The following is a 40,786-nucleotide window of genomic DNA, read 5'->3' as shown; positions in this document are numbered from 1 at the left end:
AGCCCAGCTCCTGCGGCACGTCTTCCCACGGAATCCCAGTCTGCAAGACAAATAGGATGCCGTTTAGCGCTGCTCGGTCGTCCAGCCTAGGGCGGCCGCCCTTTGGGGAGGGTTCCACCTTCGGCAGCAGCGGCTCAGAGAAAGTCTCATTTCGCAACCGCCGCTTGCCAGTTGCCGTGCCGGAACGGCAATTAGTCCCACTCCATATCCCTGAGCAGCCCTACTTCGTACGCCTTAGACTCGCGCGCAGCATGAGATGCGGCTTGCTCAAGGAGCGGCGCGTGATCCTTCGGGACGACCAGCATTGTCAAACCCAAACCGGCTAGAGCACGGAGGACATAGTCGAGGTGAACACCCTTTCCGTTCTCTAGCTTCGACAGCATTCCCACAGACACCCCACACGCTCGGGCGGCCTGATCAATTGGTAGGCCTTGGGCGGCGCGAGTCGCGCGCACCCTATCCCCAAGATGGGAGCACATCTTGATCGTGGCGCGCGATGGCAATGTTGGATCTGGCAAAGGTCGTGGCATGTGCAATACAAAGTTATGAGAGTCCCGAGAGTAGCGAACACATCGTTATTTCACGAAGGTGAAAGTATATCGGAGACCGGTTTGCTTCGTACTATGTTCAAGTACCACTGCTCAAGTACCACTGCATCAGCGGGTAGTGACATTACCGCTGGCACCTACGACGCGAACCTGATCGAGCGCGCCAGAAAGCCGCTCCGTTATTCGAGCGCAATCCCGCCGAAGAATGGGTACGGCAGGTGCGTTGTTCAGAAGAGACGCTAGAACCCTTCTTCCTGCCTGAGGACGCCACGCCCGCCTGCTGGGCACGAGGGGGGACCAAACGCTGCGGCACAGCCGAGCTATCACGGCGCTCTTCCTTGACACCAGCGACACGCCGAAGTGCCGCGAACGACCACGCGCGAAGATCTGCAGACCGAGTCAACCGAGGAGGCTATTCTCACCCACTTCTACCGCCTGTACGGCCGCCTAGAATCAAGAGCATCGTTGCCACGGAGAATGCTGCACCGGCATAGAATGTGAACTCCGCACCCAGTCTGTCCCAGAGCCAACCGGCGAGCGCACTTGCAACCAGCAGGGCCAGACCACCGGCTAGATTGAAAACCCCGAACGCAGTACCTCGTAGGTCCGCCGGCGCTGTGTCGGCAACCATAGTCGCCAGTAGCCCTTGCGTGATGCCCATATGCAGGCCCCAAAGGGCGACTCCACAGAGCGTAACCGCCCAATGCGAGCTAGTCGCCAACACAATATCGGCAGCAATCAGTATCACGAGCCCCCAGACCAGGAGCTTCCTATGACTGTACCTATCCGAAAGTTTGCCAAACGGGTAAGCGAAAATGGAATACACCAGATTCATTGCCACCAGAACCAGTGGTGCCAAGAATAGTGGCAGGCCGACCTGCTGGGCGCGTAGTATCAGGAAGGCTTCGCTGAATCGTGCCAACGTAAAAACCGCACCGATGACAACCACAAACCAATAGGGGCGCTTCAAGCGTGCGAGGTTCGCGCGCTTGATGGGGTTCGCCCTCCTTGCGCCTTGGTGCTCCTCGGGCTCACGTACCCCGAACATCAGCAGCGCAACCGACAGGACGCCAGGGATGACCGCCACCCAGAAGATGGATCTGAAGTCGTTTGCCCACAGGAACATCAGTCCGATGGCAATGAGGGGTCCTAGGAACGCTCCTACGGTATCGAGCGCCTGCCGTAGGCCAAAAGCAGCGCCGCGCAGGTGAGTGGGCGCGATGTCAGCCACAAGCGCATCGCGGGGTGCGCCGCGAATGCCCTTGCCGACTCGGTCAATCAGCCTCGCACCGAGTACCATCCCGACACCCGGAGCAATCGCGAACAGAGGCTTGGACAGCGCGCCAAGCGCGTAGCCGACGACCGCCAATGCCTTGCGCTTCCCCAGGTAGTCGCTCAGCGCGCCAGAGAACACTTTCACAATGAGAGCCGTTGCCTCCGCTGCACCCTCAATGAGACCAACAGCCAGAGCGCTGGCACCAAGCGTTGTCACCATGAAGACTGGAAGCAGGCTGTGAATCATTTCAGACGAGACATCCATCAGCAAACTCACGAATCCCAGCATCCAGATTCCTGTCGGAATTCGGCTTAACGTGCGTGCAGGTGCATTCATCGACAACTCCTTATCCTGGAGGCAACACCAGGATTCAAGCGCTTGCTATAGCGCGGATTCAGGCAAAAATCCATGGCAAGCTGTGAGCGCCACTGAACCACACACCACGTCTAGTTGCCAACCGAATAAGACTCCCGAGCGAATCCCCGACTTTCCCCGCCATCGAGCGGCGTGGCACTCTCCAGCAGTATGCAACGCAGCGCGTTCCCGGCACCTACTCCCTGCGGACAAATTTGGATACAAGATCCTGAAGAGACCCCGTCAACGAGCATTTCACTGCTTTCGTTTTTGTTGACAACTGCCTCTGACTTTTCACACCAGACCGTCCTACGCTGGGGTCCATTCCGGTAGGCAGCGCTTACAGAGGATATGTAACCATGAGAAAGACTTCGTCGCTAGCCACCCTGGCGACGGTCGCCGCCGTTGCATTCGCCGGCGCGCAGGCTCATGCGAATGATGGCGTCGGCATCGGTGTCCCGATGCCCTTGGTAGCCGCACCCGTGTATGCCCACGCTCCTGCCTACCCTTCACCGCCGGTGGTCGTAGCGTCACAACCTGTAGTCGTTGCTCCGGGATACTACGACGACTGGCGTTTGGGCCCACCCATCGTTCCCTGCAGCTGACGAGCCGAATCAAGGACCGCGAGGCAGCCGGCGCAGACCAGCGCCCTTTAGTGGCCCAATCGATCATCCAGCATCAGGCCATGTTCGAGCATTTTCGGCGTCATCTGTTCGACGTCGACACCACCGTGGCCACGTTCGGCCCAGGCCATATCGATACCTTCTAGCAGGCGCCCGACGCGCGCGGCTACAGTACCACCACGCGCATGCGCTATCTGAAACTGCTGGACCGGTTGTGTCGACACTTGGTGGCCATCGGCGTGCGCAAGAGCAATCCAGCCGGCCAATTGGTCCGCGACGGTGATCGGCCGAAGGACGAGCCGGACCCTATCTATCTGCCCGAGGACACCGACGCCCGCCCGCAGGCATGGGTGCAGCCGCGCGCCGGGGATAATCTGGCGGCCTTGCGCAACCGCGCCATCGTGGCAATCTTCCTCGGCACCGGCGTCACGGCATTGGAAGGCTGCACGGCCCACCGGGATTACCTGCCGCCTGATGCTGTCCCGCCCTACCTGCGCGTGCCAGCCCACGGCGCGCACGACACCCGCAAGGTCCCTCTCGCGTCCTTCGCGGTGCCGATCCTGGCGGAATGGCTCGTTCGCCGACAGACACGGTCGACCTCCAGCGACCTCGTCTTCTCACTCAGGGCCAGCGGCGAGCCGATCACTGATATGAGCTTTGGCAAGATTGTGCGAGCGGCGCTCGTGGCCATCGATTTCGAAGGCGACAGCATGAGCCCGCGGGTGCTGCGCAACACGTACTGCCGGCGTCGACTACTTGCTGGCCACGACAGCGATGAAGTCAGCAGGCTGCTTGAGCGGGCCAGCACGCGAATCTGCGACCGGATCAGTGCTACCATCGGCGCGCAGTTGTAATTGTTGGTTTCACTCAGTCGCACACACCGCATGGAATTTGCTATTCTCTCGAACGCCTCCACGGCGAAAAATCAACGAGTAACCAGACCACTGAAGAATCCATGGCAACCAAAGCGAAAACTGTCGTAAAGACCCCGGCCAAGCCTGCCGCCAAGAAGGCAGCGCCGGCCAAGAAGGCAGTAGCACCGGCAAAGAAGGCAGTAGCACCGGCAAAGAAGGCCGCAGCGGCTGCACCGGTGGCGAAGCCGCTGAAGGAAACCTTCACCAAGGCGAGCTTGCTGGCCCACCTGGTCGCCCAGACCGAGCTGGACGCCAAGACCGTCAAGACCGTGCTGGCACACCTGGAAAACACGGTCCTGAGCGCGGTGCACAAGAAGGGGGCAGGCGAGTTCACGCTCCCTGGCCTGCTCAAGGTCACTGCCCTGCAAGTGGCGGCGACCAAGAAGCGTTTCGGCAAGAACCCGTTCACCGGCGAAGATCAGTGGTTCGCAGCAAAGCCCGCAACCGTCAAGGTGAAGGTCCGCCCGCTGAAGAAATTGAAGGACGCCGCCCTGTAAGGCGTACCAACCTGCTGAACGAATGGAGCCCGCGAGGCTCCATTTTTACTTATGCCCGGCTAGCAAAAGAATAGGCCCCTTACATGGTGGCCCGAAGGACGGGCGCACGGCGGATATCAACGCAGGCAGACGGCTGAGATCGGCTGCGGATTCAACCGGTCAACGCAACAGCTTGATGGAATCGTTCAGCCGGTGTATCGAAGTTTAGTGTTTTGCGCGGGCGTTCGTTGAGCCTTCTGGCTATGGCGTTGAGCTTGGCTTGCGAGTAGCCCGAGAGATCGGTGCCTTAGCCGCTACACGCGAAACTCGCCGTATAAGGCTATGTTAAGTTACGAGTCACTCGGCGATGCCAATGGACACCGATGACGCCAAGGCGTGGCTTTGGCCGGACTCAGCCCTCACGTTCTTGCAAGGCTTTCTCGGCGCCGGTCTTGCCAAATCTCAACGGATTCCGCGCAGTCTTTCCAGAGCGACTCGCTCACGGGCCAACTCTTCTTCTTGCCAACCGCAAAAGCATTGCCTGAGCCGTTGCTCGCTGGCATCGAACTGTACGGCCGCCTGATCGATTCGCTGGGCGCGTTCTGCCGGAATGACGCTTGCGGCAGCYAGAAGGCGGTAGCCCACCCCGAGCCCCAGTTCGAGCGAGCTTGGTTGCATGGACTGCGGCTGACGTGAAAGCGCGACCTGAGCGCGCTGCAGCGCAGCGATGGCCTCATGCACGCGAGCCGCGTCAGGATGGCCGGCATCCGTCAGGAGCGACTGCTCCAGGATATCGACCATTGCGCGCTGACGCTGCAGCTTCACGCGCTGGAGGCATGGGCTGTCGCCTTGGACCATGTTGATCTGCCAGTGTCCTTTCGCAGATTCCAGCCCTCTGTACGTGGCGTCGGAAAGACTGGGGCCCCAGCCCGGTGATTTAGCCATGAGAACGACTTGCTGATCAAAGCCCCATCGAAGTTCTCCAATGACCTTCAGTCCTTCATCGCCACGCACAAGGGACGCGAGGTCATAGAGTGCTTTGCCCAACGCATCAAGTTGTGCGAATTGTTCAACGGGTATTGCCCGGACATCCAGTGCGTCACGTAGGCCCCCGATCTGCTTCCTTAGCTCGTCTGCATCTCGATGCAGAAAGGCCCGTTGCGCCAACAATTGGCGATGCTGGCCCTCAAGGAGCCGTAAGCCTTCGTTGGACTCTACCTTGGGTGCCAGAGACAGCAGCGCGGTCGACTCCCTGATCGCTTCGTCCCACAAAGAGCGCCCGGCAGCTCCGCCTAGGCCGTCGGCTTCCTGATAGAGAGCACGCACGAGGATCTGCCTTGAGTTTAACTCGACAAGTTGGCCGTTCGATCCTCGACTCGAGTGGAGCATCTGCGTGAGCTGCTGGCGCGCTGTAGCATGAGACAGAAGATCGCGGCGCAAGGCCGCCAGTCGCAAGCTCGCGATCAAGGCAGCACGCTGCATGCCCTCTTTTTCAGGCCATTTTTTCAACTGGTCAATCGCCTGCAATAGGTGCACTTCATCGCCCTCCGCGTATCCGATGCGGAGATTGAGAAGCGCCTTTGCCTCCTGCGCAGTCGCAACGTTTGGCGGCGAAATTCCGCGCTGCAAGTCGTCAAGTCCTTTGCGAGACGCTTCGTCACGCGGAGGCGCACACACGGAGGAGGTCAAAGTTGCGCTTGGTCCTCCAATTGTGAAAGGGCGCGCTTGCCCGAAGGCCGAAAGGGATGTAACGAGACATGCGGCCAGCGCGCTGGCGAACGACCAGGTCCGGTGCGACGTAGTGCAGAAGCGGCCGAGCTTTTCCAGCCTTGTCCGGCAAGCCAACTGTGGATGTGCGGATGGTATGACCATGTTGTTTTTAAACTCCTGAGCAATTGCATTATCCAGAATTACTCCGATCCCTCCCGCCGCTCGGCTGGATAAAAAGAGGCGTCATCTTTCAATTCAGGATGCCCTCTTGCAGTGCGTGAGCTTGGGGCCGATTCACCTGTTCTCCGCGAGTAGTGCCCCGGGGAGTGAGGCGAAATGCAGTAGTGTGCGAGATATCAGTATTCCAGCTCTCTGTGACAGAAGGCCCAGCGTCTGTGTAGGCCTTACCGTAACCGACACCACCCGGCTGTTGCGGTAACGCGCTGGAAGACCGTTTCTGTCAGACTTGCTCATTTCCGCTCAACCAGGAACTAAGCTGACCTCCTGCTTGGTCCAGGCCAGAATTAATTCTGGCGTTTTCGCCGTGGCCAGGTCTTTCCTCCACAGAGGCACCGCACGGGTGTAAGGGGTGTTCACTTAGCTCCGGGCGCTTATTCGCCATCACGGGCCTGGTCGGATTAAGTTGCCGTCAACGCTGCGTACCTCGGAGACGCCATGTGGAGCATCAACGGTTAGACTGATCACGGCGAAGTGGTACTTGTCGACGGTCAAAACGCGGAAGCGGGTTCGCCTGGCACGCCGGCGACTTCTCCGGCCACACCTCCGACCTGAAGTCAGCCAAACAAGTGCGGAAGCGGCTGCCGCATTTTGAAGCAGGCAGCTCGGCCTATTCCTGACATACTCGCCTTCGCATCTCCGTCCGCGTTCGCTCTCGGTTAGCTGTTAATCCCCGGAAACTCACTTTTGACGGTCCACGAGATACTCGATAGAGATCATACCGATATCCGACTCGTTAGACCTCCGTGTATTCCAAGTCGGTCCGATCGATGACCTTGTCAATAACAAGGCCGTCCGGCGTCTCCCTCATGTTGCAGAACACCACCTCGTCGGTGTAATAGATCGCCAGGTAGTTAACACCTGATATTTCGAAATGCGAAAGCCATACTTCCTTGCCTTTGTGCTCTTCCGTCCAATTATTCTTGGCCATAAAGGGCAAATCCGGGCCGTGCTGCCTGGCGAGGCCGGCGGCGTATTCCCATCGGCTCTTCTTCAGCGGCGCATTCGCGATTAAGTCTGTCACGAAATCGCGCTTCTGCTTGCCCAATGCCGCCAGCCTGGCATCCAGCAAGGGGTTACGTCCGAAAATTTCCGCCATGCTGAACTTCCATTGCAGATCCGGAACGGGCTTGATGTACGACAGAGATTTCAGCCACCTCTTCTGCAGCGTGGTCACGTCGTTGGTTGCGTTCAGCATGTGGAATTCACGGTCCTTCTGCTCGATCCATTCGTCAACTTTGCCGTGGATTGGGTGGTTGAACCCGCCTCGCGCGCGCACGGCGGCCGTGCGTTCGGCACTCGCGTTGGTGTATTGCGCAACCTCCCGGAAGAGGCGCTGATGAGCGTAGGCGCCTACCGCCCCGAGCCCTTCTTCCACTTCGCGCTGTACGTCTTCCGACCATCCGCTATTGGCCACGAACTGCTCATGCCCGCCGTTGCTGACCTCAGCCTGGTAATTGCTGAGGCGATGGTTGTAAAGAAGCGCTGCGGGGATTTCGTGCCGGGTGTAGGCACCATAGTCGGCTAGGTATTCCATGATCTTCATCAGCGCCCCGATCAACGCATGAGGATCGTCACTGTCATAAATGCCTTGGCGGACTGGAATCATGTTCAGACGGGGCAAGTGTGGGGCCAGGGGGTCAAAGATATCCATTGCCGGTTCAGCAAGGTATTTGCCTCCGCACGACAGTGCGGACGATGGCGGTTAATGGCTGCTCAACGGTCTTGAGGCGCTGTTGACTTCGAAGTACTGCGCCATGGTGTTCACATGAGCCACGGACAACTCACCGGCATAGAAGCGGAGCTTTAGCCATGACAACAGGTGGGCGTAGCGAGCCTGCGCCAAGTTGCGCAGCGCGTCATAGAACTGCTGTTCGGCATCCAGGATATCCGCATTGACGCGCTCACCTCCGGCCACGCTCTTTTTCATCGCAACGGTCAGTTCGCGCGCTGAATCCACGGCATATTGATAGGCTCGCATTTTGGCCGCACTGCTGTTTTGCAGGTTGAACTGCTTGCGCAACTCGTTTAACACTTCACTAAACTTGGCATCATTTTCGTAGCGCAGGCGCTCCTTGCTGTCCACTGCCTGCCTCACCGTAGCGGACACGCCACCGCCAGCAAAGATCGGCACGGTGACTTGGATGCCGATGCTGTTGGTCACATAGCGCTGATCGAAAGTCGCTTCCGAACTGGATTTTTGGCGGCCCGCCGTCGCGTATAGACTGACCTTGGGCAGATGGCCGGCGCGAGCCTGCTCGACCTGCTGCTCGGCTGCATCCAGCGAGTAGCGCAGTGCCGCAAGTTCCGGATTACCTACCAGGGCCATCTTATGCCAGGCCTCGAAACCGCCGGGCTCCTGCGGCAGCGCGCCAAACGCCCTGGCCAGCGGCGCTAGGTTCTCGGCTCGCAACGACTGTCCTATCATGGCGCCAAGATCACGCAGCGCGGCGTCCAGATTGTCCCGCGCCTCGATCTCCTGCGCCTGTGCCAGGTCGTAGCGGGCCTGGGTCTCCAGCATGTCGGTGCGAGTGCCTTCGCCAGCGTCGAGGCGCCGCGCGTTCAACGTCATCTGCTCAGCAAACGCGCGCTTCTGCGCCTGCGTCAGGTCGATCTGGTCTTTAGCAAAAAGCGCCTCGGTATAGGCCTGCGCGACGCGCACAGCCACCTCCTGGCTGCGGCTGCGGAAGCGGGCGTCAGCATGGTGTGCTTGCGCAATGCCCCGGTAATAGCGCGAGATCGCCTCGTAGTCGAAGACCGGCTGCTCCAGCGTCAGTGACGACGAATAGCTACGGTAAGAACGGTCCGACGTAGACCTCCCCAAAAACCCCGGTTGGGTCACCTCAGATTGATTGCGCCCCGCCTGATACTGGAACGACAGCTTGGGCAACAAGGCCGCCCGGCCGATAGCGCGTTCTTCGAGGCCTGCATCCCGCTCTTTGAGAGCGGCGTGGTAGGTCGGATCGTATTCCAGCGCCATGCCATAGACTTCCATCAACCCGATCATACGGGTGTCGGCGCCGTCTTCCATTGCAAACCGAGGCGGCGACGCTTCTGCGTCCATGTCTGTCGCCGCACCAGCATCCGTGCTCGCATCCAGGCACAGCAAAGCAAACGCCAGTAAACCTCCCGGTCCGACCCATCGCCATCTCTTGCTCCCGCCCCCTGCGCACCGCGCCAACCTGCTCCTCATCAACGCTCCCGAATACTCTCGCTGCCATACTGGATCAGCGGATCGAGGAAATACTCGATCACGCGTCGCCTGCCTGTCTTGATCTCCGCGGTCACCGCCATGCCCGGTGCCAGACGAATGTCCGCCCCATTGACGGCAATGGTTGAGCGCGCCATGGCGATACGCATCGAATAGACTAGGCCGCGCTTCTCATCGCTGATTGCATCGTCCGACACCGAAGTCACGGTGCCTGGCACGACGCCGTACTTGGTGTAAGGAAAGGTCTCGATCTTGACCTCGGCTTCCTGTGTGGGCAGTACGAAGCCCACGTCCTTGTTCTCCAGGAACGCCTCGACCTCCAGCACGTTTTCTTCCGGCACCACCAGCATTAGAGACTGGGCTTCCGTCACCACGCCGCCCAGTGTGCGCACAGCCAGTTGCTGAACCGTGCCGGACACGGGGGCGGTCAGCCGCGTCAGGTGCTCGGACTGCCTTGCCTTGATCAGGTCCTGCTCCAGCAGGGAAATATGCTGGCGGCCTTCATTCAAACGGTCCAGGCTTGCGTGCCGCGCGTCCGCCCGCAGTGTCTCGCGTTGCTGCCTGGCCTCTGCGATAGAGGCCTCGATTTCTTTCAGGCGGCTGCGTTGCACGGCGAGATCCGCCTCCTGTTCGATACGCTCGCGCTCGCGTTCCAAATAGGTATTGCGCGCCACGTATTGCTCGCCCGCCAAGGCTTTCAGGGCCTCGGCGCGCTGGCGCACGATAGGTGAGGTCTTTTCCAGCTTACTCACAAGCGCCAACGTGGACTGGTGCTCGGCCTGGCGGCGCGCCAGCTCCGCATTGATGCCGGCCAGCTTGGCCTGCAATGCCGAGAACTCTGCCTCAGCCAGACGCTGCACATCGGCGAAGGCGCGCGGATCGACATCGGCCTGCGCCAGTGCGGGCGCACGCTTTCCATCAATGGCTGCCAACATGGCTTCGGCATGTCCGACCTGCAAGGTCCACGTTTGTAGTTCGTTCACGATGCGCTGCTGTTCTGCTCGGGTAACGGTGCCGTCAAGTTCGATCAGCAAATCCCCCGCCCGCACCGATTGCCCTTCGCGCACGTGGATGGCCTTGACCGTGGCCGTACCGATGGGCTGCACAACCTGGGTGCCTTCGCTGGGGATGATCTTGCCTTGCGCAGTCGCCACGATGTCCACCCGGCCGAAGATTGACCACAACAAAGCCAGCAGCGCAAAGACGATCAGCAACCACATGGCCACCCTTGGTGCGGGCGACACAGCCGTCTGCTGCAGGGACAAGGCGGCCGGCAGAAACTCTGCTTCGTCGGCATCGTAGCGCTTGCCCTCCCAGGACTTGCGCTCTCGCCAGGAGGCCGCAAACACTCCGACGTAACGTTTGCACAGGTCGCCCCATGCACCAAAAATATGCCCCCAAGCCACGCGCTACCCCTGCTGCATGCGATGCAGGGCGGCGTACTGCCCTTGCTCACGCTGGATGAGGTTGGCATGCGTGCCTTCCTCGACAATATCGCCGCGCTCCATGACGACGATGCGGTGTGCGTCCTTGACTGCCGACAGGCGATGCGCTATGACGAGTACTGTCCTGCCACGGCTGATCTCGCGCATGTTCTGTTGAATGATGCGCTCGGACTCGTAGTCCAGCGCGCTGGTCGCCTCATCGAAGATCAGGATGCGTGGGTTAGACAACAGCGCCCGCGCAATGGCGATACGCTGGCGCTGCCCGCCAGACAGCGTGGCGCCGTGCTCGCCCACCATGGTGTCATAGCCTTCTGGCAACTCAGCAATGAACTCATGCGCGCCGGCCAGCTGCGCGGCGCGGATCACCTGTTGCAAGGGCGTGCCGGGATCATTGAGCGCGATGTTGTCACGGATGCTGCGGTTGAACAGCACGTTCTCTTGCAGAACCACCCCGATCTGCCGGCGCAGCGAACTGGCGTCGATGGTCGATATATCCACCCCGTCGATCAGCACACGCCCCTGCTCGGGCTGGTAAAGCCGCTGCACCAGCTTGGTCAGCGTGCTCTTGCCCGAGCCCGAGCGGCCAACGATGCCGACGGTCTCGCCAGCTTGGATCGCCAGGTTTACGCCGCGCAACACTGGCTGCGCGCCTGGCCGATAGCGAAACTCGACCCGGTCGAACTCGATGCGCCCCTGCACCGGCGGCAGCGCTGGCCGGGGCGTATGGACTTCGGTGCGGGTGTTCAGGATATCGCCCAGCCGCTGCATGGAAATGCCCACCTGCTGAAAATCCGTCCATAGTTGCGCGAGCCGCATCACCGGCCCGGCCACGTTGCCCGCCAGCATATTGAAGGCGATCAGTTGCCCCACCGTCAACTGACCGTCGATGACCAGCCGTGCGCCAAGCCACATCGTCCCCACCGTCACCAGCTTGCTGATCCAGGTCACACCGCCATTGGCAATAGTGCTGATCGCCGTCGTGCGAAAGCCCGCCCTTACGTATGCGGCCAACTGGTTGTCCCACTTACGTATCCACTGGGGCTCTACCGCGCTGGCCTTCAACGTCTCGACACCGCTGATGGTCTCAACCAGGAAGGACTGGTTTTCAGCGCTGCGATTAAATTTTTCGTTCAACCGCGCTCGCAAGGTGGGTGTAAACCCGAGCGACAGCAGAAAATAGCACGGCAGCGAAGCCACCACGATCAGGGTCAGCCAGACGCTGTAGTGCGTCATGACAGCCAGAAACAGAACTGAGAAGAATAGGTCCAGCACGACGGTGATGGCATTGCCCGTCAGGAAGGATCGGATGTTCTCCAGCTCGCGTACCCGCGCCACCGAGTCTCCAACTTGCCGCGCGCGGAAGTAGGCTAGCGGCAGGTTCAGGAGGTGTCGAAACAACCGTGCGCCCAGCTCCACGTCGATACGGCTGGAAGTGTGCGCAAAGACATAGCTGCGCAGGGCATTGAGCACCACCTCGAAGGTCACAACCGCCAGCAAGCCGACCGCGATGACATCCAGCGTCGTAAAGCTGCGATGCACCAGCACCTTGTCCATCACGACCTGGAAGAACAAGGGCGTGACCAGCGCAAAGAGTTGGATCACGAACGAGACAATGAAGACTTCCAGTAGCAAGCGACGGTACTTGACCACTGCCGGGATGAACCAGCTGAAATCGAATTTGGCCAAAGCACCAGCCACAGACGCGCGCGAGGCGATCAAGATCAGTTCGCCGGACCACGTCTGTCGGAAGTCTTCCAGCAGCAGCTCCGTCGGGCCTGGCTTGCGCGGATCCTGGATCAGCACCTTGCCTGCGTCGTGGCGGGCCAGGATGAAGTAGTTGCCATCCTTGTCGCGCCCGATGGCAGGCAAGGGCGTAGTCGCCAAGCGCTTGGCGCGGATCGTCGCCTGGCGGGCGCGCAGATCGAGCTTCTTGGCGGCGAGTAGGATTTCGATCGCGCCAAAGAGCTTACCGTCCGCCCGAAATTCATGGGCAAGCTGATCGACGTCGGCGGCAACTTGGTGAAAGCGGGCCAGCATGACCAAGCATACGAGACCGGTGTCGAAAGGAGGTGGTTGGTCCGCCCCCTCTTCCCCCGATTCAATGCCAAGCCCCGGCGGCGAACGACTGGGCCCGCCGGGCATTTCCTCAACGCGTTTCATGGGATTGATGCGTTCCTGATCTCGTATTACTGCCAGTTGGCAGCGATAACCGGGGCCAACGTGGTGGCGTAGTTGGGCGGCAGGGTGAGTTGACCGCTGACGGGCGGAGCAAACGCTGCCATTGCGGTGACCAAGTTATCGACCTTGCTGTCCAGCAAGAGCTTGGCACCCGCCTGGAATGTCTCGACTCTGTGTTGGCTGCCGAGGTACCAGTCGTCCACCAGAAACTTGTCGCCTGTCCCGATCACGCTGACCTCCAGGTCGTCGGCGACCTTTCGGAACCACAATTGGTTGATCGTGATGGACCCCATGATCATCGCAACGTCGGCATTGCCCGCAGTCGCATCGTTTTCAACGATGCGGTCCATTCCGCCGCCTGGCATCAATAGATACCTGTCGTTGCCAGTTCCACCAATCAGGGTATCGTTGCCCGCATAGCCGTTCAGGGTATCGTTGCCGGCGCCACCGTTTAGGGTATTGGCAGCTCCATTCCCGAACAGAACGTTGACCGCATCGTTGCCCGTGCCATCAATAGCGGCGTTGCCTACCAGCGTCAATCTTTCGACATGCTCGGGCAAAACAAAGGACACGGAAGCCCGAACCAGGTCCGAACCCTCGTTGGCCAACTCCACGATCACGTCCTGCGCGCTGTCGACATCGTAGATGTCGTTGCCCAGTCCGCCGATCAGGGTATTGCGGCCGGAGCCGCCCGACAACGTGTCGTTGCCGGCGTGGCCGATCAGGGTGTCGTCACCCGCGCCCCCCGAGATCGCATCGTCGCCCGCCCCGCCCTCGATCGTGTCGTTGCCGGCCCCTCCAATCAAACCAAAGGACTCACCTTGCTCGCCTTGCCAGTTCGCCGCCATGACGGGGGCCAATGCTGATGCATAGTTCGGGGGCAGCACGACCTGCCCCAAAGCCGGAGGCGTCAGGTTCGCCATGGCTTGAACCAGGGCTTCTACCTGCGAGCCGAGCAACACTCCGCCCGTCGCGGTCTGGAACTTCTCCACCCGGTGCTGCGCACCGGCATACCAGTCGCTCACAAAGATACGATCATTCGTTCCAATGATCCTGATACTCAAGTCGTTTAGCTCACGCCCAAACCAGAGTTGGCTGGCCGTGATTCCTCCCGTGAAGAGTATGGTGTCCGTGTTGCCGGCTGTCGCGTCATTTTCAATGATGCGATCGATATCGCCGCCACGCCCAAACACATAGGTATCACTGCCCAAGCCACCGATGAGCGTGTCGTACCCCGCCTCACCAAACAAGGTGTCATTGTTGTCGCGGCCATCGAGCCAGTCGGCACCTGCTCCGCCGTACAAGGCATTGGCCTCGGCATTGCCGCTCAGCTTGTCATCGGACTTGCCGCCAATCACATTTTCGACATTGATCAAGGTGTCGTTGCCAGAGCCTCCCGTCGCTTGGCTGCTTGTCACGGCAAGGTCGATAGTGATTGCGCCTGTCGCACTCACGTAAGACACGGTGTCGATGCCCCCAGCGCCGTTGATTACGTTATCCCCCGCGGCAGCCTCGATCCGGTTATCCAGAGCGTTCCCTGTCATGTTGGCCACTCCGGTCGAATCGATCACCACGTTCTCGACATTCTGTGCGAGGGTGTATTGCACGGCCGAAGAGATGACAGTGTCCACCCCGCCATCCGCCGCTTCAACGATGACATCACCAACGTTATCCACTCGATAGATGTCATCGCCAAGTCCTCCGCGCATAACGTCGGCGCCAAGCCCGCCATCAAGACTGTTGTTGCCGGTATTGCCTATGAGTACGTCGTCATACCGGGTGCCAATCACGTTCTCGATAGCGATCAATGTGTCTCTGCCCGACCCACCAGTCTCTTGGGCCGCCGTCAATTCCAGATTGACCGCGACCGCCGATGTCATGTACTCGTAGCTGACGGTGTCGACACCACCGGCCCCGTCGATCACGTTGTTGTCTTGACTGGCATACAAGACATTGGCCAACGCGTTGCCGGTCAACCAGGTCGTGCCCATCTGCATGATGCGGCCATTCTCGACGTTATCGGTCAGCGTATAAGCGACAACGTAGGAGTGCACCAGATCGTTGCCGGCATTGGCCCCTTCGATCACTACGTCGCCAGAATTGTCGACGTAGTACACATCGTCCCCGGTGTCGCCGGCCATGATATCGGCCCCGCTTGCACCATCAATCACGTTGGCTTTCTCGTTACCCTGGATCGTATCGTTGTAGCCGCTGCCAACAATGTTGTCGATATCGAGCAAGTCATCTTTACCGGAGCCGCCTGTCACCTCCGGACCGGAGTGGTCGACATGCAGATTGACCTGTACCGCCGACTTAGCATACTGATAACTCACCGTATCGATGCCCGGGAGGCCATTGATTCCCGGCGTCGATCCGATGATAGTGTCGTTGCCGTCCCCCGCGTACAGGATGTTCGCTAACGCGTTCCCCCGAAGAGAAGTACCGCTCGGACCAATGATGCGCCCATTTTCGACGTTTTCCGGCAAATCGTAGTACGTCAATGAGACATAGACGGTGTCCGTCCCGCCGTTGACGTTCTCCGCGATCTTGTCATCCTTGTGATCCACGTAGTACAAGTCGTCCTTCGCACTACCCACCATGGTGTCGGCAACTGGACTGCCCTGCGGCGGCTGGGGTCCGGACCCACTAATGGGAATGGCCGCGTTGGCAAGCGCAGAGCTCAATTCGGCCGCGCCGGGAATCTCGAAGGCCGTTTGCACATCAAAAGCCGGGTGTGCGGTCCGGTAGGCGGTCATCGCTTGTACCAAGCCGTCGATCTCGTACAGCGAAATGCCATCGCCCGCCAGAATCCGTTCGAGCCGGAAGGTTTGCCCGGAATACCACCCCTTTACCTTCACCCGGTCATCACTTCCCAAGATTTCGATGATCAGGTCATCGCCCGTACGGCTAAACCAAAGTTGCCGAGAGTTGATATCGCTTCCCAGCAGCAGGGTCCCGCCTGTCTCCCTAATACCGGACAGCCCGTGGACTATCGTGTCCTGCCCGTCACCGCGCTTGAACAGATATGAGTCGTTGCCACCGCCGCCATAAAGCAAGTCGTTGCCGCGGCCGCCACTGAGCGTGTCTGCACCCATACCGGCATTGAGCAGATCGTCGCCGCCCAAACCGTACATCACGTTGTCGCCAGCATCGCCGTGCAATTCGTTGTCCTGGGCGTTGCCTGTCAGATGCAGACCAGACCCCATGGACACCAAGACTTCGACGTTCGCAGCCAACTGCAGCACACTCAATGTCGTGTGGATCGCGTCGTAGCCACCACCAGCCGCCTCAACGACGGCATCGGGTCCATTGATCACATAAACGTCGTCTCCACCAAGCCCCGTCAGGCGACTGCCTTGGCCGTTCCCCGACAAGCGGTTGTTACCATCGGTGCCCGTCAACGCCAGCGTCCCCGCGCCTGTCAGCTGACCGTTCTCCACGTTCGCAAACGTGCGCAGATCCAAATCCACAGCCGACTGAATCGTATCGCTGCCTTCTCCAGCGAGCTCTATGATCTCGAGATGTAGGTCTGCATCGTCCCAGATGTAGGTGTCATCGCCGATGCCGCCGTACAGGTGGTCGCGACCCGAGCCACCAGCCAGTGTGTCATTGCCATCGCCGCCATAGAGGAAGTCATCGCCGTCGCCGCCATAGAGCGCATCATTGCGGGTATTACCATACAACGTATCGTTGCCGCTACCACCGTACAGACGGTCGTCAGAGTTAAAGCCTCCGGAGATGACGTCGTCACCGCCCCGGCCATAGACAACCGCACCATTGAAGGGCGCCACGAGCTGGTCGGCCCCCATGGTGCCGACGACAGGCCGGTTGGTATCCAACCAGCCATTGAACAAGTCACTGCGCTGGAAGAATTGGTCGAAGTACGTTCCATTGGCACCCATGACGTCCGCTAGCACCATATAGCTGGTGAAAACCGACCCATCCGCCCTCGTCTTTTCAAAGGTCAGGAGGATATCGCTGGCGATTTCATTGTCGGCTGATACAGGCACCCAGGCGTCGAGCGAGTATTTCCCGTCCTTGGCGCGCGCCGGATCGAGGCGGCCTAGCTGCCAGCCATGACGATTGCTGGCGTCATCCCGGATAAGATTCAACGAATAACCGTCATAGTTCGGTGCCCCTCGCTCGACGAGACGATCACCACGGTCCATCTGGACGACCGCAAAGGTCAAGGTATCTCTGTCGAACACGTAAGTATCCGCGCCTTCGCGGCCTCGTACGTAGACATTGCCGCTCAACGCAAAGGTTTCCGAATTGGCCGTGCCGATGACGACATCCGCCGCGGCCATCGGCCCCTGGAGGTTGCGAAGATTGTCGGCCGGCATATCCGCTTCGACAGGACGCGTGACCGGAGGTGATTTCCCACCCGCGGTCATCAAGCTGCGTACAGATACCGAGGCTTCGTCGAAGACGATGAAATCGACCTGCAGTTCGCCATTCGCACCTTTTTCAACGCGGATGTCGGCAGCGGCAGAGCCCGTTCCTCCTCCCGAGATGCGCATTGCTCCGTCGTCCATAACTTGAACCGTCACATCCTTGCGCAGATACCCTTCCATCCTCAAACGATCCTGGCCCTTGGCTCCCGCAGTCGCCGAGCCGACGAGCGCAATGACCGTCATGCCTCCATCGCCTTTGCGATAGATGTAGGTATCATTGCCGTCGCCGCCGTTCAGATAGTCACGCAATACCAGGCCGTCGCCTGGCGTCGGATTCCCATTGGGATCCAGTATGAGTGAATTGTCGGCGTGATAGACGGGGGTGGACCAGCGCTCCGTGACAGTTGAGGTGTCGCGCTGCTGCTTGCCGCTGTCCAAGTACGTGCGCTCCAGGTATGCACCGCCACCCCATAGCGTGTCGTCGCCACCAAAACCGAACAAGACATCGGACAGCCCAATCACGTCACGGTAGGACGTGCTGTCTATCAAGGAGCTAGTAGGCGCGATACCGAAGTTCCCATAGCTACTGGCGGTAAGGTCGTTGCCGCCCTTGGTATAGAGATCCATCCACGAGGGGCTGCCAGGCGGGAGAGACTTGATGCTCCCCAGCCGGAAGCTGATGCGACCTTCGATAATCTCGCCGGCTTCGGATCCAGTCACCATCGACGATTGACGGCTGCGAGCCACCTTGAACGCCTGGTCCAAATAGTAGTTCTGCCCGCTCTGACCTCCCCCGAAGAAACGCCCATTCAGATCCGGATCGGTGCGTGTCATCCGTCCCTTGCTCTCGATCAGGGCAGCCAAGTCCATCACCAGGGGGGTGCCCTGTTCATCCAATATTGAATTGAACGAGATGTTCTTGACGTTGTTGTGCTCCACACCCTCAGCAAAATAGCCGACGATGTCCACCGTCATCTTGCCATCACGCGATTGCACCCTGAGCGTATCGAAGGCGTCGCCATTGAACCCGAATCGTAGAGGATCTGACGTATTTATCAGAAAGTGCTCCAACTCAGTCGCGTTGCTGCGCGGCCCATTGCCATCCATGCTATAGGTGTCGTATCGCAGCGGGTTGGCAATTCGGTTGAACACCAGTGTATCGGGTGTGTTAGCCGAGACGACGAGTGTGTCTTCGCCATCATCCCGGTAGGAACCGCGAATAATGGCGACGCCGTTGCTTGCCAGGTACTTGTCATTGCCTTCGCCGCCATCGAGCAAAGCTCCCGACGCGCCGCCGGCCAAGTCATCATTGCCTTCGCGCCCGACCACATACCAGTACGCTGCCTCCGTGGGGAGAATCGGGCCGCCATACAGGTGATCGTCAGAGACCGTCCCAGTATAGGCACTCAGCTTCGTCTTGTCGCCGATCAACCCTGTGTCGTAGACTGCCACCCAACCAAAATCCACGGGAACGTAGCCGTCGTCCGTCGGCTCGTAGTCGCGGAGTTTCTTGCGCACGCCGTCTGCAAAAACCAGCGTCGTGTCGTCGGAAAAGTCCTTGAGCGTCAGCGAGTTCGTGCCCCATTTGAGGGTCCCACGAATTTCATGAAAGAGATCAAATGTCACCGCATCCGCCTTCACATCTGTGAAGACGATCGTGTCCGCAGCCGACAAGGCCCATACGGTGTCGTGCCCTGAGTTAGAACTCAGGCGTATCGTGTCTGTGCCCGAACGGGCAATGATCACGTCGTCCCCCACGCCGCCCTCGTAGAGATTGACCCCGTCGCCGCCGATCAGCGTGTCATTGCCCGCTCCACCGTACAGTTCATCATTGAAGTCGCCCCCATTCAGCAGGTCATCTCCCTCATCGCCGTACAGGAAGTTGTTACCCGTACCGCCAGACAAGCTGTCATTGCCGGCACCACCAAAGAGCTTGTCACCGCCATTGCCCCCGCTCAGTACATCGTCACCCGCGTCGCCGCGCAGTTCGTCATCTCCATTGCCGCCCACCAGCTTGTCCTGACCGTCCCCCCCGGACAGCATGTCGTTGCCATCACCGCCGAGCAATTCGTCCAGGCCGTCACCGCCAACAAGACGATCGTCGCCACCCAGGCCCTCGATCCTGTCGTCGCCCGTGCCGCCGTCCATGCTGTCCTTGCCGGCACCCCCGCGCAGCGTATCGTTGCCACTCCCACCGAAGAGGATGTCATCGCCCTGACCGCCACCTTCCAACACATCACTGCCACCCCCGCCATACAGGGTATCGTTCCCCAGGCCACCCAGCAGCATATCGTCACCCGAAGCAGTGCCGGCGACATCATCTCCATAGATGATAGAGCCGTTATTTGCGGCCCTCAGGATGTCGTTGCCCGCCCCACCAATCAGCGTGTCGGCAACTGTGGCGGCGGTGGAAACCAGCACCTCAATGCGGTCATCGCCTACGCCTGTATCGATTCGGTCGCCGCCTGCCAGGGCATAGACAACATCGTTGCCTTCACCGGTATTGATGGTGAGTCCACTGTTCTTCCGCGCAAAGACGATGTCGTCGCCACCCAGTGTGTCGAAGGACTTGGCGCCAAGCTTCTCCTGCACGATGACGTCTGCGCCCTGCGTGACCGCCTTGCCGGTTAACAGCAATGCTGCCCGCTCACCGCCCTGGAAGACGAAATTGGTCGGAACCAAATCGATATCGTTGGACGCTAGCCGATCAGCACTGTAGGTGAACGGAACATGCAATTCGACGCGTTCGCCGTCGTTGTTCGTCAACCGGATTTTGGCTGAAAAGCTGTTGACGTCCGTGCTGGAGAATGTGGCTCCAACGGTAAAGTGGAAACTGCCGGCGTTCTGGAACTCCACCGTATCCAGGCTATCGAGATCGCGGATCCCCGAGGTCTTGAAGCCTGGCGCGAAGACGAAACGGTCAGCGCCCGCGCCGCCCGTGAGGATGCCGCCGAGCGACACCAGGATATCGTTACCTTCGCCGCCGCTCAATATTCCGGATCCCGTCAGATGGTCGTCGCCCTCGTCGCCATACAGTGCCCCACTGCCGACCAGAACGTCATCGCCTGCGCCGCCGTTCATCGTGGCTGTGTCGGGAGCATGGTATTGAACACCGTTCCACATGATTTCGCCACCCTGCAACAGGACTCCAGCGCCGCCGGTCTGTGCGCCGCGCAGGATGTCGTCACCGGCGCCCCCGTCCATGGTGTCCCCACCAGCCGTACCGATCAGCGTATCGTCGCCGTTGCCGCCGATCAGCTTGTCGTTGCCGGCGCCACCGTCCAGCACATCGTCGCCATCACCACCGAACAGTTCATCGTTGCCGGCCCCGGCATTGAGCGTATCGTTCCCGCTACCGCCCAAGAGCAGGTCGTCGCCGCCATTGCTCGTGAGTAAATCGTCCCCGGACCCGCCATCCAGTATCTCGCCGGTGTCGTCTCCGATGATCTCATCGTTCCCAGCCCCAGCGCTGAAGATACGTTTGCTGTTCTTCAGCACCTGCGCCCATTCGGCGGTCAGCCCCATGGGATTGACAGTCGAGGTCCCGACGAGCATCAAGTCATCACCGTCCGTGCCCTGCGGCCCCCAATTGACTCCCACGATCTCGAAGTAATAGGCCAGTTGCTCAAGGGTGTAAGTGTCATTTCCCACCTTGTACACATTGATCAGCTCGCCTGTGCTGGTACGCTCCTGGATCAAGGTCGGGTTGTAAGCTACACGCTCATTATGTTGATACGACACGACCCCGCCACTGACGACGCCGTTGAAATACACCCCTTGATCAGTGACCATCAGGCCATCCCTGGCGTAGGGCTTCTTACGGCCGACGCCAGGAATAGGCGAGACATAAATGACGGTCTTGTTCGTCACGGCGCCAGACACAGGATTGACCTTGACGACCCCATCGGTCGACATCCATCCCATTTGCTCGGCGGTCAGCTTCTGCGTCACCCCTTGCAGCAAAACACTGCGCGTGCCGGAGTGACCCGCATAGCTCAGTAGCAACCCGCCCGGCTGCAGGATCTGGGTCACCGCGTTGGCCGACAATCGGGCCGCGGACCGGAGCATCAACAAGTCACCCGAGGCCGCGTTGAAATCCGTGATCGTGGTCACACCTGCACCGTCGTCCTCGATCACGAAGCTATCCGCCTCGGTGCCGCCTGTCAGAGAATCGCCAATACCGCCCAGGAGTACATCCTTGCCTGCTCCCCCGGTAAGAGAATCACTGCCTTGACCGCCTTCCAACCGGTCCTTTCCTTCGCCGCCCACCAGCGTGTCGTTACCCCGCCCTCCTACCAGACTGTCGTTTCCGGCCGCACCAATCAGCGTATCGTTCCAGTCGGTGCCGACTACGCGGTCGATCCCGGCGTTCACCCCAAGACCATAGTCGTTGGCGCGACTGGCCGTCGCGCCTGACAAGTCAATGTAAACCGCACTGCTCAAGGCCGACGCATTCAGCTCCGACAGCCCGCCCTCTGGCGCGATGGTCAACTGTCCGGCGTACTCGTCGGTAAGCACATATCGCTTGACCTGATCTGCGCCACTGCCAACTACCTGCAGGCTGGCCTGAAGACCGTTCACCCCACCTGCGCCCGCCGCCTTGTCTTCGACCACGAGTTGCCATTGACCATGAACGTCTTCGCCCCGGAAATGCACGCTCATCAGGTCAACGTCCAGCGTCGTCGCATTCAAGGGGTTAGCGATCCCACCCGTCAGGCCGGGCCTGTCCAGCAAGATGCTACGCGTGCCGGACGGCGAAATGAGCGTGACCACCAGGTCGCTCCAGCGTGCGTGTCCTAGGCTCAGGTGCAGCAACACCTGCTCGGCGCTGACATGCTGGTCGACATGGAATGCCAGTATGCGCTGCCCGCCATCAGGCAGCGCATTGGCTTGTGCGGCCACCGAATCAGTATAGACGGGGGCCTGGTCATTCGAAACCCAGGTCTCCGCCATGCGCACGGCCGCAGCGGCATCCACCATGCCAAAGCCGAAGTCGTGACTGAAATGCATGCCCACGCCGTTCCAGGCCTTGTCCTGGTTGTTCGACCACGTGGTACTGGACGCCGCGCCGGCGCCCATATCCTTGCGCGCTGTCAGCGCGAGAATGCTCTGGACGTCGCGGTACGTCAGCTTGGCATTGGCTTCCAGCATCAGCGCGGCCACACCCGAGACGATCGGTGYGGCAAAGGACGTGCCCTGGGTCTCAGCGCTCTCGCCACCCACCTTCTCGCCATCGGGCGTTTCTACCGACACGCTGGCCGTCAGGATATTGGACGCCGGCGCGGCCACCAGAATATTGGCGCCGCGCTCACTGAACGCCTTGGCAGGCTGGTTGCTGCCGCCCACATTACCGATCTGATTCACACCCCCGACGTTGATCGTATATTCGTTCGAGGTCAGCGTGTTCAGCCCCGCATCAAAGCCTTTGGCGCGCTGATTTCCTGCACCGTAGACCATGACCGTTCCCAGGCCATTGCGTCCGTGATTCGCTGCGGATTTCTGCGCGACAAACTCGGCTTGTGTCTGCAACATGATCGCCGGATCGCCGGCGGTCAGACTGGCTAACCAGCCAAACTGGTCGGGGGTACCGTGTCCCCAACTGTTGTTGACAACGTCGTAGTCGCGCATCGTCATCAAGTCTTCGCGGAAGCGGGCGACCGTCGATGCGGGGTTGGAAGACGGGATAAAGGCCCTGGAGTCCAGCGTCACGCCATACGCCACGCCGACGCCGCCGATGCCATTACGCGCCGCACCGATGACACCAGCCACTTGTGTGCCGTGAGCGGAGTGCTGATTCGTGTCCTTGAAGTACGCGCTTTTGTTGGATACCAAGTCGGCATGATTGAGATCTGCCGCCTGGCGATCCACCGCGAAATCGCCGCTGGCTTCGAGCACCAGGACCTTCACGCCTTTGCCGCTATAGCCACGATCCCACGCCACGGGTGCGCCCACGGCACCCAGGTACCACTGCTTGACGTAGTCAGGATCGGCTGGGGTGTTGCTGGGTACCAGCAGGACGCGTGCCTTCATCTCGGCAGTGACGGTCGGGTCAGCGGCGTTGGCGATGATCGGTGCCGCGTTGCCCTGGGCATCCTTGACACGATAGCTGAACTCGATCGGACCTGCGTAGCCGGTCTTTCGCGTAAATGTGACGGTTTGACCGTCTTGACTTAAGGAGACAAAGCCGCCGACTGCATCACCGACCCAGTGGATGGCAATCTGTGCGGCGCCAAGGTGCTGGAAGTCCAAGTCGTTGGCCAGCAGGCTACTCACGGAAATCGTCACGGGGCCGGCGGCGGCCACCGCAATGCGATCATCCACGGGCAATGGCTCGTCCAGCCCTAAATCAAGGGTGGTGGAAGCCGTGCCGGTTTTGAAAGAGAACTTCTCGATGTTGGTCAGCACCACTGTGCCGTCGCGATCAGCCACGGTATCCGTGATCTGATATCCGCCGCTCGCCGTGCGTATGAAGCGATAGTCGGACAAGGCGCCCGAGAGTTCAATCAGGTCGATGCCAGCCCCGCCGTCAATGGTGTCCCGTCCGGCCGAGGCCGAGATCACGTCGTTGCCTGCGCCGGCATCGATGATGTCGTCGCCTCCACCGCCATCGAGAACATCACCGCCCGCTCCCCCATACAGGTGGTCATTGCCCCGCCCACCACGGATCAGGTCGTCGCCGGCTCCGCCGTCCACGATGTCATCGCCATCCTGTCCCGACAACGCGTCATCAGCGCTGCCRCCCAGAATATAGTCATCGCCCGCAGCGCCCTCAATAAAGTAGTTGTCCGCTCCGCCGCCGACTAGCACATCCGCACCATAGCCGCCATAGACAACTTCAACGTTGGCCTGCGCAAGGTTAAGGGCAACACCCTTGTCGTCTGCAATCAGTACGGTGTCGATGCCGGCGCCACCATCGATGTCGGCCTGCATATCGGCAGCGTCGATGACAAGCAGGTCGCTACCAGCGCCGCCCAGAAACTTGTCTGCCCCTTCCCCGCCGATGAGCCAGTCGTTACCCCCCGTTCCGACGAGCGTATCGTTACCTGCGTGGCCAAAAGCCTGCGTTGCTCCGCTTCCGTTCAGGTCCAAGCGCACGCCCAGCGCGCTTTTAGCGACCAGCGCCACCTGCTCACTCAGCACAGCCTTGGCAATACCCGGCGCATAGGCAGTGGTGGTTGGCGCGCCCGTGGGAGCCTGAGGCTTAATATCGATATCCCACAACGTGCGCGTCGACCCATTCGTATACGTGGCAATGACGCCTTTGACATTGCTCTGCCCTGCCACCGTTCCAGAGACCGGTGCAAGCGCGATCGATCGAACGCCCAAATCTGCCAGACTGGAGAGTTCCCCCGTGCTTGCGTAGGCGTCCTGGTTGCGATCGGCCCACAAACGCAACTCGGACCAGTGCTCATCCGCAGCGTCCAACTTGCCGTCACCATTGGAATCCAGCGTCGCCAGAGCTGGCCGGACTCCACCACTGCCTGCCGTCAGGGTGAACAACTCCGCGCCATTCGAGATGCGTCCATCACCATTCCGGTCCATGACCAGTAACGGGTCCGTGGGAGACACCCACGGCAACCGCTCCGCGACACCGTCAGCATCCAGATCGAAGTCCACCTGACCCACGCCCACACGCACGCCATCGCCGCTACCATCCAGGACGACGGGATCGGTGTTGGGCAACTTGTCTTCTGCAGCATTCGCGTTCGCGTTCAGTAACGCCGCGTAGTAAGCGCTGTCTTCTACCCACCAACCGCTGGCGTTTACACCGCCACTGGCGGTGGCCGCGTTTTCGCCCACAAGAATGGTTGTTGCGTTGTTCAACTGCACTTCGTGCCCATTGGCCAACTTGACAGTGCCGATCTGGCCCGCATCGGGGGTAAAACCGATCCAGTTGCCTTGTGCGTCGAAGTACAGGGTGGCGTTGTAGCTCTTACCTTGGTAGGTCACCACGCCATGGTTGCCGCTGGCCGGAATCGGCATCGCCCAGCCCGGCCCCTCTTCGCCCGCAAGGCCGCTGCTACCATAAATCTGCGCCCGCAAGGCTGCCATCTGGGCCGCCAGATCGTTAAGGCTGCCGTTGCCGGGGCGGGTTCCGCCCGTGACGACGTTGCTTGGGGAAACGAACTCGATGCCGCCGCGATTGACGTAGCGCTCGAGCATGGTTGCCGCATAGCCAGAACCGGATTGCAGCAAGCCGTGCCCGCCACCCGAGCTGCCCAGGTTCAGGTTCGACGGATTCATACGAGTGGGATCGGTGGCTACATCGAGGATGCTTCCATTGCGATTGGTAGACCCGTTGAACTGGCTGGCGATCCAAGCCTTCAGCTGTTCCTTGTTTTCCTTATAGGCCGCGTACGCCGGCGCCTTTTCGATGCTGTCCGCGATCGTGTTCAACTGCGAAATCGTGCTATTTCCGGGATACAGTTGCCCATACAGCCGGATCGCACCAATGATGTCCTCTCCCGAGAGCAGCAGTTCCCAAGCATGCTTGGCCCAACCTGCGGGCAGGGCAAGACTTACACCGATATCGAATGCGGCGTCGCCGGCGATCTGCCTCAACGTCGATTCATTCAGGTCAATCCCGAGCGATAGCCGCGCCTCGTCGAAAGATACGGGACGCCCGAGCTCCGCCGCCATGGCGTCCTTATGCTGGAATACCATTGCGACCAACCCACCGGCGGTAAGCGCGACAATTGCCGTGCTGTGCCCTTTCTTCACGATATCAAGCGACTGGTGAATATGAAGTTTGTCGAATACGGAGATTGGGGTGCTATGAATACCGTATTGGCTGTTCAAAGCTGTAGCGACATCGGCAGGTTTCGCATACGTGGAGATATCCAGCGCGCTGCCGGAGCCGGGAGTGGCATCGAGTACGCCAGCGCCTGGATGAACTCCCGGCACATACTGGCTGCCCACCATAAAGGCAGGGTGACTAGACACAGCCGGATCCCAGGTCAGGGTATTTGAGTCAAAAAGCTTATTGGTAAATTTTTGCCACAATTCGGTGGATTCCATTTCCACCCGTACCTTGTCCGAGGTGTGCAGCTTCAGAGCAGAATTGGGATTAGTTAACTCCGCCTTTAAGAAAGCGGCGAAGCCATGCACCTTTTTGGCTTGCACCGAAAGCCAAGCACGCTCAGACCCAAATCCGTTCCAATCAGCACTCAGGGCTGCCGTCTTGTACGCAATATCGAAATCGCCAAAAATTCTAATTTGCGCGGCATTATATGCCGTGTGAGACCCTGTGTGGGCGGCCGCCCCGACTATTTCACGGCTTGTTGTTTTGGTTGCTGTTACTCCGTCGATTTTCTGGACCAAAGCGACGCCGTTAGTCTTGAAATCTCGCTGATCCCATAGCCCATTTTCCTGCAAAGCTTTCAGAAAATCTGACCTTTCAAACGCTTGGATAGATATAACGTGATGACCTGCGTAGCCAACCAAATTACCGGATCCACCATCGCCATTTGGTATCAAGATTTTTGGCAGGTCAAGATTCTTGAATTCCCAATTTTCGTCGATCATGTGAATCCCTAATCCAAGATTGGTGCCAAGGTTGATTTCAAGAACATTCTACCGAGCGGATCAGTCTTTCTTTTCCACGCATTTCTTTATAAAATCCCAGCCATCCAGATGATTTGACTTGATGAAATCACGCAATTCGTCAGAGCAGAAGTACGCCACCCAGGCATTATCAGGATGTGCTTTCGTTGCACCAAAGTCGCTAGGTAATTGCCAAAGATGATGGCCCGCAATGACATCGCCATCCACAACGCAGATGTCAGCGGCGGAGCTCGAAATCCTCCCCCCGCTCAGTTCATACCCCGCACGACCAACTCCTTTTGTAAAGGTCGTCTCTTCAATGATTACCGCATTAAGCCTGGGCGGAGAGAGAATCCAGTAGTAAATTCCATAGCTCTTTTCCTGCTCATGCTGCCCTGCGGAAAAAATCTCTATTGGCATGAAACTATGGATGCCCGGCTCGAGTGACTCCAGTTTCTCCTTGAGTAGCTCGCAGACGATAAATGGACCGGTAATCCAGCCGAGAATCGCTGGAATCCCGCCACGCCTGCGTTGTGACACCCTAAGCACTTTGGGAACAGCCGCCTGCTCTTCCTCAGTCAGTGGAAGCCCCAAGGTAATCTTGGCCTTTAGCCTGATACCGACGGGCGGATCGAAGTCCTGACTTACAGCGCTTTCCCCACTATCGACTGCTAATATATATGCCATGGTCATTTCCTTTTGTTGCCTTCATCATTGACAAAAACATTCAGCCATTAATAAAATCCACCACCACATGATTTTTTGAGTGCTTTCTAAATCATAACAATCTTTCGCTGCATAAATCGTTAATGCAGTCTTTATTATTGCGCGTCATTAATATAAGTCAATTAAATAATATAATGTAATTTTTTGCAGATACATTATCTATACCTCATCTTGCCTGACTTGATAAAATCGTCATATTTCGATCTGGCCGTGTCCATGGTGTTATTCCACAGCCCCAAGCTCGCTAGCCAGCCGCCAGCCACAGCGAATGCACGCGTCATCCGTGGCACTCGCGATTCGCCCGATACTCAGTTCATAGCCTGCGTGATAAAATCCCCTGCCTCCTTGGAGAAAGTCGCGTCTTCGATAATCACCACATATAGGTGATGAAGGCAGACGACTTCATTAGCAAGTTCCATCGCAGTTGTCCAGTCGAGCTTGCTCTAAGCCAAAATTTCGAACTGCGGAAAACCGTGTCTACTGGGTTTGAGTGCCTCCGGTCTTTTCTTGAGTTCCTAGTAGACGATGAATCCCGCCCAGAATGGGGGGAATCCCACCGCGCTTACGTTGTGACACCCGCAAGTTTGTTCGCCATCTTTCAAATTCCGACCCCGATTGATCCGCGTTTAGGCATAAGAGGAACGAGTTTCGTGTCAACAGAGCTTGCCCCGCTGTTGACCGTTACTAGATAGGACCTTGCCTATAAGACGAGCCATGCTTGAGTCCCATCCGCAGGGCAGATATCGTCAAATCGAACGGCTTTATTGTGCCTAATACAGCACATTAAGTCATGGTATTCTTGTGTCACATTGTGTTTGGTAAGTCCCCACCGAGGAGGAGGCCGTCCGGATGGCCATCCCAAGAATCTGGTTAGAACTGTAGGTAGGCCAATGATGCTCTCTCCAGACAACTGCGATGAGTAGACACCAGCTGTCGCCCGGAATATTCCCTCAATACGTTTCATCAGTTGGCGTTCCTTCGCAGACCAGTTTCCATTTTCGTTGCGACAATTGGGGCGAGGGTGCTGACGCGCGTGAAGATATCGAGTGCAAAGCGAACGCTCTCCGCGTGCCGAATAGTACACACCAATTCATGACATTCTTGTGTCATATTGTATTTGGTATGTCCCCACCGAGGAGGGGGCCGACGGAATGGCCGGATGTTGCCGTCTGCCTGAACGTCTTCGATGAAACGGCCTACCCGGATGGCAGCGATTGGACCTTCGCGCGCTGCTATTTGCCTCGGGCCCTTGATGCAGACTACCGCTTGGTGTGCGATGCCCATCAGCTGTGGGATGGTTTCGAGCTGGCGCACAGCAAGGCCAGCCTCGCGGGCCGGCTGGACCATTAGAGGGCGGCAATGCAGCGATTAAGCCGGCCAGCAAATGCGGAGCGTGACAGGACAACGAAGAGCTTTACGGCCTACTGCATGCCGCATCACGTGCGGCTGCCGGCGACACGTGTCGCACCGCCCTCTTGACAATAGCTCGCGCGAAAAAAATGCCTCACCCTTCCGGGCATGAGGCGGTCGTTGACCTCGAGCGGGGGCACATGGATGTTGACCATATCGGGAATCTGGCCGCGTCGGTCGGTGCCAAGTGGGCGCGGCAGGCGCTTGGCGTGGCTCTGGTGCAGACAGACGATGAGCTGCCGACGCAGCTCGCCGCGCGGATAGGCGTAGATGGCGTTGTAGATGGTTTCGTGGGACACCGGGACTAGCTGGACTACGTGCGCTTTTGCTGGACTAGAAACCCGGAATTAGCTGGATTGCCGTGCGGCCCGATGGGGGCGCGGCTGCTCCAGGGTCCGGGTTCGGCGCCAGGACAGGGCACGACCGCTGTCGGCCGGCCTGAGACGGTCGCAGTTTCACTCAGACGCCCGTCGGTGGCCAATAGGTGCCATCTGGCAACGCATTGCGAACGCCTGCCTTCAGCGATAATGGCCATTCGAGCGCCGCAAACTTCATGGATTGTGTCTGGTGGGACCAGTCTGCGCCTATGGGCCGAGGCGCCGGCTAGAGTTTGAGCGCGATCCCACAGAACAATAGATTGACAATGATCACAGGACACGTCATCCAGGACTGCTGGCTGCGCTGTATCGACTGGCGCATGGTTCCCCGCGTGGCGAACGGAACCCATAGCCTTGGCGATGGACTCGTCACTTGGAAGAAACAGCGAGTTCTCCGGAGCGTCGATATCAAACCGTTTCGCATTGAGCAGCAGTCTGAGCACGGAACTTTCTTGTCCGACATTCTGCTGCAGTGCATGTGCCGTTCCATTACGGCATTCGCCATTATTGCATCCCCCAACGTTCGATCGGAAATTGCTACGGTTGCAAGCTCTGGAACGAAAATCCTTCGATTTTTCGCTCCGGAGTGCGTCTACCACCACGTCATCGGCAATCTGTATCAATGAAGCGTGTGTGAGTCTGAATACACGCGCTTCCCCAACTGTGTCGCGCCTCACTTTCACATCAATAAGAATCTTGTATACCTTGAATGAAACGTCTTCGTAGTGGGTAACTTGCGACCGTTCTTCGTCAATGCAATCAAGCCTGCGCACAGCGCCGCAAAACCAGAATCCGGGCCCAGCCCCATCGAAGTTGCTGTTGTCCACCTCCGCCCGCGCAAATGCGAACGCAGTCGGATCCAATTGAATGAGCAAATCTCTCGGCCTGTCTGAAACCAACCAGATACCAAAAGTGATGGTATAGGCGTCGCGGAGGGCGCTGGGTCGTGCTTTCTTGTCAAACTCGATCCTGGGTGATTCGTAGAATAAAGGGCCAAAGAAAGGCGATGCCTCATCGGCCGAAAACCTCTATTTCAGCGTCTCTTCATTTACCCAAACACGCCAATGTTTTATTTCAAGGTTGAGATCAGTGTCTAGCCTTTAGTATTTCCTCTCCTTCTCCTACTTGCCGTCGCCTCCAGAAATGTTCAGTTTCCCGCCCGGCATTTTATTTTTACCGTCTCACCCTGCAATTTATCACACAACGAGTATACATACCCACTGACCCCGATTGTCACATTTTCAAAATGCTCTATACTTCTGTTAATTATATTCACAATTCTTAGGTCGACACATTAGGTCAACAAGGAAGTCAGTCGATCAAACCGATTACTCTTTCTTTTTGATGCATTTCTTCGCGAAATTCCAGCCGCCCATGCGCTCTGACGCGACAAAGTCCCGTAACGCGTCAGAACAGAAGAACTCATTGCTAGAGTGCTCCGGATACTGTTTCGTTGCCCCAAAATCGCTAGGCAATTGCCAAAAATGGTGACCGGCCACTATATTTCCGTCTAACACGCAGACACCATCAGCAGCGCTAGAGATTTGACCGCCGCTTAGTTCGTAGCCAGTGCGGCCATATCCCTTGGCAAATGTCGTCTCCTCGACAATCACCGCATCAAGCCGCGGAGGCGACACAATCCAGTAATAAATCCCATAGCATTGGTCCCGGTGCGAGTTCTCCAGCCCCCATATCTCGAGCGGCAAAAAGCGGTGCCTACCCGGCTCGAGCGATTCCAGTTTGTCTTTGAGAGACTCACAAACAATGAAAGGGCCGGCAAGCCAACCGAGAATCGCGGGTATCCCACCACCCTTGCGTTGCGCCACTCTCAGCACTCGGGGAACGCCCGCTTGCTCTTCGTCTGTTAGCTCCAGTCCGCGGTCGATTTTGGTCTTTAACCGGATAGAAATTGGCGGATCGAATTCCCTCCCCACAGCGCTTGCTCCGCTGCTGACCATTACTAGGTATGACATACCGTCTCCTTTTCCTCATCCTTGCGTTGACAGCGTTGTTGCATAAATCGGACTTAAAAACACAGAGGCTCCTGTGATCCGAAATTCAGACGATGCGGACGGACTTCGGGCGTGCAAGAGCCGCCATGCGGTTAAGCACGCCTACGCGGATCGCCACTTCTGTTGCTTGCGAGCCGATGCCACGCGCCCAGAGGCGATTAGCACAGCCGGATTTATGCAACAACGCCCCTCACGCTGGATGACCGCAATCTCCCTTCGTGTATGAAGACCAGTTCATTCAGACGATCAAATAGCCAGCTTGTGTCAGCTGTACTTCGAGAATCTGTGACTCTTTCCTTAAGCGGGTCTTGCGATCGGATCCCGATCCGAAGGTTGGATCCCCCATCCGGCTAGACGGATTCGCGCCATTCATCGAGCAGAAAGTCACAGAAAATTCATCTCAGATCGCGAAAAAATGGCGACCGTATCCAGTTCCCCACGCCACCCAGAACTATGCGATTCGATACGCTATGGCACGCCAGCCCGTAGACACGTACGTCCGGTACGTACGTTCATCGATGCTTGGAAATGCACTTCTTGTCGCCGGCCCATCCGTCCATCTTCTCAGCCCTGATGTGCCTCCATAGCTCGTCCGAGCAGAAGTAGCTGGGGATACAGCGGTCTGGGTGGCTTTGTGTTTGGCCGTAGTCCCGTGGCAGTTGCCAGAAGTGATGACCCTCAATGACATCCTGATCAAGCACGCACTGCGCATCGTCGTCCGTATCTATATCTGCGCTGCGTTCATAGCCTTCGCGGCCAAATCCTTTGGTAAAAGTGGTCTCCTCGATGATCACAGCGTCGAGTCGTACTGGGCACAAGATCAGGTAGTAGGTGCCGAACACCTTTTCATTGGGTCCCGCGTCCAGGCTGCGAATCTCGATCGGCACGAAGTCATGCCGTCCGGGTTCCAGTCCTTCCAGAATGCCGCGCAGGCGCTCGCACACGATAAAAGGGCCATTTCCCCAACCAATAATCGCCGGCACCCCGCCACGGCGCCGCTCCTCGACCCTCAGGATGCGGGGAATCACGGCCCGCTCTTCTGGCGTGATCAATGTCCCGATCGAAAGGCGTGCCTCCAGACGCCCATCGATCTCCGGATCAAATTGCTTGGTGACCGCACTGCCGTCGTTAACGTTAACGGTGATCAGGTAAGGCATGTTCATTCTTCCATTGGAGATGGTGTCAGAAATTAGTTCCCGTGAGGCTGGCACCATTGGAACATCGGGAATCCCGTAAGATCGGAAAGGCCGATAGTGTCAACCACGGCGCTTCCTGACGAGTTCGATTCGATGGAGTATCGCTGAAACGGCATGCTGGGCCTCGGACACGTACGTCCGCCATGTTCCTCTGCGTTTGGCAATGCACTTCTTGTCGCCGGCCCATCCGTCCATCTTCTCGGCCCTGACGCGTCGCCATAACTCGTCAGAGCAGAAGTAAGTGGGGATACAGCGGTCTGGGTGGCTCAGTGTTTGGCCGTATTCCCGTGACAGTTGCCAGAAGTGATAACCCTCAATGACATCCTGATCAAGCAGGCACCGCACATCGTCGCCGCTACCATCCAGGACGACGGGGTAAGATTGTCTTAATATCTTATATATTTCTTACGACACACTTTTTCTCTATCGTCCACCCATCCATCTTCTCGGATTTGAACCTAGACCATAGTTCATCTGAACAAAAGTAACCTGTTTCTGAGTGATTCGGATAATTCGACGTACTCCCGAAATCAGATGGCAATTGCCAAAAATGGTGACCCTCTATAACCATTTTATTCAATGCACAGACGCCTTCCTTTAGTGTTGAAATTCCACCTCCGCTCAGCACATAACCCTCCCGCCCAACCCCCTTATCAAATGAAGTCTCATCGATAATCACCGCATCGAGCCGAATAGGACACAAAATCAGGTAGTACGTACCAAATATTTTTTCATCGACCCCACGATCTTCGCTGCGAATTTCGATAGGCAGAAAGTCATGTCGACCCGGCTCCAACTCTTCAAGAATATCGCGCAAACGCTCGCAAATAATAAACGGTCCGATATTCCACCCAATAACGTCGGGTATTCCGCCGCGTCTACGTTCCGAAACTCTCAATACTCGAGGAATAGCCGCCCGATCTTCTGTCGATATTGACGTCAGGAGAGTTATCTTCGCGTGCAACTCACGGGCAATCTCTGGATCAAACTGCTTACGAACAGCGCTCCCATCTGAAACACTAAGTCCAACTAGATATGGCATAGTTACCCCACTTATCTTTGTTTATCCTAAACCAAATCAGTGATTTATATTCCACTGAATCAAATAAATCACACAAGTGGAATTATAAATATACTCTCAACCCGCCAACGGAATAAATAATCTCGATCACCGAGCCTGGCTAGGGTTAGTCCACCGCATGGCTACTGCCGTCGAGCCGTCGAGAGACTTGACAGTAATCTGGGGCAACTCTTTGAAATCCGTAAAGTCGATAGGGTCAGCCATGATGCTTTCCGATCACTTCACTTCACTATTGGTTGGTTCCGAAGCAGAACGCCTGAGCCTTTCCGGAACATAGACGTCCGTCATCTTCATCTGCGTTTGGCAATGCACTTCTTCTTGGCGGCCCAGCCGTCCATCTTCTCAGCCCTGATGTGCCTCCATAGCGCGTCCGAGCAGAAGTAGCTGGGGATACAGCGGTTTGGGTGGCTTTGTGTTTGGCCGTACTCCCGTGGCAGTTGCCAGAAGTGATAACCCTCAATGACATCCTGATCAAGCACGCACTGCGCATCGTCGTCGCCATCAATCCGTGCGCTACGCTCATAGCCTTCGTGGCCGAATCCTTTGGTGAAAGTCGTCTCCTCGATAATCACGGCGTCGAGTCGCACCGGACACAGGATCAGGTAGTAGGTGCCGAGCACCTTTTCATTGGGTCCCGAGTCCAAGCTACGAATCTCGATCGGCACGAAGTCATGCCGTCCGGGTTCCAGTTCTTCCAGGATGTCGCGCAAGCGTTCGCAAATGATGAAAGAGCCACCACTCCAGCCCAAGATCGCAGGAACCCCGCCACGCCGCCGCTCCCTCACCCTCAACACGCGGGGAATCGCGGCCCGCTCTTCTGGCGTGATCAATGTCCCGATCGAAAGGCGCGCCTCCAGACGCCCATCGATCTCCGGATCAAATTGCTTGGTGACCGCACTGCCATCGTTAACGTTAACGGTGATTAGGTAAGGCATGTTCATACTTCCATTGAAAATGGTGTCGAAAATAAGTCACCGTGAAAGGCCGGTGGTGTCCCCCACGGTGATTTCTGACGAGTTCGATTCGATGGAGTATCGCTGAAACGGCATGCCCGGCGTCGGACACGTACGTCCGTCATGCTCTTCTGCATTTGGCAATGCACTTCTTCTTGGCGGCCCATCCGTCCATCTTCTCGGCCCTGATGTGCCTCCATAGCTCGTCCGAGCAGAAGTAGCCCGTGATACAGCGGTCTGGGTGGCTTTGTGTTTGGCCGTATTCCCGTGGCAGTTGCCAGAAGTGATGACCCTCAATGACATCCTGATCAAGCATGCACTGCGCATCGTCGCCGCTATCAATCCGTGCGCTACGTTCATAGCCTTCGCGGCCGAATCCTTTGGTGAAAGTCGTCTCCTCGATGATCACAGCGTCGAGTCGCACCGGACACAGGATCAGGTAGTAGGTGCCGAACACTTTTTCATTGGGTCCCGCGTCCAGGCTGCGAATCTCAATCGGCACGAAGTCATGCCGTCCAGGTTCCAGTCCTTCCAGGATGTCGTGCAGGCGCTCGCACACGATAAAAGGGCCACTTCCCCAACCTATAATCGCTGGCACCCCACCACGCCGCCACTCCTCGACTCTCAGGATGCGGGGGATCGCGGCCCGTTCGTCTGGCGTGATCGACGTATCGATAGCAAGGCCCGCCTGCAGACGTCCATCGATCTCCGGATCAAATTGCTTGGTGACCGCACTGCCGTCGTTAACGTTAACGGTGATTAGGTAAGGCATGATCATTCTTCCATTGGAAATGGTGTCGGAAATTAATCACCGTAAGGCTACCACCATTGGAACATCGGGAATCCTGTAAGATCGGAAAAACCGATAGTCCCACCGCAGTGCGTTCTGACGAATTCGATTCGATGGAGTATCGCTGAAACGGCACGTTGGGCCTCGGACACGTGCGTCCATCATGCTCCTCTGCGTTTGGCAATGCACTTCTTCTCGGTGGCCCAGCCGTCCATCTTCTCTGCCCTGATGTGCCTCCATAGCTCGTCCGAGCAGAAGTAGCTGGGGATACAGCGGTCTGGGTGGCTCCGTGTTTGGCCGTAATCCCGTGGCAGTTGCCAGAAGTGATGACCCTCGATGACATTCTGATCAAGCACGCACTGCGCATCGTCCTTCGTAGCTATTTGTGCGCCACGTTCATAGCCTTCTCGGCCAAATCCTTTGGTGAAAGTGGTCTCCTCAACGATCACGGCGTCGAGTCGCACCGGACACAGGATCAGGTAGTAGGTGCCGAACACCTTTTCATTGGGTCCCGAGTCCAAGCTACGAATCTCGATCGGCACGAAGTCATGCCGTCCGGGTTCCAGTTCTTCCAGGATGTCGCGCAAGCGCTCGCAAATGATGAAAGGGCCACCACTCCAGCCCAAGATCGCAGGAATCCCGCCACGCCGCCGCTCCCTCACCCTCAACACGCGGGGGATCGCGGCTCGCTCGTCTGGCGTGATCGACGTACCGATAGATAGACGCGCTTCAAGACGACCATCGATTTCGGGGTCGAATTCTTTAGTCACCGCACTGCCATCGTTTACGTTGTCGTTGATCAGGTAAGGCATGTTCATACTTCTATTGAAAATGGTGTCGAAAATAAGTCACCGTGAATCTACCACCATCGGAACATCAGAAGTCCTGTAATATCGGAAAAGCCGATAGTGTCAACCACGGCGCTTTCTGACGAGTTCGATTCGATGGAGTATCGCTGAAACGGCATGCTGGGCCTCGGACACGTACGTCCGTCATGTTCCTCTGCGTTTGGCAATGCACTTCTTCTCGGTGGCCAGCCGTCCATCTTCTCTGCCCTGATGTGCCTCCATAGCGCGTCCGAGCAGAAGTAACCCGTGATGTAGTTGTCTGGGTGGCTCTGTGTTTGGCCGTAGTCCCGTGGCAGTTGCCAGAAGTGATGACCCTCAATGACGTCCTGATCAAGCACGCACTGCGCATCGTCGTCCGTATCTATATCTGCGCTGCGTTCATAGCCTTCGTGGCCAAATCCTTTGGTAAAAGTGGTCTCCTCGATGATCACAGCGTTGAGTCGCACTGGGCACAAGATCAGGTAGTAGGTGCCGAACACCTTTTCATTGGGTCCCGCGTCCAGGCTGCGAATCTCGATCGGCACGAAGTCATGCCGTCCAGGTTCCAACTCTTCCAGAATTTCGCGCAAGCGCTCGCAGATGATGAAAGGTCCGACGCTCCAGCCCAGGATCGCTGGCACCCCACCACGCCGCCGCTCCCTCACCCTCAGGATGCGGGGGATCGCGGCTCGTTCTTCTGGCGTAATCGACGTATCGATAGCAAGTCCGGCGTGCAGACGGCCATCGATCTCTGGATCAAATTGCTTGGTGACCGCACTGCCGTCGTTAACGTTGACGGTGATTAAGTAAGGTATTTTCGAGGCTTCCCAGTCTCAATGGAGTAGCCTATGCGGCTCAAATGATCTACCCGTTGAGCCTTCTTGTATCGCTCGGTGGTCATTCCGAGTCCTCTTGCGCAGGCGACCCACTGTAAGCATCTGGAAGCGTCGCACCGTCAAGGTTTGCTCCGGCCAAATTTGCCCCGGTAAGGTTCGCCTCCTTGAGATTTGCACCCGTGAGGTTCGCGCGCGCTAGATTCGCGTACGTGAGATTTGCACCCGTTAAGTTCGCGCGGGTGAGATCGGCCTCGAGCAAGTTTGCGCCCGTGAGGTTCGCATTGCTCATGTCGGCTTCACCCAGCCGCGCACAAAGAAAAGTGGCCTTCGACAGATTCGCTCCGCTCAGGTCCGCATCGAACAGATTGGCCTCAGTAAAAATGGCAGCCCTGCAATCCGCACCGCTCAGCGTGACACCGGGCATGTCCGTTCGCGAAAAATTTGCCCAGATCAACGTCGCACCGGAAAAGTAGGCGCCGCAGGCCTCTTCTACGTTGGCGAGATGGGCCCCCGTGAGATTAGCACCGGTAAAATCGGCATAGAGAAAGTCGGCCTGCTCTAAGTCCGCACCACTGAGATTCGCGTTGGTGAAGTTGGCCGCACGGAGTTGCGCATAGGTCAGATCGGCATTGATGAATTCGCTGCCAGTGAGATCCGCACCGTCGAGATTCACGCCGTACAAATCCGCACCGCTCAGGGATGCGCTGCTCAGTTTCGCCCCGCTCATGTTGGCGAAACGCAGTTCAGCGGAACGGAGAACTATGCCTGCAAGATCCGCATCAGCCAAGTTCGCATTATGAAGATCCATGATCCCAGCGGCGATCCGTTCAGAGCGGGTGAAGGCGCCAGCCGCCGCCTGCAGCGTCAGTCGGATACTGTTGTTTTCTGCTTCATGGGAGAAAATGACCCGATCGCGGTCGTCTTTGACGTCGATTTTCATGGGGACCCTTTGGAACAAAAAATCAAACTTTCGACTGAAGTGCCGCAGCGCACGAGAATATCGAGTGCAAAGCAAGTGCTCTCTGTGTGCCTAATAGTACACAGCCATTCATGACGTTCTTGTGTCACATTGTATTTGTTGTGTCCCCACCGAGGAGGGGCCCGAGCGGATGGCCCAATGTTGCCGTCTGCATTAACGGCTTCGACGAAACGGCCTATGGGTGGCACGGCCTCGCAAGGAGCGTTTGGTCCGACGGCACGGCAAGGTGGCAACTAGCGAGTGCCCTGCGGTCTGCCTTGGCTCACGGCGCCCTCTTGGCCGATTGATCGCGTAACATACCCCACCCGGAAATGCTCCTCCATCTGCCCCGTGTGGGATCGCACGCTGCAGCCACTCCGGCATGGCGCCGCGGCCGTCCCAGCTCTGCCCCTGTGCGTTGCGGTAGCGCACTGGCCCAGACGATGGGGTCGGCGGTATCTCGACAAAACAGCCTGCCGCCTGCAGGTTGGCCAGGGTCGGGCCGTGCTGGGCCATCAGGATGATGGATCCAGATAGTTGCTTGGGCGCGCTCGATTTCAATCGACATGGTGTGGGTGAACAGATTTGGGGCCGCGCCGGATTCCGCGTTGTGCCGTCTTGCGGGAGCGCTGGACTTCAGGGTTGTTCTAGGTGATGGCTGTTGTGGGAATCAGTGCCGGCGGGAAGACGTGGCCACCCTCGCTGCTTAAATTTTAATCAAATCTGCTGACGCCGCTGGCACTCGACCCCCGCGCGGCTTGTCCACAGGCTTGTCCCCTCGCGCTGTGGATAAAAGCCATCCGACACCTCCGGCCTCCCCCCTCAGCCCGACCCCGGCTTGAACTCGATTTTCGTCGCCGGCGCCCAGCGCTTGCTGCCTACCAGGCGGCGCGTCGCGGTGGCTTCCGCATCAGCCCTCTCGGCCTGGATCCGAGCCCGCACCTCGCACCGGCCACATTCGCCGAAGCGTAGGGCCAGCTCAGGCACGAGCAACCCGTGTCTTTTTCATCTGGTTAATGGAGAAGCCCCCATGCCGTGGTCAATGATTGGACGAGCGGCGCTAGTCTCGCGCTGCAGCGGAATGTGCGGTATTGCTCATCGGTGACCTCCACAAGCGCTGCCCTGCCCTTCATGAAGGCATAGTCCCCAGAACCACCTGGTCAAGCACCCAGACCAGTCGCTCAGTGTCCGGCACCTCGCACGGCAACGCCACCCTCGCGCGGTGCCGCGCACTCCCCTGGCGCCCGGCATTGAGGCAGCGACCTTCACTTGTGATTCAGCACGCCAATGCTAGACTTAACGTTCCCCGGTTTTAGGAAGCAAGTCATGGCAACGGTCCAGCGCGACAATCTATTTATCGTCACTTCCGTGGAGGAGTTGCCGTCGGGGCGATACCGGGGATTTTTGACCTTGACCGGAGGTGCCAACACAGACAAGCGGCATACCTGCGCAAAGTGCCGAGACAATCCACTTGATGCACACACCGATGCAGATGCCGACGTTGAATACGCCTACAGGCACTATCTGTCCGACAATATTGATTGGCGGTCCGATGAAGGCAACATTGAACACTAAGCCCCACATGTTACGATCTCTCCTCGCCGAAACGGGGGGACGATGGAGCGCCAGGAACGCGTGGGGTATCACGATCTGAAGGCCTATACGCAGCTTCTTTCCACAGGGAAGTATCAGGGGTTCGTGCTGGTGAAACACCACACCCTCGCCGGCATTGTTCAAACGGTCTTTCACGCAGGAAGATCGACTCTGGACGAGGCTGAGGCGTTTGCGCAAGCAGAAGCCAGAATGGAACGTCTAACGGGCCTTCTCACTGGCTAAGCAATCGCCGCGAGCATCTCCGCTCCCCCTCCCTCTCGGCTTGCCGTTTCGTTTAGGTCGGCAATTTACTTAAAGCGGAGTTCGGACCATCGTTATTCGCGGTCCAGCTTGGAGCGAGACATGCGCGCGCCAGGTCGTGAAAGGACAAACCACCGCGAGCAAGGGCATTACGGAACTCAAGTCTGCGTTCTGGCAGAAGATGTTCACCGGGCGATTTGATGTCCAGACGTGGAACCCATGGCTCAAAACTGTTCTTCCCTACGTCGGCCAGGGAAGACCGTGCAAGCCGCGCCGAGAGCTTCGGAACCGGATCGCACATCCCAACCCATCCTCGCTCAAGCGCTCGCCTCCGATCTTACGATAATCGAGGCGCTAGTTCGGCTGCGATGTCCTGTCACGGCAGCTTGGATGATCTAACACCAGGATGCTCGGTCCCTGATCGGGATCGGACCTCCTTGATTGACCTCTGATGCGGTCAAACCTGGTCCCGTAAATAACGCTTGAGCTGGCTGTAAGCGTGGTGGCAACCTTTCCAATCCGTCTTCCCACTCGGCCCGGTCAGACGCGGAACGTCATCCCATTCGCAAATGCGACCGCCCGCCGCAACGAGCCCGGCATCTCACCCTTCCCATCCCATTTCTGCCCTTCAGCGTTGCGGTGTGGGTCGTGCGGGTTTCGCCGGCCGTGGCATTTCGCGACTGCCGCTTGCTAATTGCCGTGCCGGGACGGCAATTAGTCCCATTCCAAATCCCTCGCTCCCCCTACTTCGTACGCCTTAGACTCGCGCGCTGCATGAGATGCGGCTTGCTCAAGAAGAGGCACGTGATCCTTCGGGAGTGATCCTTCGGGACGACCAGCATTGTCAAACCCAAACC

At 58.1% G+C, this 40,786-nt stretch carries 24 protein-coding genes and 3 pseudogenes; 4 read left to right on the top strand and 23 right to left on the bottom strand.

Going from position 1 to position 40,786, the window contains the following annotated elements; translation table 11 throughout:
- From AC1DQR_RS36595 to AC1DQR_RS36585, 3 genes are all read right to left on the bottom strand, one after another.
- Positions 1–157 (bottom strand): transposase (locus AC1DQR_RS36595; protein WP_477134804.1); only part of this gene is annotated, 157 nt, incomplete at its 3' end.
- A gap of 34 nt (positions 158–191) precedes the next feature.
- The gene (locus AC1DQR_RS36590; RefSeq protein WP_416047295.1) at positions 192–479 is read right to left on the bottom strand and encodes a helix-turn-helix domain-containing protein; all 288 of its coding nucleotides are present in this window, start codon (positions 477–479) and stop codon (positions 192–194) included.
- A 487-nt stretch (positions 480–966) separates the two neighbouring features.
- Positions 967–2,160, bottom strand: a complete 1,194-nt coding sequence (locus AC1DQR_RS36585) for an MFS transporter (protein WP_416046922.1) — start codon at positions 2,158–2,160, stop codon at positions 967–969.
- A gap of 826 nt (positions 2,161–2,986) precedes the next feature.
- Here AC1DQR_RS36585 and AC1DQR_RS36580 point away from each other — a divergent pair.
- Together AC1DQR_RS36580 and AC1DQR_RS36575 are read left to right on the top strand one after the other, a co-directional pair.
- Positions 2,987–3,655: a tyrosine-type recombinase/integrase gene (locus tag AC1DQR_RS36580; protein WP_416046921.1), complete on the top strand. Its 669-nt coding sequence runs from the start codon at positions 2,987–2,989 to the stop codon at positions 3,653–3,655.
- Positions 3,656–3,756: 101 nt separating this feature from the next.
- On the top strand, positions 3,757–4,212 hold the full coding sequence (locus AC1DQR_RS36575) for an HU family DNA-binding protein (protein WP_477134801.1): 456 nt from the start codon (positions 3,757–3,759) through the stop codon (positions 4,210–4,212).
- A gap of 151 nt (positions 4,213–4,363) precedes the next feature.
- Here AC1DQR_RS36575 and AC1DQR_RS36570 read toward each other — a convergent pair.
- The 20 genes and pseudogenes from AC1DQR_RS36570 to AC1DQR_RS36475 form a co-directional block, all read right to left on the bottom strand.
- A pseudogene (locus AC1DQR_RS36570) lies at positions 4,364–4,498 on the bottom strand (IS30 family transposase); the annotation flags it as partial.
- A 155-nt stretch (positions 4,499–4,653) separates the two neighbouring features.
- Positions 4,654–5,820 (bottom strand): hypothetical protein, encoded by a 1,167-nt coding sequence (locus AC1DQR_RS36565; RefSeq protein ID WP_477134800.1) that lies wholly within the window; start codon positions 5,818–5,820, stop codon positions 4,654–4,656.
- Positions 5,821–6,874: 1,054 nt separating this feature from the next.
- On the bottom strand, positions 6,875–7,792 hold the full coding sequence (locus AC1DQR_RS36560; RefSeq protein ID WP_477134799.1) for a DMP19 family protein: 918 nt from the start codon (positions 7,790–7,792) through the stop codon (positions 6,875–6,877).
- Positions 7,793–7,843: 51 nt separating this feature from the next.
- Complete coding sequence (locus AC1DQR_RS36555; protein ID WP_477134798.1) at positions 7,844–9,202, bottom strand: TolC family outer membrane protein; 1,359 nt, start codon at positions 9,200–9,202, stop codon at positions 7,844–7,846.
- Between the two features lie 128 nt (positions 9,203–9,330).
- Positions 9,331–10,755, bottom strand: a complete 1,425-nt coding sequence (locus AC1DQR_RS36550) for an HlyD family type I secretion periplasmic adaptor subunit (protein WP_477134797.1) — start codon at positions 10,753–10,755, stop codon at positions 9,331–9,333.
- A gap of 3 nt (positions 10,756–10,758) precedes the next feature.
- Positions 10,759–12,954, bottom strand: a complete 2,196-nt coding sequence (locus tag AC1DQR_RS36545; protein ID WP_477134796.1) for a type I secretion system permease/ATPase — start codon at positions 12,952–12,954, stop codon at positions 10,759–10,761.
- Between the two features lie 26 nt (positions 12,955–12,980).
- The gene (locus AC1DQR_RS36540) at positions 12,981–26,891 is read right to left on the bottom strand and encodes a S8 family serine peptidase (protein WP_477134795.1); all 13,911 of its coding nucleotides are present in this window, start codon (positions 26,889–26,891) and stop codon (positions 12,981–12,983) included.
- A 60-nt stretch (positions 26,892–26,951) separates the two neighbouring features.
- Complete coding sequence (locus AC1DQR_RS36535; protein ID WP_477134794.1) at positions 26,952–27,596, bottom strand: imm11 family protein; 645 nt, start codon at positions 27,594–27,596, stop codon at positions 26,952–26,954.
- A gap of 1,550 nt (positions 27,597–29,146) precedes the next feature.
- Positions 29,147–29,344 (bottom strand): annotated as a pseudogene (locus tag AC1DQR_RS36530) (IS30 family transposase); the annotation flags it as partial.
- A gap of 14 nt (positions 29,345–29,358) precedes the next feature.
- Positions 29,359–30,390: an imm11 family protein gene (locus tag AC1DQR_RS36525; protein WP_477134803.1), complete on the bottom strand. Its 1,032-nt coding sequence runs from the start codon at positions 30,388–30,390 to the stop codon at positions 29,359–29,361.
- 360 nt (positions 30,391–30,750) lie between these two features.
- A complete protein-coding gene (locus AC1DQR_RS36520; protein WP_477134793.1) occupies positions 30,751–31,395 on the bottom strand; it encodes an imm11 family protein in 645 nt (214 codons plus the stop codon).
- Between the two features lie 85 nt (positions 31,396–31,480).
- Positions 31,481–31,591, bottom strand: a pseudogene (locus AC1DQR_RS36515) (IS5/IS1182 family transposase); the annotation flags it as partial.
- 355 nt (positions 31,592–31,946) lie between these two features.
- The gene (locus tag AC1DQR_RS36510; protein WP_477134792.1) at positions 31,947–32,591 is read right to left on the bottom strand and encodes an imm11 family protein; all 645 of its coding nucleotides are present in this window, start codon (positions 32,589–32,591) and stop codon (positions 31,947–31,949) included.
- Positions 32,592–33,024: 433 nt separating this feature from the next.
- Positions 33,025–33,672 (bottom strand): imm11 family protein, encoded by a 648-nt coding sequence (locus AC1DQR_RS36505; protein ID WP_477134791.1) that lies wholly within the window; start codon positions 33,670–33,672, stop codon positions 33,025–33,027.
- Positions 33,673–34,001: 329 nt separating this feature from the next.
- Positions 34,002–34,646 (bottom strand): imm11 family protein, encoded by a 645-nt coding sequence (locus AC1DQR_RS36500; protein ID WP_477134790.1) that lies wholly within the window; start codon positions 34,644–34,646, stop codon positions 34,002–34,004.
- A gap of 139 nt (positions 34,647–34,785) precedes the next feature.
- A complete protein-coding gene (locus AC1DQR_RS36495; protein WP_477134789.1) occupies positions 34,786–35,436 on the bottom strand; it encodes an imm11 family protein in 651 nt (216 codons plus the stop codon).
- Positions 35,437–35,615: 179 nt separating this feature from the next.
- Positions 35,616–36,266 (bottom strand): imm11 family protein, encoded by a 651-nt coding sequence (locus tag AC1DQR_RS36490; RefSeq protein ID WP_477134788.1) that lies wholly within the window; start codon positions 36,264–36,266, stop codon positions 35,616–35,618.
- 47 nt (positions 36,267–36,313) lie between these two features.
- Positions 36,314–36,922, bottom strand: coding sequence for an imm11 family protein (locus AC1DQR_RS36485; protein ID WP_477134787.1), 609 nt, complete (start codon positions 36,920–36,922; stop codon positions 36,314–36,316).
- 256 nt (positions 36,923–37,178) lie between these two features.
- Entirely contained in the window at positions 37,179–38,057 is an 879-nt protein-coding gene (locus AC1DQR_RS36480) for a pentapeptide repeat-containing protein (RefSeq protein ID WP_477134786.1), read from the bottom strand.
- Positions 38,058–38,249: 192 nt separating this feature from the next.
- Positions 38,250–38,591 carry an H-NS family nucleoid-associated regulatory protein gene (locus tag AC1DQR_RS36475; protein WP_477134802.1) on the bottom strand — a complete coding sequence of 114 codons (342 nt, stop codon included), beginning with the start codon at positions 38,589–38,591 and terminating at the stop codon, positions 38,250–38,252.
- Positions 38,592–39,401: 810 nt separating this feature from the next.
- Here AC1DQR_RS36475 and AC1DQR_RS36470 point away from each other — a divergent pair.
- Complete coding sequence (locus AC1DQR_RS36470) at positions 39,402–39,650, top strand: hypothetical protein (RefSeq protein ID WP_477134785.1); 249 nt, start codon at positions 39,402–39,404, stop codon at positions 39,648–39,650.
- Positions 39,651–39,692: 42 nt separating this feature from the next.
- Complete coding sequence (locus AC1DQR_RS36465; RefSeq protein ID WP_477134784.1) at positions 39,693–39,911, top strand: hypothetical protein; 219 nt, start codon at positions 39,693–39,695, stop codon at positions 39,909–39,911.
- Positions 39,912–40,786: the final 875 nt, after the last annotated feature.

Source organism: Cupriavidus sp. 05L411 (genome assembly GCF_056398045.1).
Note: the sequence above shows the minus strand (reverse complement) of the source record. Positions and strands in the feature narration are given on the sequence as shown.

Bases quoted from the DNA above. Each gene is read 5' to 3' on its own strand.
- AC1DQR_RS36475 (WP_477134802.1), bottom strand. From the start codon at position 38,591: ATGGCCCAGCACGGCCCGACCCTGGCCAACCTGCAGGCGGCAGGCTGT.
- AC1DQR_RS36495 (WP_477134789.1), bottom strand. From the start codon at position 35,436: ATGCCTTACCTAATCACCGTTAACGTTAACGACGGCAGTGCGGTCACC.
- AC1DQR_RS36590 (WP_416047295.1), bottom strand. From the start codon at position 479: ATGTGCTCCCATCTTGGGGATAGGGTGCGCGCGACTCGCGCCGCCCAA.
- AC1DQR_RS36560 (WP_477134799.1), bottom strand. From the start codon at position 7,792: ATGGATATCTTTGACCCCCTGGCCCCACACTTGCCCCGTCTGAACATG.
- AC1DQR_RS36555 (WP_477134798.1), bottom strand. From the start codon at position 9,202: ATGGACGCAGAAGCGTCGCCGCCTCGGTTTGCAATGGAAGACGGCGCC.
- AC1DQR_RS36505 (WP_477134791.1), bottom strand. From the start codon at position 33,672: ATGCCATATCTAGTTGGACTTAGTGTTTCAGATGGGAGCGCTGTTCGT.
- AC1DQR_RS36470 (WP_477134785.1), top strand. From the start codon at position 39,402: ATGGCAACGGTCCAGCGCGACAATCTATTTATCGTCACTTCCGTGGAG.
- AC1DQR_RS36510 (WP_477134792.1), bottom strand. From the start codon at position 32,591: ATGCCTTACCTGATCACCGTTAACGTTAACGACGGCAGTGCGGTCACC.
- AC1DQR_RS36500 (WP_477134790.1), bottom strand. From the start codon at position 34,646: ATGCCTTACCTAATCACCGTTAACGTTAACGATGGCAGTGCGGTCACC.
- AC1DQR_RS36535 (WP_477134794.1), bottom strand. From the start codon at position 27,596: ATGGCATATATATTAGCAGTCGATAGTGGGGAAAGCGCTGTAAGTCAG.
- AC1DQR_RS36575 (WP_477134801.1), top strand. From the start codon at position 3,757: ATGGCAACCAAAGCGAAAACTGTCGTAAAGACCCCGGCCAAGCCTGCC.
- AC1DQR_RS36480 (WP_477134786.1), bottom strand. From the start codon at position 38,057: ATGAAAATCGACGTCAAAGACGACCGCGATCGGGTCATTTTCTCCCAT.
- AC1DQR_RS36545 (WP_477134796.1), bottom strand. From the start codon at position 12,954: ATGAAACGCGTTGAGGAAATGCCCGGCGGGCCCAGTCGTTCGCCGCCG.
- AC1DQR_RS36520 (WP_477134793.1), bottom strand. From the start codon at position 31,395: ATGTCATACCTAGTAATGGTCAGCAGCGGAGCAAGCGCTGTGGGGAGG.
- AC1DQR_RS36490 (WP_477134788.1), bottom strand. From the start codon at position 36,266: ATGCCTTACCTGATCAACGACAACGTAAACGATGGCAGTGCGGTGACT.
- AC1DQR_RS36580 (WP_416046921.1), top strand. From the start codon at position 2,987: ATGCGCTATCTGAAACTGCTGGACCGGTTGTGTCGACACTTGGTGGCC.
- AC1DQR_RS36465 (WP_477134784.1), top strand. From the start codon at position 39,693: ATGGAGCGCCAGGAACGCGTGGGGTATCACGATCTGAAGGCCTATACG.
- AC1DQR_RS36585 (WP_416046922.1), bottom strand. From the start codon at position 2,160: ATGAATGCACCTGCACGCACGTTAAGCCGAATTCCGACAGGAATCTGG.